Below are 57,671 nucleotides of genomic sequence, written 5' to 3' on the forward strand. Positions count from 1 at the left end.
CCCGGCCATGAGCCGACGGGCGAGCTCTTCGGATTCGATGTGGTCCCTGCCGGTCTGCACGGCGGCCAGGAGCTGGGCCTCCGGAGATGCGGCCTGGGTCTGACCGGCCTGGGGCTGGCCTGTTTGGGCGGAAGGCCTCGAAGCGACCGCAGGAATCTGGATTTTCCCGGCGGGGACGTCCACTCGGGGCAGGTTCATGGCCACCAGCGCGGCGATGCACAAGACGGCGCTGAATCCGGCCAAAAACAGCCTGCTGACGCCGGGGCGCGCGATGGCCGGGCCGCGTTCGATGATCTCGCACAGCCAGAACATCACCACGGCGGCGAGGGTCAGGCCAAGCACCATCTGCTGCTTGGTGATGCCCAGCGTGTCGTACAGGAAGACCACGCCGCGCGACCCCATGGACGCAAGCGGCGCGACCCACTGGTAGGACTCGGCGAAGCCGATGGAGCCAAGCGCCACGCCGATCAGGAACACCAGCGCGTCCAGCTTGCCGGAGGCCAGGCCCACGGCTGCGGTGCCGGGGCACCAGCCGCCCATGGCGAAGGCCAGGCCGAAGATGGCCCCGCCCACGGCGTGCGCGCCAAGGATCGTGGGCATCAGGTACAGGGCGTCCATGGAGACCACGCCCATGCTCACGGCGGCCACGAGGCCGAGCGCCGCCGTGAGCATGGCCGAGAACATCACCTTTATCACGGACATGTCCGTGAAATAGAAAACGCCCGCCAGTCGCCTGGAACTGCCGAACCCGGCCTTCTCCAGGCTCAGGCCGAAGCAGAAGCCCACGGCCAGGGCTGCGGCGAAGCCCAGGGGGGCGTTCAGTTGTCCGGTGGAATACAGGGTGGCTATCATTTCCACTGCCTCCTGAAGGCCCAGGCGCTCAGATAGCCTACGGCGAAGAGGCAGCCCATGAACACGAAGCTGCCGGTGAGAAAGATCGCGCCGCCGCTAAGGCCCTGGCCGGAAGTGCAGCCCATGGCCAGCCGGGACGCGAACCCGGCCAACACGCCGCCCAGAAGCGCCAGGATCAGGCGTCGCATGCGCGACGCCGTGGGGCCGCGTTCCACGCCGACGCGCACCCGCCCGCCCGAGAGGGCCGAAAAAAGGCCCCCCGCGAAAACGCCCACGACCATGAAAACCAGATAGTAGGACAGCGGACCGGGAAACCACGGGCCGAAATAGGCGTTGGCCTCCACCCGTGCAGGCAGGACCAGATGCTCGGCCCATGCCCCGAAGCGGGCCAGCGCGCCGGACGCGCCAAGGCCTGCGCCCAGGATGAGGTAGGATGCCAGCAGGGTGAGCCCCAGGAACACTCCGGCAAGATAGGGGTTCATGGGGGGACGTTCCGGACCTGCCTGGGCCGTCGCCTGGGGCGGCGTCGCGGCGGCGGACTGCGCCGCTTTTCCGGTATCCGTGCCATTGCCGCCGGAGGGTCCGGCCTTATCCTGTGTTGTGTCGCCCGCCTGGACGCTGTCGTCCTTTGAGGGCGTATCGGGGGTGTGCTGATCGCTCATGAATTTAACATCCTGCGCTTTTTGCGGCGGGGGGTTGCGGGGCCGGGCTGGCCGGAGCTGGCGGAGTCGCCGGGTCGGATGGCTGCGGCGTGGCGGGTTGAGGCGTACCGGGCGTGGCGGGGCCTGCCGGAGCCGCAGCCGGAGCAGCAGCGGGAGAGGGTTGGTCCGCCAGGGGCACTTCCTTCACGGCCATGCCTTTTTCCTGGGCGGCCCACCATGCGGCCAGACCGCCTGTAAGCACCAATACGGGGCGCGAGGTCTTCTGGGCCAGCACTCCGGCCACGGCGAAGGCCTGGGTGCCGTTCTTGTCCACCAGGAGGAGCGGCCCGCTCCCCGAGGCAAAGGAGTCGTCGGCCAGCACGGCGGCGGCGTCCAGGTTCAGGCTGGCGGGCAGGGCGTAGTCCGCGAATTCGGCCTGGGGCCGGATATCCACTATTTCAAGTCCTGCCGGTGGCTTGGCCATGAGCTGGGCCACCTCGGCCGGGGACGCGGACCGTGGCAGGGCCGGTGTTCTGGCCTGCGACTGGGCCGGGGCCTGGGGGGCCAGTGCCAGCGGGGCCAGTGCCAGGGCCAGCGTCAGGGACATGTGCCGCAACGTACGTGTCATGCGCGTTTCTCCTTCAAGGCAGTGGTAGCAGCACCGGGATTTTTTGCAAGTCCGTGCATTCAACAGCTCGGGGAGCTTGGGGTTTTGGACGCCGCCCCAGGACCCGCCTGGGCAAAACAGACAATTGACCTTAACCCCGCCATCTTTTAGAGGGCGTGTGCACACATGTCAGCAGGTGAAAAATGGTAGACCAGTCGCGTATCAGGAATTTCAGCATCATCGCCCACATCGACCACGGCAAGTCCACCCTGGCCGACCGCATCCTGGAGGTCACCAAGGTGATCACCCAGCGTGAGATGCGCGAACAATATCTGGACAAAATGGACCTTGAGCGCGAACGCGGCATCACCATCAAGGCCCAGAGCGTCCGTATTCCCTTCAAGGCCAAGGACGGCACGGACTACATCCTCAACCTCATCGACACCCCCGGCCACGTGGACTTCTCCTATGAAGTCTCGCGCTCCCTGGCTGCCTGCGAGGGTGCGCTCCTGGTGGTGGACGCCACCCAGGGCGTGGAGGCCCAGACCCTGGCCAACGTCTTTCTGGCCCTGGACAATGACCTGGAAATAATCCCGGTGCTCAACAAGATCGACCTCCCCTCCGCCGACGCCGACCGCGTCAAGCAGGAGATCGAGGAGGCCATCGGCCTGGACACCAAGGACTCCGTGGCGGTCTCCGCCAAGACCGGCCTCAACGTGGACAAGGTTCTCGAGGCCATCGTGGAACGCCTGCCCGCGCCCAAGGGTGACCCCAAGGCTCCGCTCAAGGCCCTTATTTTCGACTCGTGGTACGACGCCTACCAGGGCGTGGTGGTGCTGTTCAGGGTCATGGACGGCACCCTCAAGGTGGGCAGCAAGGCCAAGATGTTCTCCACGGGCGCGGAATTCGAGGTGACCAAGCTGGGCGTCTTCTCCCCCGGCCCGGTGGACATGACCGAATTCGGCCCCGGCGAGGTGGGCTTCCTGTGCGGGGCCATCAAGAACCTGCACGAGGCCCGGGTGGGCGACACCATCACCCTGGCCGAGAACCCGACGCAAGATCCCCTGCCCGGCTTCAAGGAAGTCAAACCCATGGTGTTCTGCGGGCTCTATCCCGTGGACGCCAGCGACTACGAGCAGCTCAAGAACGCCCTGGAAAAGCTCCAGCTGAACGACGCAGCCCTGACCTACGAGCCCGAGACCTCCCAGGCATTGGGCTTCGGCTACCGCTGCGGCTTTCTGGGGCTTCTGCACATGGAGATCGTGCAGGAGCGCCTGGAGCGCGAATACCAGGTGGAGCTCATCGCCACCGCGCCGTCCGTGGTCTACAAGGTGGAGAAACAGGACGGCACCACCATCTCCATCGACAACCCTTCCAAGCTGCCCAAGACCCAGGACACGGTCACGCTGTACGAGCCCTACGCCCGCGTGGAGATCCACGTCCCCAACGAGTACGTGGGCAACGTGTTCAAGCTGTGCGAGGAAAAGCGCGGCATCCAGAAGGACATCCGCTACCTGACCGCCACCCGCGTGATCATCACCTACGAGCTGCCCTTCGCGGAGATCGTGTACGATTTCTTCGACCGCCTGAAGTCCGGCACGCGCGGCTACGCGTCGCTCGACTACGAGCTGATCGACTACCGCGCCTCGGACCTCGTCAAGCTGGACATCCTGCTGAACGGCGACCCCGTGGACGCCCTGGCCGTGATCGTGCACCGCGAGAAGGCCTATTACCTGGGGCGCGATGTGGCCTTGAAACTTCGCAAGGTCATTCCACGACAGATGTTCGAGGTGGTGATCCAGGCGGCCATCGGGGCCAAGGTCATCGCGCGCGAACGTGTCGCGCCGCTTCGCAAGGACGTCATCGCCAAGTGTTACGGCGGCGACATCACCCGCAAGCGCAAGCTCCTGGAGAAGCAGAAGGAAGGCAAGAAGCGCATGAAGCGCATGGGCAACGTGGAGCTTCCGCAGGAAGCCTTCCTGGCCGCCCTGAAGGCCGGAGAATAACCAACCCCGGACCCTCCCCGCGACAGGGGAGCCCAGGAGAGGGCAAGCTTCTCCTGGCGGGTGCAGGGCGCGCCCTGCCGGACGGCGGGGGCCTGGGCCTTCGCCTCCCATTCAAGAAAAGGACACCGCATGAATCCTCGCTGGCAGAAAATTCTCAAGGAATACGTTGAAGCCCTGGCCGTTGCCCTGGTGCTCGCCCTGGTGATCCGCACCTTCGTGGTCCAGGCGTTCAAGATTCCCTCGGAATCCATGGTGGAGACTTTGTTGGTGGGCGACCATCTGCTGGTGAACAAGTTCTCCTACGGGGTGAAGCTGCCCTTCACCGAGAAGGTCCTGGTCAAGGTTGGCGACCCGGCACACGGCGACGTCATCGTCTTTGAATACCCCGAGAACCGCGACCTGGACTACATCAAGCGCATCATCGGCCTGCCCGGCGACGTGATCGAATTGAAGAACAACGTGGTCTTCCGCAACGGCCAGAAGATAGACGAACCCTACAAGCGCGTGGACGCCACGCCCGTGCCGGGAGCCAGGATGACCTTCGGACCGGTCACCGTGCCTTCCGACCAGTACTTCGTCATGGGCGACAACCGCGACCACTCGCAGGATTCGCGCTACTGGGGCTTCGTCCCCCGCGAATACATCCGGGGCAAGGCCTGGGTGCTGTACTGGTCCTGGGCTGGTGGCACGGACATCCGCTGGAACCGCATCGGCAACGTGATCAAGTAGCCTGCGGCTTCGGCTGTAAGATTGAGCGTAATAAAGCGCCCCGTTCGGATGAACGGGGCGCTTTTTTGATATGTGCTTCCCTCTCGTAAATCGAGCTTGTTATTAAGGGTTTGGGGCGATAACTACCCCGAGCAAGAAACCATCTCGGTGAGTCGTACCACGGGGGAAAGTCATGGAACGATTTACTAAGGCAGTCCGGGCGGCGATAGCGCAGCAGAATTGGTATGGAGCTTTGGCGCTGGCACTGACGCTCCCGGATATATGTGGTAGGTTAGAAGATCCATCGGTCAAGAGCAAACCGAGGTATAAGCGCTGGTGGGACAAGTATGTAGCGATAAGGTATACATGTCCTTATGTTGATGAAGTCGCAGTGCGATCTTTGTTGTCTTCAGGTGATGCCAAGGGGTTGAGAGATCATATTTTTCATCAACAAGCGACACGACCATTGTTGTCGTCTAATGATGCCTATGCATTGCGATGCGCGTATCTTCACCAAGGTGGTGATGTGATCGAGGGGCAGAGGGTGCGTGATATGGTGAACAGGTTCCATGTGATAACTCCTCCCCAAAGTGGGTCATGTCATTCCAATATGTTCAAAATTTTGAATCCTGAAGGTGCTGATTCTACGCTGGAAGTACAGGTTGATAGACTGTGTAATGATATTTGTGATGGAGTTGAGAAATGGGAAGTTGAGGTGAAAGGCAACGCTGAAGTAAAGGCTCGGATGGGTAGTTTGATGGTTATTCATGACTCAAGTGGAGGTGTATTTTTCTAAATGCATATGGCTTGTGAGTGGGCTCTCTTTTAGACTGTTCAAAGTATAAATCCAGAGGTATGATGCGGAACTTTTGGTCTTAACGTCAAGAGGGTTGGCTGTGTTCGAATGAGTGGATAAACTGCGCAAAAGCGCGTATGGTCTTTCCGTAGATGCCCCGGCAGGGGCATCTGTTTTTCGCGCACCGCATACCCGGAGGATGTCTTGGCCCTCTCTCGCGCCTTTTCCGCCGCCCTGGCCGGGGTGGAAGCCCATACTGTCGTTCTGGAAGTCGATCTGGCCCGCCAGGGCATGCCCTCCTTCACCATGGTGGGGCTGGCCGAGGGCGCAGTGCGCGAGAGCAAGGAGCGCGTCTTCTCGGCGCTCAAGAACCGGGGCTTCAAGCTGCCGCCGTCGCGCATCACCGTGAACCTCGCCCCGGCGGACGTGCGCAAGGCCGGCAGCGGCTACGACCTGCCCCTGGCCCTTGGCCTTCTGGCCGCAGCCGAGGTCCTGCCCGCAGACGCCATCGCGGGCTATTATTTTTCCGGCGAACTCTCGCTCACGGGCGACCTGAAACCCGTGTCCGGCATCCTGCCCCTGGCCATCCGGGCCAAGCATGAAGGCGCGCGGGGCCTTCTGGTGCCTGCGGCCAACGCCCAGGAAGCGGCGGTGGTCAAGGGGCTATCCGTCTACGCCGTGGACAGCCTGGATCAGGCCGTGCGCTTCCTCACCGGGCAGGACGCTCTCTCGCCCACGCAGTTCGACCCGGCGGTGCTCTCCAAGGACGCCGACCCCTTCCCGCTGGATTTCGCCGAGGTGAAGGGGCAGGAGCACGCCAAGCGGGCCATCGAGATCGCGGCGGCGGGCGGCCACAACCTGCTGTTCATGGGGCCGCCGGGCTCGGGCAAGACCATGCTGGCCAAGCGCATCCCCACGGTGTTGCCGCCCCTTACCTTCGACGAGGCCCTGGAGGTCACGCGGGTGTACTCCGTGGCCGGGGAACTGGCGCGCGGCGGCTCGCTCATCACCGTGCGGCCTTTCAGGTCGCCGCACCACACCATATCGGACGCCGGGCTCATCGGCGGCGGCAGCGTGCCGCGCCCCGGCGAGGTGTCCATGGCCCACCGGGGCGTGTTGTTCCTGGATGAGCTGCCAGAGTTCAAGAAGAGCGTGCTGGAGGTGCTGCGCCAGCCCATCGAGGATGGGCGCGTGACCATCGCGCGCGCGGCCATGAGCCTGACGTATCCCGCAGAATTCATGCTGGTGGCGGCCATGAACCCCTGCCCCTGCGGGTTTCGGGGCGACGCGCGCCACGAGTGCGTGTGTACGGACGTGAAGGTGCTGTCGTACCGCTCCAAACTCTCCGGGCCGCTGTTGGACCGCATCGACTTGCAGGTGGAGGTCCCGGCGGTGCCTTACAAGGATTTGAAGGCGGAGACGGGCCGGGTTGATTCGGCGCTGATGCGCACGCGCGTGCTGGGTGCGCGCACGGTGCAGACGGAGCGTTTCACCGGGACGAACATCCGCACCAACAGCCAGCTCTCGGGCAAGGCGCTGAACGTGTATTGCCCCATCGGCGAGGACTGCCACCGCTTCCTGGAGATGGCCAACCAGCGCCTCGGGCTGTCAGCGCGAGCGCATACGCGCATTCTCAGGCTGGCCCGCACCATCGCGGACCTGGACTCCATGGCGGACATCCGGGTGGAGCACCTGGCCGAGGCCATCAACTACCGGAACCTGGACCGCCAGGGGGCGAGTTAGCGCTCGGTTCCCACTGTCATTACGAAGAAGCTCACAACAAAGGGGCGCTCCTGCATCACAGGAGCGCCCCTTTTCGGTAACTGATAGATCTTCCGGCCTACGCCCCCAGCGCCTTCCTGCCCGTTCTGGCCATGCCGCCCCGCACGACCCCCGTCGTCCCCACGTTGAAGAACGAGATGGCCTGTTGCAGGTGTTCGGCCTGGCTGGAGAGTTCCTCCGCCGTGGAGGCGATCTCTTCCGCCGCCGCCGCGCTGGACTGCACCACATGGTTCAGCTGGTTGACGGCCTCGCTGATCTGCTGCGCGCCGGTGTTCTGCTCCCTGGAGGCGCTGGCGATCTCCTGCACCAGGAGGGCCGTCTTCCTGATGTCGGGCACGATGGAGTTCAGCATCCCCCCGGCCTTTTCTGCCACGTCCACGGACTGCACCGAGAGGGTGGCGATCTCCGCTGCCGCGACGCCGGAGCGCTCCGCCAGTTTCCTGACCTCGGCGGCCACCACGGCGAATCCCTTGCCGTGCTGGCCCGCGCGCGCCGCCTCGATGGCCGCGTTCAGGGCCAGGAGGTTGGTCTGGCGTGCTATCTCCTCGATGATGGATATTTTTTCGGCGATCTGCTTCATGGCCGTGACGGTCTGGGCCACGGTTCTGCCGCCTTCCTCCGCCTCGTCGGCTGCCTTCACGGCGATGGCCTCGGTCTGGCTGGAGTTGTCGGCGCTGCGCCTGATGGCAGCGGAGATCTGCTCCACGGTGGAGGAGACTTCTTCCACGCTGGCGGCCTGCTCGGAAGCGCCCTGGGAGAGGGTCTGGGCGGTGGAGGACAGCTCCTCGCTGCCTGCGGCAACGTTCTCGCAGGCGGACTGCACCTCGGCCACCACCTCGCGCAGCTTGGTGACCATGGCGTTCAGCGACTGGGCCAGGATGCCGATTTCGTCTTTCTGACGGATGTCCAGCATGGTGGTGAAGTCGCCGTCTGACATGTTGCGCGCGAAATCCACCCCCTTGGTGACCGGCCCGGTGATGGAGCGGGTGAGCAGCACCGCCACCAGCGCGCCGAACAGGGCGGCGGCCAGGGCCACTGCGCCGTTGACCGTGTTCATGGTGGAGGCGTCCTCCGCCATCTTTTGCTGCTGGAATTCGAGGGATTCCTGCGTGACGCCGCTCACTTCGGCGGCGCGGGAGGTCATCCTGCCCACTGCGGCCTGTTGCGCCTCGGAGGTGGACAGCAGTTCCGCGATGCGCTCCCGGTAGGCGGCGGCCTTCTGGGCCATGCCCGCGAGCATGGCCTTGTCCTCGCCGGAGGCGGCGATGGCCTGGAGCTCCTGGCTGGCCTTCTCCACGGAAGCGAGCAACTCCATGGCGCTGGCAGCCCTGGTCTTGTCCCCCTGCCAGAGAAAATACAGCACGTTGATGCGCGAATTCAGAAAGGCCTGGTTCATGGACCCGAGCCTGCGATGCATCTCGAGCAGGCGCGCGGTTGCCGCCTTGTCCTCGCCTGCCAGTATGCGGCTGGCGGCGGCGTCCAGGCTCTTTTCCAGGTCGGTTGCCGCTTTCTGGACGTCCGTGGCGGCTGCGGCCATGGTCTTGACCGCCGCCATCTGAGCGCCCTTGGCCTGGTGGAAGGCTCCGAAATCGTTCTCGTAGGCTTTCACCGAGCTGGCGATGGCATCCATTTTCGTGCGGTTCCAGGCGTCCTTGAAGGACTCCTTGAGCGCAACCGACTCCGACTGAGCGGCCTGGAGATTGGCTTTGAAGGGGGCGATGCGCTTTTCGTCGTCCGCGTACATGACGTTCAGGGCGTCGATGCGCGCAAGCAGCACGCGCGAGTAGATACGTCCCACGGTCTCTGATTTCGCGGCGCTGCCCTGCACGGCGCCGAGCCCAATCCATCCGGTGGCGGACACCGCCAGGGACAACGCGATGAGCACGGCAAAGCCTGCTCCGATTCTATAACCGAGTTTGACGTTTTTCATGAGTACTTCCTTATTGAACGCAATCAAGTGATGATGGGCATAGTAGGAAGAGAGGCAAATCCGAATCGAAAGGAATGCGGCAAGTCTCTTGGAAGGGCGCGTATCAGGATTGCCGCCAGAGCGATAGGACGCTTGAAGGTTAAATCGTCAGGGGAGCAGGCGCGTCAGCCTGGAGGGAAAGTTTTCTGATGATGAAACGGGTACCTTGCCCGTGAGCGGAACGACGCTGCTGGTTCCCCCGTGTTTGTTCACGATGATGCGGTAGGAAAGCGACAGGCCAAGCCCGGCGCCTTCCCCGGTCGCCTTGGTGGTGACAAAAGCTCGAATATTCTGCGAGGCGTGGTCTCGTCAATACCGGGTCCGTTGCCCTCCAACTCGATGCGGACCATGTTTCCCTTCAGGGCGGAGCGGAGGATTCTCCTCGCTGACGAAGCCTCCCGGTTCCTGGCGGCCATGGCGTGGGCGGCGTTTCCCAACGGGTTCGGAAGCACCTGCTGAATCTTTCCCATGTTGGACGGGATCGGCGGCAGAACCAACTGGTATTCCCGCTCCATGACGATGCGTCGAAAATCGTATTGCTTCTTGAAGTCGCAGTCGGCGCAGCCTTCGGGAAACGTAGAAAGAGGGCGCACATTTCGCGCAAGGCAAACTAAGCGCGGACGCCATTCCCGGATGCGTCTTCCAGGGGCAGGCGAATGATGAACCTCGTGCCCCTGCCCGGTTGGGACTCCACTTCGATGGTTCCCTTGTGGTTGCTGGTGACGATGAAATACGAAACCGACAGGCCGAGTCCGGTGCCATCGCCTGGTGGCTTGGTGGTGTAGAAGGGCTCGAACACGCGCCTGCGCACCTCTTCGCTCATGCCTGGGCCGTTGTCCTCCACCTCGATACGCGCGAAGTCGCCGTCGCGCGCCAGGCGCAGGGTGATGAGCGGCGTCTCCGGTCCGGCCTCGCCGTCCGTGGCTGCGGCTCCCACTCCGGCCATGGCCTGGGCCGCGTTCTTGACCAGGTTGAAGATCACCTGTTCAAGCTCTGTCCTGGTGCAGCGCACCTGTGGCAGGTCCGGGTCGAATTCCCGCACGATCCGCACCCTTCGGAAGTCGAAGCGCTTCTTGAGGTCGTAGTCGTTGGAGGCGAGCTCCACGGCCTTGTCCAGCACGCCGTCCAGATGGGCCGGAGTCCGTTTGGACTCGCTGAAGCGGCTGAATTCCAGCATGTTGGACACGATGTGCGCCGCGCGCACCCCCGAGTCCTGGATGGCGTCCACGAAGGTGGGGATCTCGCGCGATTCCAGGTATCGCAGCACGTCGGCCAGCTTCAGCCCAAGCTCCCCGGCGGCCTCGTCGTTGCGGGGGATGTCCGGCGAGAGCCTGCGTTTTATGAGCTGCACGCTTTGCAGGATGCCCCCCAGGGGGTTGTTGATCTCGTGGGCCATGCCTGCGGCCAGTCCTCCCACGCTCATCATCTTCTCGGTCTGGACCATGACCTCCTCGACGCGCACCCGTTCGGTGACGTCCTCCAGGGTGACCGCCATGCGGACATGCCCGGCCACCTCCAGGGGGAAGAGCAGGATGTCCATGAGGCGCGAGCCGCCTGCAACCTCCATGGCGGCGCGGGTGGCCTTGACCGTTCCGCGCGTGCGGATCGCTTCTTCGAGCTGGCTGGCGGAGAAAGGCAGATGGGGCAGGACGTCCAGCAGGGGTGCGCCCCGGGCCTGAAGGAAGGACGCGCCGCTCAGATCCTGGGCGCTGCGGTTGAAGTGCGTGATGCGTCCGCGCTCGTCCAGGCTGATGATGGCTGCGGGGATGGAGTCCAGGATGCTGTTGGTGAGCTCGAAGGCGGTTTCCAGCTTCTCCTCGGCCTGCTTGCGCTCGGTGATGTCCGTGATGATGCCCACAAGGCCCTTGAATTCGCCCTTCGGCCCTTCGAGCCGCCGACCCGCCAGCTGCCCCCAGAAGGGGTCTCCGGTGGAGCGCAGGTAACGCCGCTCCAGGCTCACGTGGTCGATCTCGCCAACCATGAGCGCGCGCATCAGGTTTGTCCCGATGTCGCGCTGCTCCGGGGAGACCAGCTCGGGGTAGGCCTTGCCGATGAGCTCCTCGCGTGTGTAGCCGAACAGCTCCGAGGTGCGGTTGTTGGCCATGACCACGTGCCCTGTGCCGTCCACCAGGAATATGGCCGAGGGAGAGGTCTCGAAGATGACTCGCAGCCGCTCCTCGTTGTCGCGCAGGGCTTCTTCGGAGCGCTTGCGCTCGGTGATGTCCCGGAAGATGCCTTCCACTCCCGCGATGTTGCCGTCGATGTCGTGGTAGAACTTGCTGCTGGTGGATACCGTAATGGGCGAGCCGTCCCTGCGCAGCAGCACCACCTCGTAGTCGCGCACCTCGCCGTCGTTTTTGATGCGCTCAAGGAATTCACTGCGCAGTTCCGGGTGCTGCCAGAACTGGGTGTTGGGGTAGCCCAGGATGTCGTTCACGCTGTCATAGCCCAGGAGCTTGGCGCAGGAAGGGCTCACCATGATCATGTTGCCCCGCGCGTCCGTGCGGTAATAGACGTCCGAGATGTTCTCGATCACGGAGCGGTACCTGGCCTCGCTTTCGCGCAGGGCGCGCTCCGCCTGCTTGGCCTCGGTGATGTCCGTGACCATGGCCACGGAGCCCTCGAATGCGCCGGAGTCAGTCATGATGGGCATGGCCGAGATGATGGTGGTCAGCCTGTGCCCGTCTTTGCGCAGGAAACGGCGCTCGTAGCGGCCTGGATGCCCGGCGCGGCGCTCCTCTTCGCGCTGGAGATGGTCGGGCAGGTCTTCCGGGGCGAACAGTCCGGCCAGGGGCTGGCCCAGCATCTCCTGGTCTTCGTAGCCGAGCAACCGTGAGAAGACCCGGTTCACGTAGGTGATGGTGAAGGCGGAGTCCAGGATGCAGATGCCCTCGTTGGCGGTCTCAACGATGCGTCGGTAGCGCTCCTCGCTGTTCTGCAACTGCTCGGATTGAAGGCTGGATTGGCGTTCGAAGCGCACCAGGGCGAACCACAGCAGGCAGGTCACCACCGAGACGTAGAACCAGCCCTTGACCATGCTGATCCATAACAGCATGTCCGGAGTGCTGGAGAAGAGAAATACGGCAGCCTTGTCGGAAAACAGAATCCACAATGCGCTGACGACCGCATATGTGGCAGCTATCCGAAAAGGCTTAAGGCTGGGCATGGTTTCCGCCAGACGTTGGAAAAGTCGAACCAGGATGGGGGACTATAGACTGAAGAACGATTTTTCGTCCAGCCGAGACTGCATGGACGGGGAGGTCGCGCGGGTCGCCGTGATGGCCGGGACAGGGCGGGCCAGCGCCTGGACGTGTGGCGGCCGCGTTGCGCACCCAGGATTTCAGCTGTGCGGCCGTGCGGGGGATGGCCAGCACGGCGTGCTCCCCCCTGGTGGCCGGAACCCAGCCGGATTCGGAGCCGCGATTCGCAAAACAGCGGCGTCAGGCAACTGCCAGGCGTGTTCCCCTGGAGCGTGCCGCGTCGGCAAGCAGCATGTCGCGAGCCTTGGCGTAGGCGCTCAGGCCGCGCCGCCACAGGGGGTCCTCGCTGCGGGCAGTTTCCTGGGCCTGCCGGGTGGTCTGGTTCGCCTGCGCTTCAGATGCGGCGCCAGTTCCTGGCTCGTTTTCCGGGTCGCCGGACGCGCCAGCTGCGTCGGCGCGCTCGGCCACGGCGGCGTTTTGACGCTCGTTCCAGGCGGCATCGGCCACTTCGCGGCGCAGCCGCTCGCGCTCCATCTCGGTCTGGAAGGCCTGCCCGCTGGTATCGCGCTGCTTGCGCGCGGACTGCTCCTCCGGGTCCACCTCGACCTTTTTCGAGGTGTAATCCACGCCGAAGCTGCCGATGCGCACGCCGAAAGAACGCGTGACCACGCGGGCTTTCACGGCGTCGAACGCCTGATTGGAGGAGGAAGTCTGCCGAAGTTGGCTGGTCGCTTCCATGGACGTGCTCCCAGGGCTTTTCGCCCAGTGCGGCAGCCTTGCCGTATCGCGCCCAGGTAGCCTTGGTGCGCGGGTTCCCGTCCATGGAAACCGTGAGGGGTGCGAAACAAGTAATACCCCGACGGTTGTTTGGCAAGAAAAACAAGAAACCTGTAACCTCTGCGAATCCCGTGCCGAAACCCCGCCCCCTCTTGTCCGAAGGCTTCCCTGCGAGTATGTTCGCCTGAGACGATACGGCCCTGCCAGCCACGTCCACAACCCAACCCGGAGGTCCAATGCCTGTTGCAATCCTCAAGAAGCGACGACTCATCCCCGGCCAGACCAGCGAACTGACGCTCGATGCCTCCCACATCGCGCGAAAAGCCAGGCCCGGCAACTTCGTCATCCTGCGCGTGTCCGAGAAGGGCGAGCGCATCCCCCTGACCATAGCCGACACCGATCCCCAGGCCGGTACCATCACCATCGTCTACCTGGTGGTGGGCAAATCCACGGCGGAGCTTGAAACCCTGGAAGAGGGCGACTCCATCCTGGACGTGTGCGGCCCCCTGGGCAAGCCCACCCACATCGAGCCCTGCGGCACGGTGGTCTGCGTGGGCGGCGGCACGGGCATCGCGGCCATGCACCACATCGCCAAGGGCCACAAGGCCGCCGGGAACCGGGTCATCACTGTGATCGGCTCGCGCTGCGAGGACCTGCTCCTCTTCAAGGAAGAGCTGTCCATGTTCGCGGACGAAGTGGTGGTGACCACCAACGACGGCTCCTGCGGCATGCAAGGCTTCGTCACCGACGGGCTGCGCATGGTGCTGGACCGCGAGCCGTCAGTGGGCGAGGTGGTGGCCATCGGCCCCGTGCCCATGATGGAGGCCGTGGCCAACCTGACGCGCCCCTACAACGTGAAGACCACCGTGAGCCTGAACTCCATCATGATCGACGGCATCGGCATGTGCGGCGCGTGCCGCGTGGTGGTGGGCGGCGAGGTGAAGTTCGCCTGCGTGGACGGACCCGAGTTCGACGGCCATCAGGTGGATTTCGCGCGCATGCGCCAGCGCCTCGCGGCGTTCAAGCCCCAGGAGGAGTTGTCCTGGGCCGAGTTCAGGAGGCTTCGTGGACAAGAAGCCTAAGAAACTGGCCCCCAGGACCCCCATGCCCGAGCAGCCCGCCAGGGAGCGGGTGAAGAACTTCACTGAAGTGACCACGGGCTACACCCTGGACATGGCCGTGGCCGAGGCCGCCCGCTGCCTGCAATGCAAGAAGCCCGTGTGCCAGGCCGGGTGTCCGGTGGAGGTGCCCATCAAGGCCTTCATCGGCCACCTGCAGAAGGGCGACGTGACCGCAGCCTACAAGGCCATCCGCGAGACCAACTCCCTGCCTGCCGTGTGCGGCCGGGTCTGCCCCCAGGAGGTGCAGTGCGAGGGGGCCTGCGTGCTGGCCAAGAAGGGCGAGCCCGTGTGCATCGGACGCCTGGAGCGTTTCACCGCCGACGAATATGCCGCCCGCAGCGCCTGCGAGCAGCTCACCGGAGACAAGGCCTGCCCCATGATCCGCGAGGAGCTGAAGGTGGCCTGCATCGGCGGCGGCCCTGCAAGCCTCACCGTGGCGGGATACCTGTCCACGCTCGGAATAAAGGTGCACGTCTACGAGGCCCTGCACGAACCCGGCGGCGTGCTGGTCTACGGAATCCCGGAGTTCCGGCTGCCCAAGGCCATCGTCAAGCGAGAGGTGCAGGCCATGACCGAGAACGGCGTGGAGTTCCACCTGAACTGGGTGGGCGGGCGCACCATCACCGTGCAGGATCTCTTCGACGAGGCCTTCCAGGCCGTGTTCATCGGCGTTGGCGCAGGGTTGCCGCGCTTCCTGAAGGTCCCCGGCGAGGACCTGACCGGCGTGTTCTCGGCCAACGAGTACCTCTCGCGCGCCAACCTCGGCCGGGCCTACGCCTTCCCCGAGTACGACACCCCGCCCTTCCCCGGAAAGCAGGTGGTGGTCGTGGGCGGAGGCAACGTGGCCATGGACGCGGCCCGCACCGCCATGCGCATGGGGGCCGAGAAGGTCAGCCTGGTGTACCGCCGCACCAAGAACGAGATGCCCTGCCGCCTGGAAGAGCTGGAGCACGCCCTGGACGAGGGGCTGCACCTGGAGATCCTCACCAACCCCGTGAGCTTCGCCGGAGACGACGCCGGGCGCGTCACCGGGGTCACGCTCGAGCGCATGAAGCTGGGCGACCCGGACGAGGCTGGCCGCTGCACCCCCAACTGCACGGGCGAGTACTTCGACATCCCCTGCGACCTGGCCGTGATCGCTGTGGGCACCGGGCCGAACCCCCTGCTGCTGGAAGCCACTCCGGGGCTTAAGCGCAACCGGCGTGGCTACATCGAGGTGAACGAGGACACGGGCGAGACCAGCATGCCGAACGTGTTCGCGGGCGGCGACATCGTCACCGGCGCGGCCACGGTCATCCTGGCCATGGGCGCGGGACGCCGCGCCGCCAAGGAGATCGCCCGCAGGCTCCTGGGGTCGGACGCACCCCAGGACGTTCCCCCCCTGCACGGCGGAGTGCTCGAAGCGCAGGACTGATCGCGCCACGACATCGTCGAACGATTCGCGGCTCCCGGACGAAACCTCGTCCGGGAGCCGCTTGCCTTGCGCGTTGTCACATATTCTCTTGTCCGTCGTCACAGAACTGTAATATGTTACTCCTAGGGTCTGCACGCTGCCGGTCCCCAGTCTCCGGCACTCCTCAGAAACATCCCCCTGGAGGCAACAAAATGAAGAAATTCACAGCCTTTCTTTTCGCGATCATGCTGACCGCCACCGTGGCCCAGGCTCAGACCGCCATCCGCGTGGACGGCTCCACCACCGTGCTCCCCGCCATGCAGAAGATGGTGGAAGCCTACATGAAGGCCAACTCCGGCGTGAACATCACCGTGTCCGGCGGCGGTTCCGGCAACGGCATCAAGGCCATCATCGACGGCACCACCAACATCGCCATGTCCTCGCGCGAGATGAAGGACAAGGAGCTGGAGGCCGCCAAGGAGAAGGGCAACGTGGTCAAGCCCATGGTCATCGCCATGGACGCCCTGGCCCCCATCGTGAACCCGGCCAACCCCGTCGCCGACCTCAAGGTCGAGCAGCTGCGCGACATGTTCTCCGGCAAGATCAAGAACTGGAAGGAAGTTGGCGGCGAAGACAAGGAAATCGTGCTGATCTCCCGCGACACCTCGTCGGGCACCTACGAAGCCTGGCAGGAGCTGGTCATGGGCAAGGACAAGGTGTACCCCGGCGCGCTGCTTCAGGCTTCCTCCGGCGCGGTGCTCCAGGTGGTGAGCAAGAACAAGGCCGCCATCGCCTACGACGGCTACGCCTACGTGGACAAGACCGTGAAGGCCCTCAAGGTCAACGGCGTCACCGGAAGCGAGGCCACCGTGGCCGACAAGTCCTACCCCGTGTCGCGCCCCCTGTTCATCATCGTCCCCGAGAAGGCCTCCCCCGAGGTCATGAAGTTCGTGGACTTCATCATGTCCCCGGCCGGCGGCCAGAAGATCATCGCCGAAGTCGGCTATTTCCCGGTCAAGAAATAGCTTCCCAAACCATCCACCGGCCCTCTTCGCCTGAAGGGGGCCGGTTTCGGAGCCTGCCGTGGCCATCAGCCGAAAGCTCAAAGACGACCTGATCCGCAACCTCTTCCTGGTCACAGCCATGACCTCGATCATCGCGCTGGGCCTGATCATGGTTTATCTCTTCCTGGAAGGGGCTCCCATTTTCGAACACGTGTCCGTGGGCGGGTTCCTCTTCGGGAACTTCTGGTATCCCACGGCGGACCCGCCGGAGTTCGGCATCCTGCCCATGATCGCGGCCTCCATCGCCGTGACGATTTTTTCCTCGATCATCGCCATCCCGCTGGGCGTCATGACCGCCCTGTACCTGGCCGAGATCGCCACCCCCCGGATGCGTGGCATCTTCAAGCCTCTGGTGGAGCTTCTGGCCGCGTTGCCCTCGGTGGTCATCGGCTTCTTCGGCATGGTGGTGGTCGCCCCCTTCCTGCAGGAAACCTTCGACCTGAATACCGGCCTCAACCTCCTGAACGCCAGTCTCATGCTGGCCTTCATGTCCGTGCCCACCATCTGTTCCGTGTCCGAGGATGCCATCTACGCCGTGCCGCGCGAGCTCAAGGAGGCCTCCCTGGCCCTTGGCGCCACGCACTGGGAGACCATCCGCCGGGTCATCCTGCCGTCCTCGCTGTCTGGCGTGTCCACGGCCATCATCCTCGGCATGTCGCGCGCCATCGGCGAGACCATGGTCGTGCTCATGGTGGCGGGCGGAGCGGCCATGATCCCCACGTCCATCTTTTCGCCGCTTCGGCCCATGCCGTCCTCCATCGCCGCTGAAATGGCCGAGGCCCCTTTCCGGTCGGACCACTACCACGCCCTGTTCGCCATCGGCGTGGTGCTGTTCCTCTTCACCCTGGTCTTCAACATCATCGCCCAGCACATCGCCGAAAAGCACAAGCAGGTCGGCGCGGCCACGCTGTAGGACACACCCCATGCGTATCGACGACAAGCTTATCAGGCGGCGCAGGGGCGCTCAGGCCGTCATGTGGAACGTGTTCAGGTCCGCGTCGCTCATTAACGCCGCTGCCCTGGGCATCATCTGCATCTTCCTGTTCGTGAACGGCCTGCCCGCCATCACCTGGGAATTCTTAAGCCAGTCCCCGCGCGACTCCATGACCGCAGGCGGCATCCTGCCCTGCATCATCGGCACGGTGATCCTGTCGGTGGGCTCCATGCTGGTGTCGTTTCCGCTGGGAGTGGCCACGGCCATCTACCTGAACGAGTACGCCCGGCCCGGCAAGACCGTGCGCCTCATCCGCCTGGGCATAGCCAACCTGGCGGGCGTGCCCTCGGTGGTGTTCGGCCTGTTCGGCCTGGCCTTCTTCGTCACCTTCCTGGGCATGGGCGTCAGCATCATGTCGGGTGTTCTCACCCTGGCCATCCTGGTGCTGCCGGTGATCATCGGCACCGCCGAGGAGGCCCTGAAGTCCGTCCCCAGCACCTACCGCGAAGCCTCCCTGGGCCTGGGGGCCACCAAATGGCAGACCATCCGCATGGTGGTGCTTCCCGCAGCCCTGCCCGGCATGCTGACCGGGGCCATTTTGGGACTCTCCCGCGCAGCTGGCGAGACCGCAGCCATCATGTTCACGGCGGCGGTGTTCTTCGCGCCCAAGCTGCCCACGTCAATCTTTTCCGATGTGATGGCCCTGCCGTATCATATTTACGTGCTGGCCACGGCAGGCACCGAGATCGAGAAGACCCGCCCCCTTCAGTACGGAACGGCCCTGGTGCTGATCGCGCTGGTTTTGGGCATGAACCTGATCGCCATCATCTACCGGGCCAAGTTGCAGCGCAAACGCTAGCGCGGATTGGAAATCTGGAGAGCGAAAAGCCCCTGCCGGGAACGGCGGGGGCTTTTGCGTTTGGAAGGGCGGGAAGAGGAGAGTGGGTGGAGTCGGGAGCCAGGCATCCCGGCCTCCTCACGCGGGGAAGAAATCTTACGCCTGCCAGAGCGGACAGAGGCGCGGGGAGGGCGCGTTGGCGGATGATGACCGCAATGGCCTGACGGCCATGCTGTAAATGTACTTTCTGTCACCGCGAAGATGGCGGCATACCCCTCTGAAGCCTTTCTCCCAGGTACGCCATACCGGTTCAAGGCGACATGTGAAACAGTCCTTTATAAATGGCTCATCAAGAAGCAGTGTGCGTGTCATGGTGTCCTCACTGCGGATACCATACGTCATCCCAGGGAATGTGGATAGGGGGAGTTTGCAATACTTTAGATTGTGCCTGGTCATCGAGCGTTGTTGGCCCTGGTGATGCCGCGTGTTCTGCCCCCGCCTGGACAGCGAGAGGGGGAAGATCAGGTGTCTTCACTCCTGTGGGCGTTCCCCTCTGGACCGCCATCTCTCCGGAGGAAGCCCTCGCCTGCAACGTCTGCCGGGTGGAGTGGGGTATAAAGAAGCTCTGGTGAGAACGGTACGGGAGGCTGTCGGCTCTGCTGGCCTCTCTTTCAGCTCTTTCGGCCACGTTCCGGGACAATATGCCCGCACGCCTGTGCCTCGCGTCAGGGCGTACAGGGCCGGGCCTCGTATGTGTCGTCCGCGTATACGCGTCCATGGGAGAACATTCGGGACAGCGACGTTCTCGGTAGCGGACGTAGTGCGGAAAATTGTGCCCTGTACAAAAGAAAGGCCCCGTCCAGTTAAGGACAGGGCCAGTAGGTTGATACAATGTAATGTCTAAGTGTTGTGTAGCAGTGTCCTTAGCCAATACTGTAGAGCGTGACGGTTGCTCCGTCTGTAGCGTGCCTGGGAATATTCATTGTCCCTTGGCCTTGGTTTGCTCTACCTTGAAAGGAACTGTTCTTCTTCAGTATGATCCAATGGCATCGCCTCCGTTGAGGTAAACCAACAATCTCCTGAGACACGATCAACATATAGGCCTGAGCCTGGAGGTTGTCTAGAGGAAACATCGCGCAGAGTGCCGCCTGAATTTTTTTTAATCGAAGCCTGGGCGGGACGGTTCCCTACATGGGCAGTCGGGGCCGGGTAAGGCTTGAAGATTCCAGCATATCCGGCTGTGCGCCACACACCTGGAGCGGCGCGTCGTCCGCCACCACCATGGACACGATCAGCTCCTTCAGTTCGCTGGCCTGGGCCGCAAGGTAAGTGATGGCCTCGGCGGTGTGCACCATGCCGTGCGAAGTTTCCTGGGCGATCTCGCCCACTTCGTTCACGGCGGCGTTGATTTCGTGGTGCGCGCTGGACTGCTCCTCGGCAGATGCGGCAATGCGCCGGACTTCCTCGGCCGTGGCCGAGGTGTAGTCCACGATTCGTCCCAGGGCGTCGCCGGAGCGCTTCACCAACTCCGTGGCCTGCTGGATGGCCTGGGAGGAGCGCTCCGTGCCCTCGATGTTCAGCTGGGTGCCGCGCTGGATCTCGGCCACGCTCTGCGACACCTCGCGCGTGGCGGCCATGGTCTTCTCGGCCAGCTTGCGCACCTCTCCGGCAACCACGGCGAAGCCACGCCCGGCGTCTCCGGCGCGCGCGGCCTCGATGGCCGCGTTCAGGGCCAGCAGGTTGGTCTGGTCCGCGATGTCGTCGATGACCCCGATGATGCGTCCGATGGCCCGCGCCTTCTCGCCAAGTTCGTTCATGCTCTGCAAATGCTCCTGTGACAGCGCCTGCACCGCGTCGATGGAGGCGATGCATTCGCCCACCACCGTGGAGCCCTCCCGCGCCTGCCCCATGGCTGAATCGGAGCTGGAGGCCGCCGCTCCGGCCACCTTGGCCACCTCGATCAGGGTGACGTTCATCTCGTCCATGGCGCGCGCGGTCTCGCCCAGGCGGGCGGTCTGGTGCAGCGCGCCCTCGCGGATGCTCTCCACCTGGCCGGATATCTCCTCCGCGCCCTGCGACACGTGCAGGGCGATGAGGTTGGCCTGCTCGGCAACGCGGGTGATCTTGTCGTTCTGGGAGCGGATCAGGGCTTCCTGATGCTTGATTTCGGTAAGCTCGGTGAACAGGGTGAATACGCCCAGGGCCGTGCCGTCCAGGTCGTAGAGCGGGGCGCAGTCCTGGCGCACGAAGAAGGCCGCGCCGCGCGCGCCGCACCCCTGGGACTGCGCGTCCTGCACGGGGCGCTTCTCCTGGAAGCAGCGCTGCGGGGCCGTCCCCAGGGCATCGTTTCCGGCGAAGAAACCGGCCACGTCGCGCCCGATGTACTGCGACTCGTCGCCGTCCAGCTCCAGGAGCGCCAGGAGCGGCCTGTTGACGAAGAGCACCCGGTCCTCGGTGTCGGTCACCAGACAGGGCACGGTCATGGCCTGGAGGATGCCCTGCGCGAAGCCCAGCTTGTTTTTGAGTTCGCCCACCATGCGGGTGAGCCCGCCGCTCAGAACGGCCATCTCGGCCTTGAAGCGCCCGGTGAGCACGGCCTGGAAATCGCCTGCGGAGATGCGCTCCAGGAAGCGCTGCAAGGAGTCGAATGGCTTTATGATCTCGCGGCGCACAAAGGCCAGCGAGCAGATCAGGATGAGCGCTCCCGTGACCAGCCCCAGCACCAGGCTGGCCGTGGTCAGCCTGTCCACGGCGGCGAAGGCCTCGTCCTCGTCGATCACCGTGACCATGGCCCAGGTGGCGTCCCCGGCCTGGACCGGCGTGTAGGCCGCCAGCACGCGCTTGCCGGTCACGTCCTTGGAGATCTCGGCTCCGGTTTTCCCGGCCAGGGCCTCGGCCACGGGCGGGGTGTCCATTTTGCCCTGGGCCGGGTTGGCGAAGGAGGCGGCCACGGAGTGCGTGGACGGGTAGGCGCTGCTGTCCGAGCGCATCAGGCGGTCCACGCCCACCAGATAGCTCTCGCCGGTTTCGTCCTTGCCCGAGCGCGACTTCATGATGGGGGCCAAGTCCTGAGGCGTGATGCGCAGGATGGCCACGCCGTCCACGCCTCCCACGTGATTGTGCACCGGGGAGGCCACGAAGGCGGCGGGCTCGTTCTTCAGGGGCGGGTAGGGGGCGAAATCCTCGAAAACAGTCTTGCCCTTCTTGGCGTCGCGCCAGGCGCGGGCCAGCCCGGAGTCCTTCAGGGGGCCTTTGTCCAGGTCCTCGCCCAGCTCCAGGCCCTTCTTCACCGTGAAGATCACCCGGCCGTAGTCGTCCACCAGGATGGCGTCCTCGTAGCCCAACACCTTGACGAAGGGCTGGAAGGCCGGGGACACGAACTGGACCATTTCCACGAATTCCGGGTCGTTCACGTCGGCGCGCTGGCCTGGCTTCACCTTGCCCATGAAGATGTCGCGCAGCATGGCTATGCTGTTGTAGACCTCCTTCACGGAGGCGTAGATGCGCACCTCGGCGTTCCACTTGTCCACCAGTTGCCTGAGGGCCTCCCTGCGCGAGTCGCGCACGGACTCCAGCTGGCTGAAGGCCTGCTGGGAGAGGCTGGCCGACGCCTGCCGGACGCTGTAGACGCCCATGAACAGAAGCGGGAGGATGCCGATGGCCAGACAGAACAGTATGAGTTTGGCCCGAAGGCTGAGCTGGATTTTCACGGGGGTACTCCTTGGGTGGGTCGCGCGCGGACCATAGGCACGCCAAGGTTGGGGATTGGTTTAGGCCGCGTGACGATTGTGTTACGCAGGCTTCGCGCGTAAACTGATCGCGCAGTGCCGGAACGTGTTGAAAACAAAGGAGCCAGCCAAAGAAGACAGACGCGTGGATTGACTGTCATGGGAGTTCGGGAGCCGGTCATGGATTCGTCATATGATGCGGATAGCTTCGGGACGCCGCAGATTGCGGTCAGAACGTCCCCGAAAGGAAGGCCCAATGACCCAGGAAGGCAACAAGAAGAATTACGTCCTCGACACCAACGTCCTCATCGAAAACCCCAACTCGGTGCTGGCCCTTCGAAACGGCAACGAAAACAACATCTTCATCCCCTACCACGTGCTCATGGAGCTTGAAACGCTCAAGAACACGCCCAAGCTCCGCCACATCGTCTCCAAAGTCATCACCAGCCTCATCGAGAACCGCGAACACATCACCTTCATCCGCAACGGCGGCACCGACTCGCCCTTCACCCACATCGTGGACAACTACATCCTGGGCGAGATCGAGACCGCGCAGGACATGCAGGGCGTAAAAGACCCCATCCTGGTCACCAATGACCGCCTGCTGCAACTCCAGGCGTCGCTCAGAAACATCAAGAGCGAGGAACTGCGCGACTCCAAGCCCTTCGAGTCCGACTCGCAGCTGTACACCGGTTTCGTGGAGGAGGCAAAGAACGCGCCGCCCAACTCGTTTCTCTGGCGCGACGGCAAGCCCGTGCTGCTGGGGCCGGAGGGCGAGAAGCCCATCGGCTACACCAACGACGTGTGGAACCTGAAGCCGCGCACCGTGTACCAGAACCTGGCCCTGGAGCTCATCTGCGCCGACCACGTGGACCTGGTGTCCATTCAGAGCGAGGCCGGGTACGGCAAGACCTACCTGGCCCTGGCCTCAGCCCTGTACATGGTGCTGGAGCGCAAGCTGTACGAGAAGGTGTTCGTGGTGAAGCCCACCATCGAGATCGGGGCCAAGCTGGGCTTCCTGCCCGGCGACATCGCCGAGAAGATGGAACCCTACATGAAATACATCTTCGACCTGCTGGTGAAGCTGCACAAGCAGCGTCCGGCCAACAAGATCTTCATGAACCCCAACGACGAGAACCTGCGCCTGAACGTGAAGAAGTTCGAGATCCTGCCGCTCGGCTACGTGCGGGGCATGAACATCGAGAACGCGTTCGTGATCGTCGACGAGGCCCAGAACCTGTCGCGCACGGAGGTGCGGGCGCTTTTGACCCGCATGGGCGAGGGCGTGAAGTGCGTGTGCCTGGGGGATACCTCGCAGGTGGACAACCCCTATCTGAACGAGGCCAACAACGGACTGAACTGGATCGTGAGGAAGTTCAAGGGGTTTGGGAACTACGGGCACATCGTGCTGAAGGGGGACCGCTCGCGCGGGCCGATCACGGACATGGTGCTCAAGAGCAAGCTGTAAGGGGAGGTTGGTCGAGGGGAACGCCTCCGCAGGCCTTAGGGCTGCGCCCTTTGGAATCCGCAAGTATGCCATGCCTTTGCCTGGACGGGATACTGTTCGACAGGCGGCAGGCGACCTCTCTTGCGAGAGCCGCATGATTATTGAAAAAGAAACTATGGTTTTTTGTGGATAGGTTCGTGAACCAGAAGCATGAACTTTAAAGGCGCAGCGCGAACACAGTAGGCAGCCGCGCGTTGGATTTCTCAAGCGCCCCGGAAGGGGCGCTTGTCTTGCGGCCAGGGGTTACAGCGCCCCCAACGCCGCCTTTCCGGCCTGCCAGACCATCGTCAGTCCGATGATCCCTAAAAGCGTCAGCACCACGGCCCGGAAGGTCCTCTCGTTCACCTTGCCGCAGGCGGCGCCTCCGGCCCAGAGTCCGCCCAGGAGCGCGGGCAGGGCCAGCGCGTACAGCTTCAGTATGTCAAAACTCACCAGCCCCTGCGCGCTCTGAATCCCCACGATGCCTATGCCGGTCAGCAGGAAATAGAACGTCAGCGTGGCGCGCAGGGCGTCGCGTCCCCAGGGCTGTCTGGCGGCCCAGGCGATCACCGGCGGGCCGTTTGCCCCTGTCACCGGGCCGATGCACCCGCTCAAAAATCCCGCTGCGAGCGTCCACCCCTTGCCGATGTGCGCCCTGGGCTTTGTCGTGGTGACCGACTGGGTCACCATGGCCAGGATGATCGCGCCCAGAAGCCCCTTGATGAGCGAGTCCGACGCGCCTTCCAGCAGCCACGCGCCGACCGCCATGCCCGGCACGGAGCCCAGGAGCAGCATCTTCATGGAGCCGCGCTCGATGTGGCCGTGCAGCCTGAGGACCATCACCACGTTGATGCTGAGCGCGACCAGGCTGACCAGGGGGACGGCGGCGCGCACGTCCAGGACGGTAAGCAGTATGGGGAGCGCCACCAGCACGGAGCCGAAGCCGGAGAAGCCCTGGATGAATCCGGCGCAGAGGGACGCGCCGAGGATGACGGGTATGAGCGGTTCCATTGGGAGAGGGGTCCTTATTGGTGCGCGCAATCGCGCGCCTGGACCGACGCACTATGCGCCCCGGGGCGTTAAGGCAAGCGGAGGGATGCGAGGGGCGTTTTGATCGGGGAGTTCCTGCCGGAACAAGGAGTCAGGCTTCAGAAGAAATGACCCTGCTCAAGCAGGCAGATGGAATCAGGCGCGGACGTCCAGTGCAGAGGGGGCGTGCGCCGTCCGGAACGAGAAGCACGCAATAATTATAAGGGATTCCACAAGGGCGGAGCCCTTTGGCCGCCGGAGGCTGATCCTCGTCGGAATCACCCCTCAAGCCTGGGGCTCCAACTAACCGGCCAGCAGTCCGCCTTGCTGGGCGGCGCGGGCGGCTTCCCGCATGTCTTCGCGTGTGGTTGCGATGCTTACCCTGTTGCGTCCGGCATCCTTGGCGGCGTACAGGGCCTGATCCGCCATGGCTACGAGGCTCGCCGGGGTCACGGCCTGTCCGGGCGTGAAGGTGGAGAGGCCGATGGACACGGTGACGGGGATGGCCCGGCCCGCGTAGCGCAGGCTCTCGCCGCCAACGCGGCGGCGCAGGCGCTCGGCCAGCATCCAGGCCTGGGCCTGGGAAGTATGCGGCAGGATGATGGCGAACTCCTCGCCGCCGTAGCGCGCCAGGAAGTCCGTGCTGCGAAGCGCGCCCTCCAGGGCCTGGGCGGCGTGGCGCAGGGCGGCGTCCCCGGCCAGGTGGCCGTGGGTGTCGTTGACCTTCTTGAAGTGGTCCAGGTCGGCCATGAGCAGCGCGAACCCGGCCTTGTGGCGCATGTGGCGTTTGAGTTCCTGGTCCAGGCGGGCGTCAAAGGACCGGCGATTGAAGAGGCCGGTGAGGCCGTCGCGGTCGGCGCGGCGCTTGAGGCGCAGATAATCCAGGGCGTTCTTAAGGCTAGGCGCGAGCTGGGTGACTCCCTGGCGGGCGGTCTCCTGCTCGTGCTTGGCCAGGTCGCGGTGGATGAGCACCGACAGGCATCCGAAGGCCTGATCCTCGTGGCGCAGCGGCACCAGCAGCGCCCGTCCCGGCTCGGCGGGTGCGGATTCGTCGCCGCCGGGGACGCTGCTCACGCGGTAGGAGCGCGATGGCGTGCCGCGCACCCTGGCGGCCAGATCCAAAAGATATTCTGCCCTGGCGGATTTGGCCTGGGCGGAGAGGTTCTCGGGCAGCAGGATTTCGGTTTCGGGAGTCTGGCCCCAGAACACGCCGAGCACCTCGGACACGGGGAAGGCCAGACCCAGGTCGTCCTTGAGGTTGGCGAGGATTCCGGGCAGGTCAAGGCTGGACATGGCGCGTGCCAGCAGATGCTGGAAGAAGGCCAGCCTGCCGTTCTCCTGCACCAGTTGGTCGCGTTCGCGCTGGGCGTCGCCCAGGATTTTGGCGATGTCCTCGAAGAGTCCTGCGGATTCCCTGGCGTCGTCCAGTGCGGCGACGATCTTGCCCTTGGCCAGGGGCGGGGTCAGGCAGGCGATGAAGCCGCGCGCCAGCACCTCGTCGTGGGCCAGGGACTCGGCCTCCGGGGCCACCAGCACCTTGCGGGCGGCCTTGACCCAGGCTGGCATGTCGGTCTGGAGCGCGCGCCAGGAGGCCACGTCCAGCATCACGGCCAGGGGATCGGCCCGGTCGAAGTCGGCCTGGGAGGGCAGGTCGCGCAGGTCGAAACGCTTCACCTCGCACGCGTCGCCAATGGCCTGACGGATGCGTTTGGCGGGCTGTCCGGCCAGGCCGAGAAGCCATACCGGGTGGGAGCGTTTGACGGTCTTGCGCATGCTTGGTCTCCGCGTTGGGGTGATCATCGCTGGGAATATGCAAGATATGCGCCTGGGAAAAATATTCCCGCCGCTTTACGGGACGGCGGCGGGGGCTGGCGGAGCCTGGGGGGGCGGTAACACGTTCGTCACGCAGCGAGCGTAGGTGAGGCCTTGCCTCCCGCGCGAAAGCTGCTAGTTTACAATTCAAATTCAGGACCTGGAGGTCGGCGGATGCCCACCATTATGACCGGAAAATACAAGTCAGAGACGGTTGTGGAGAAGAGCGCGCTGGCGGGTTGGCTGCGCGAACTGGCGGACGGCGTGGAGGCCGGGGAGCTGCCCTCGCAGGGCGGGCCGGTGAGCCTTGAGGGCTGCAGGGGCATGAAGCTGTCCGTGAAGCACGGGATGGGCGAGACCCTGTTCGTCAAGCTCTCCGTCAAGTTCCCCAAGCCCCCCAAGACGCTTGGGGCGGTTATGCCCGGCGACACCGACGACTCCGAGTATCCCGGCGACGAGGATGAGGAGGACGACGAGTCTGGAACGCTTCCCAAGTATAAATCACTTAAAAAGCACATGAAGCAGACCTTCAAGGCCATCGGAGCGGCCCTGGCTGCGGGACAGGTGCCCCCGACCCTGGAGGCCCAGAGCTTCATCGCGGATTCCCGCCTCATGGTCAGCTATCCGGGCAAGGGCGACGAATTCTACGCCGCCTACCTGGAAAAGACCGAGGCCTTCCAGGCGGCCCTGGACGCAGCCGACATCGAGGCCATGAAGGCCCTGTACCAGGATCTGGTCCAACTCAAGCGGGACTGCCACTCCCGTTACGCGTAAGGCCGCAACCATGCCCGAAACATCCATGGAACAGCTGAAGGCAGGCGCGCGCATCTGCACGGAGATCGACCTCTCGTCCATCCCGCGCGAGGTGACCGACTGGGACATCGAAACCTTTCTGGCCCTGACCTGCGCCGGGATCACCCCGGAGCAGCGCGAGGCCGTGCGAAACCCCGTGGCGCGCTTTCCCCGCCAGGAATACGTGCTGGCGGTGCACTGGCACCCGGAGCATGTCCCCATGGACATGATCTCCGACCGCATAAACGCCATGTACCCCAACCGGCGCGACGAGCTCATCATCCCCACCCAGCACAACCAGATACTCACCTGGGGGGACTACTCCGGGGTGGAGGTGGACTGCTACTCCCACGGCTTCAACCGCAAGGTGCAACTGCTCATCCACATGCGGGCTGACCAGGTGGAGAGGGCCGGGGTGCTCAGCAACATGCTCAAGCACACGTTCAAGTACCGCTCCTCGCAGCTCTTCGAGTACCTGGACGCCCTGTGCGAGCCCGAATGGGCCGACCGCCGCCACGCTGCTGCGGCAGTGGCCGGGTCGGACGAGGACATCGTCGATTTCACCTCCATCCACGCCTGCCGCCTGAAGGCTCTCCTGACGCAGAACGAGACCCGCACCCCCCAGGACGCCATCAAGAACAAGCTGGTGCGAAACTATCTGGACTGCCTGCGCGAATTCTACGACGCGCGCTTCATCAACAAGGTGCAGGTCTACGCCAAGGCCGTGAAAGAGGTGGTGAAGGAGAACTTCTCCCTGGCCTACTTCTACCGCGCCTCCGAGGTGGTGGAGGAGGCCCGCTCCATCGGCGCGGGCGTGGTCATCCCGCACCCGGAGCAGTTCTGGCCCATCCTTTTGCGCAACTACGACGTGGACGGCATCGAGGTGTGGAACCCGCAGTCGCAGCAGTACACGGAGTTCCTGATAAACGTGGTGCTGGACCAGAACCGGCGCGGCTACCACAAGGACCGCCCCATGCTCATCTTCATGGGCGACGACTGCCACATGAGCGAAAAACTCAAGCGCCCCGAAGAGCAGGACAAGGAAAAGGTCAGCCGCGAGATCGGGCTGCAACCCGCCTGGGACGATCTGGGCATCGCCAAGGGGCTCATCATGTCCGGCGTGAGCCGCAAGACCGTGATGGACGAGTACCGCTCCAGGCTGGGCTGAGGCCCTTCCGGTTGGAGTCGGCCCGGCGTCATTTCGTAACGCGGCCGGGCTATTGGGTTGACGTCCGCAACGACGTTCGCAGCGAGAGGTATCTTGATGGACAAGAAGGACAAGAAGGAACTGCCCGCCCGCGAGGGCAAGTTCAGCTACGAGGCCGTGGAAGACGCAGCCTCGCTGGCAAAATATCTCCAGGCCCTGACCGAGGGCTTCGCCAGCGGCAGCATGCGCTTCTCCCGCAAGGACCTGGACATGGAGCTGTGCCCCAAGGGGCTGATCGGTTTCGCCGTGGAGGCCAAGGCCAAGGACGGACGCATGAAGCTGGCCCTGAAGTTCGCCTGGCGCGAGAGCGTGGAGGCCAAGGAACCCAAGAACGATACCCTGGCCATCGTGCCCGGAGCGTGCGGGGAAAAGGTGTAGCCCATGCGTTTCCTGGAAGGCGTGGAAGAGAACTTCCGGTTCATGGTCCTGGAAGTGACCAAGCAGGTGGAGAACACCCTCAAGGTGCTCGAAAATCCCGATCCTGCCCTGGTGGCCAAGATAGAGAGCCGCGACGACTACATCGACAACCTGAAGAGCGTCATCGAGAACAAGTGCTTCTCGCGCATCCACACCGGCTTCGGCGGCGACAAGCGGGCCATCGACCTGGCCCGGGCCGTGAACATCATCACCTCCAACCTGGAGCGCCTGGCCGACCACGCCGTGAACATCGTGATGCAGTCGCAGTACCTGCGCGACCCGCACTTCATCAAACGCTACGACTACAAGGCCTTCTTCTCGGAGATAACAAAGGCCCTGCGGCTGGTGGTGAAGGCCCTCTACAACCAGGACATCACCCTGGCCTTCAAGATCTGCCGCGCCGAAGTGACCCTGGACGCCCTGTTCAAGGCCAACTTCGACATCATCCTCAAGGACCTTCGCAAAGGCGAATCCCCCGAGAACTGCATCACCGCCCACAACATCTTCCGCTACCTGGAGCGCATGGGCGACACCATCCTGAACATCGGCGAGGCCATCATCTTCGCGGCCGTGGGCGAGAAGTTCAAGATCCACCAGTACGAGGCCCTCAAGGAGACCCTGGGGGAATTGGGGCGCGAGGTTCCCATCTCCGACGGCGAGTTCCACTCCATCTGGGGCACCCGCTCGGGCTGCCGCATCGGCAAGGTGGAGGGGGCGCGCCAGGGGGCGCGCACCAGCGGCGTGCTCTTCAAGGAGGGCAACGCCGAGAAGCTGCGCTGCGAGACCGAGAACATCCGCCGCTGGGAGGCGATCATGCCCGGCCTGCCGCCCAAGGTGCAGGCCTTCCACGTGGACGGCGACTCGGCCAGCATGCTCATGGAGTACCTGGGCGGCTGCACCTACCAGGAGGTTGTCCTCTCGGGCGCTCCCGAGATTGCGGCCAACGCCACGTTCATCCTGGAGCAGACCGTGCGCCAGCTCTGGCAGGAGACCCGCACCGACCGAACGGTCAAGGCCGGGTACGTCAAGCAGCTGACCCAGCGCCTGGACGACGTGTACCGCATGCACCCCTCCTTCCGCACTCCGGCCATGGAGATGACCGGCGTGCCCGTGGCCGGGTTCGAGGCCATGCTCGAGCGCACCGCCGAACTGGAGGCGCGCTTCGAGGCCCCCTTCAGCGTGTTCATCCACGGCGATTTCAACATAAACAACATCGTGTACAACCACGAAGAACAACGAATCCACTACATCGACCTGCACCGCTCCAAGGACACGGACTTCGTGCAGGACGTGTCGGTGTTTCTCATCTCCAACTTCCGCATGCCCGTGCTGGACAGCCTGCTGCGCACCCGGCTTGACGACGTCATGAAGGAGTTCCTGTCCTTCTCGCGTGCCTTCGCCGTGGAAAACGGCGACGCGACCTTCGAGGCGCGCCTGACGCTTGGGCTCATCCGCTCCTTCATCACCTCCAGCCGCTTCGAGTTCAACCACCGCTTCGCCAAGGAGATGTTCCACCGGGGCGTCTACCTGATGCGAAAGCTCGACGTGCATAGGCAATCCGGCAAACCGTGGGAAGGCTTCGTCCTCCCTGACGACGTCCTCATCTATTGAGCCCCTGGAGCAACGCATGAAAAAGATAGGTGTCGTCGGCATCTCGGACGGCTGGTCCTCCGAGATATTGGCCGACGCGTGCAGGCAGCTGACGGGTTTCCGCCTGCTCATCGACATGGACAAGGTCGTCCTGGACCTGGAGCAGGGCACTGTGCGCTTCGGCGAGTACGACCTGGGGGAGCTGGACGCGCTTATCGTCAAGAAGATCGCGCCCCAGTATTCGCCGGACGTGCTGGACAGGCTGGAGATGCTGCGCTTCCTGGAGCAGAAGGGGTTGCCCATTTTCTCCAAGCCCACGTCCATCCTGCGGCTCATAGACCGCCTGAGTTGCACCGTGACGCTCAGCGCGGGCGGCCTGCCCATGCCCGCCACGGTCATCACCGAGAGCGTGGACGAAGCCCAGGACGCCGTGGAGCGCTTCGGCAAGGCCGTGTTCAAGCCGCTCTATTCCACCAAGGCCAGGGGCATGGAGGTCATCAGCGCGGGCGAGGGCGCGCGAAGCCGGATCGAAGCCTTCCAGGCAGCGGGCAACACCATCATGTATCTCCAGAAGATGCTGCCACCCCTGGAGAAGGACCTTGGCGTCACCTTCCTGGGCGGGAAATACCTGGCCACCTACGCCCGCAAGTCCAGCGGCTCCAGCTGGAACACCACCACCAACGCCGGGGGCAAGTATGTGGCCCACGAGCCGTCGCCCGAGATTATCGCGCTGGCCGAGAAGGCGCAGTCGCTCTTCGACATGGCCTTCACCTGCGTGGATATCGCCGAGACCAGCCAAGGCCCCATCGTGTTCGAGGTGTCGGCCTTCGGCGGATTCCGGGGCCTCTTGGACGCCTGCGGCATCGACGCGGCCGGAGCCTACGCCAAATACGTTCTGGAGAACATCGGATGAGCACCACCATCAAGAACCTCGCCGCTCCCTTCGTGGAGCGCTTCCCCTGTCCGTATGAACTCAGGCTGGCCCTGGGAGGCTTCGGGGTGGACGTGCGCTCCAACGACGAGCGCCTCATCCTCTGGCTGAAGGACTATTTCCGCGACTTCCTGCGCGCCTCCGGCCCGGCCTTGTGCGAGGTGCTGGCCATCGAGTGCGACCCGCAGACTTTGGAGCTGGACTATCTGGTCAAGGAGCCCGAGCCGGGCAAGTCCAAGATCAAGGAAGAGTGGGCGGACCTCCCCGATGGCCGCGTGGTGCGAAAGCGCCTCACCGGCATGCTCTTCCTCTTCGGCGGTGACTGCCATCTGGCGCTTGGCCCCTGCCTGGACAACCCCAACCAGATAGTCAACTTCATCAACAACCGCTTCATCGAATACAAGCTGAACCAGGGCTGTCTGCTGGGTCACGCGGCGGGAGTCTCCTGGCGCGGGGACGGGCTGGCCCTGGCCGGGTTCTCCGGCATGGGGAAGTCCACCCTGGCCCTGCACATGATGAACCTGGGGCTCAATTTCGTGTCCAACGACCGAGTGATGCTTGGCCGGGGCGAGGCTGGCCTGACCATGTACGGCGTGGCCAAGATGCCTCGCGTAAATCCGGGCACGGTGCTGAACAACCCGAGCCTGTCCGCCGTCATGCCGGACGAGGACCGCGCCGCCTTCAAGGATCTGCCCATCGAGGAGCTCTGGAGCCTGGAGCACAAGTACGACGCCTTCATAGACGAGTGTTACGGGGCCGGGCGTTTCGATCTGGAAGCGCGCGCCAAGGGGCTGGCCATCCTCAACTGGAAACGCGGCGGCGGCGAGCTTACGGTCGCGCAGGTGGATATCGGCAAGCGCCGGGATCTGCTTCCCGCGTTCATGAAGAGCACAGGGCTCTTCTATGACAGCGGCACGGATATGCCCGTGCCGGACTTCTCGGAAGACGCCTACGTGGCGTTCCTGAAAGACTGCACGGTGCTGGAAGTGACCGGTGGGGCCGACTTCGAGCGCGCCGCCGAGGAGTTGACGAAGTTCCTGAAGGGATAATCGCCGGGGCTCCGCCCCAGACCCCGGCAGGGCTCTGCCCTGCACCCGCCAGGGGGATGATCCCCCTGGACCCTGCATTAGGCTTCGCGTAGTTTTTGAGCCAGGCTGGCATCGACGCGAAGCCCATTGAAAGTTTTTGAAGGAGAGCTCGAGAGGCCAACTTTTCAGGAAGAAAAGTTGGACGCTGCGAAGCAGCGCCCGAAGGGCGAGGGCCAGGACGGCCCGAGTCACACTTTTTTCCAAAAAGTTTCCTCTCGAATCTTAAATCTTATGCCAACAGTCACCATCTCCCATACGGTCTCATTGCCGGACCCGGTGAAGATCGCGCGCTTCCTGAAGGCCCCGGAGCTTGGGCCGCGCGTGCTGTTCTTCAGCGGCGGAACGGCGCTTCGCGATCTCTCCCGGGAGCTGGTGCGCTACACCCACAACTCCACGCACCTGATTACGCCGTTTGATTCGGGCGGCTCCTCGGCGAAGCTGCGCACCACGTTCAAGATGCTGGCCGTGGGCGACCTGCGCAACCGCCTGATGGCGCTGGCCGACCGCTCCCTGCACGGAAATCACGAGATTTATAACCTGTTCGCCCACCGGCTGCCCAAGGACCTGGGGCACGACGAACTCATGGCGCTGCTGGCGGCCATGATCGAGGGCCGCGACCCCCTGGTGGCGGACGTGCCCGACCCCATGCGCAAGATCATCCGCTCGCACCTCAAGTTCTTCCGCAAGGCCATGGCCGCTACGGACTTCGACCTGCGCGGCGCGAGCATCGGCAACCTGATCCTGGCTGGCGGGTTCTTCAACTACAACAGGCAGATCGACCCGGTGATCTACATGTTCACCATGCTGGTGAAGGCGCGCGGCACGGTGCGTCCCATCATCAACAAGGACCTGACCCTGGTGGCGGAGATGGCCGACGGCACGCTGCTGGCGGGCCAGCACCTGCTCACGGGCAAAGAGGGCGGGCCTATCGCCCAGCCGGTGAAGCGCGTGTACCTGAGCGAGAATCAGCAGAACCTGCGCCCGGTGGCAGTGAACGTGCGGCGCAAGGTGAAGGAGCAGATCCGTTCGGCGGAGCTCATCTGCTACCCCATCGGCAGCTTCTATTCGAGCCTGGTGGCCAACCTGCTGCCCATGGGGGTGGGGGACGCCATATCCAAAGCCCAGTGCCCCAAGGTGTTCATCCCGAACCCTGCGGGCGATCCGGAGCAGTTCGGCCTGGGCCTGGGCGACAGCGTCCGGCGTCTGATGGAGTATTTGCGGGCCAGCTGCACCAAGCCGCGCCCCACGCAGTCGCTTCTGAATTTCGTGCTGCTGGACAGGAGCAAGCACTACCAGACGCCCTTGAACCTCAAGCAGATCGAGGCCATGGGCATAAGCGTCATCGAGGCCGACCTGCGCAGCCTGGAGAAGCCGCCGTATTTCGACGAGCAGGCCGTGATCGAACACCTGCTCTCTCTTGCCTGATATCCCCTGAAGCCCTCCCCACGATACGACACCTGAACATTGCGCGTCGCGAAGCGGAGAGGGTGTGCAGAGGGCGAAGCCCTTTGCCCGCCGGAGGCTTCTCCAACAAAACTCCAACAAACCCCCAACTGGAAGGCGGCTGTCTCAGCAGGGGGTGACGGTCTTCTTCCTGTCCGTGGAGCAGGCCACCATGCCCACGGGGCCGCGCCGGTCGCGCACCCAGACGTTGCCGGGCTGGCTCTTGGCGTACTTCTTCATTTCGGCGGAGCGCTGGCTGATTGACTCCAGCGAGCAGTGCCCGTGGCAGTCCACGATGGCAAGCGACAAAGACACGAACCCGAAGCGTCCTTCCTTGCCGGTGCGGTCCTTGCCGACGATGAACCCGGCTGCGCGGTCGGCTTCGTGGTAGCAGCGGTGCACAAGCCTGGCAAAGCAGCGGGTGATGGCCTTGCAGACGCGCTCGGCCTTGTCCGGGGTGCTGCACAGCACGAAATCATCGCCGCCCACGTGCCCCAGGAAGTCCGAGGGCGAGCCGTGGCGCCTGAGCGCCCAGCCCAGGATGCGGGCGGTGAGCATGATGATCTCGTCGCCGGCCTTGAAGCCGTAGGAGTCGTTGTAGACCTTGAAGTTGTCCAGGTCGGCGTAGATGAAGCTGACGGGGCTGCCGGAGCTGACGCGCTTTTCCAGCTCGCGCTCGATGGCCACGTTGCCGGGCAGGCCGGAGAGGGGGTTTGCCCCTTTGGCCAGCTCCATCTGCACCTGGGCCAGGGCGTCCAGGATCTTCTGCACCGAGGCAAGCCCCGCCAGGCGTCCTTCCCTGGTGACCAAAACGTGGTCGTAGAGCTTGTAGCCGTCGCGGTTCATGGCGGCCTGGGCCACCACCTCCAGGGGTGTGCCCCAGTCCACGATGAGCGGCTGGCTGTCCATAATCTTGGTGACGGGCTTGTTGGTGTAGAGCGCAAGCCCGTACTGGGAGGCCAAGGCCCGGTCCATCTGGTGGCGGGTGACCAGCCCCACGGGCCGTTTGCCCGAGACCACGGCCACGGAGCTGACCTGCGGGTGGGTGTCGAAATAGGCCTTGAGCTCGCCCACGTGCGATCCGGCCTTGATCTGGAAGGCCTGGTCGGCCTGTACGCCGATGGGGGAGGAGCACATGAAGTCCGCGTTGGTGCGGCGCTTGTGCCCGAGGATCAGCTGGGCGGACTCGGGCGAGATGTCAGGGCGCGGGGAGGCCGGGCGCGCCAGATAGTAGCCCTGGCCGTAATGGACGCCCATGGACACCAGCGAGGACAGCTCGGTGGCGGTCTCGATGCCCTCCGCCACGATCTTGCAGCCAACTTTGTCGGAGAAGGTCAGGAAGGTCTCGATGAGGGCGCGTTTTACCGGATTGGCGTCGATGCCCCGGATGAGCGACATGTCCAGCTTGATGAAATCCGGCCTGATCTCCGCGATGGACCACAGCCCGGAGTAGCCGGTACCCACGTCGTCCACGGCCACTTTGTAGCCCTCGCCCCGGTAGTGGTCCAGGGTGCGGTGGAACAGGGAAAAATCTTTTGTGGAGTGGCGCTCGGTGATCTCCAGCACCACGTCGTGGGGTTCGAGCCCGAGCTTCTCAAGGTGCCGGAGCGTCTCGCCGGGGCTGAAGGACGGGTCCAGCAGGGTGCGCGGGTGCACGTTCAGGAACAGCTTGCGGCCCCCGCCCGCCTCGCCGAAGCCGTCCAGGGCGGCGGTGCGGCAGGCGCGCTCCAGGGGGAACACCAGGTCGTGCTCTTCGGCGAAACCAAACAGCATGGCCGGGTTCTCGAAGGTGCTCCCGGCGGGTCCCCTGGCCAGGGCCTCCCAGGCGAAGATGCCGCCGCCGCTCAGGTCCACGATGGGCTGGAAATGGGCGCGGATATCCTGCCCCTGGAGGATGGAGCGGAACTCCTTGAGCAGGACGGCGCTCGATGGGTCCAGGCTCCCCCGGATCATGCGGTGTGCGTCGGCCAGGGCGGCGTGGAAGGCCTGCTCCAGGTTCTTGCGGCCGGCCGGCGGCAGCTGCGAGGCTCCCACCGCGACCTCCATGTCCTGGCCGGTCAGGTTCAGGGCCTCGCGCTTGAGCCGGGCGCGCAGGTTCAGGCGCAGGATGGAGCCGGTGTGCAGAAGCGGAGCCAGCTCGGTTCCGGGTGCGCCCATGGCCAGGAGGAACTTGTCGTTGTCCATGCGTTCCAGGGCCACCAGGGGCAGGCCCTGGACGCGTTCCCGGACCAGGGCGGCGAGCTCCGATTCAGCGGCGCTGCTCAGGGCGTCGGCGATTTCCTTGCCGTAGATCTTGGCGAAGATGTAGAAGTCCTGAATCTCGAAGAGGAGCAGGCTGACGGAGCCGCCCTTTTTGAGCAGGTTCTCCACTATCTCACGCTGACTGCCCGTCAGCAGGGAAAGGGTTCTGTCGCCGGAAACGTTTCCGGGGCGTGAGCCCGACTGCATGAAGCGCGGCTTGAAGTCCATGATGCTGATGAGCATGGACGGGCAATAGCCCGAACCGCGCCTGAGGGGTGCCGAATGGGTGAAAGGAATGTTAAGAAACGGTTACGGGCGAAAAATCTTGGAATTCCATTAGGATGACTGAGCTTGCCAAGTGCCCGGATGGCCCTTACAAAGGTGAGATGGATCAAGGGAGCCGTTGATGCCGGAGCACAGGGACTTTTTTGACGATTTCTATACGGAGACCATGTCCGAGATGGCCGGAAACTTCTTTTCCCGGCGAAAAGACATGGAAGCCCGCCTGGATGGGTTCTCCCGGCTGGCCGACGAGGTCCGGCATGCGGCGGTCCGGGCGCTTCGGCGCTGGGGGACCTTTTTCACGCTGCTGGTGGACGAGGAAAGGGCGCTCGTGTTCCTGGAGTCCTTCGGGGTGGAGGCGCGCGCCGTCCCTGGGCTGGCCGCTGCTGCCGGGGACCCCTGGCGCTTCAACCTCCCCTTCGCCTTCACCGAGGCGGGCCGCTACCGCAAGAGCGTGCGCTACGCCTACCGGGCCTTGAGGCAGGCCACCCTGGACTACCGCGAAGGCAGCTACTCCTCGGACCCCAAGAACCCCAGGAAAAAGATCCTGCTCCCGCACTACGACTCCCTGATGGAGCAGGCGGCCTCCATCAACAACGAGGTGCTGAAGATCAACTCCGCGCAGTCGCCGTCCTCCATTCTGGCATACATCAAGTCGCTCGATCCGGCGGCGCAGGAACGCGAGTTCATCGCGGGCGGCCCGGCTGGGGCGGACATGGGAAAACTGGACCGGGACATGGCCTTCACGCCGGTGAATTTCGCGGGGCTTGGCCTGCCGGAGCTGGCCATACCGCCCGCGCTGGACACGGTGCAGGACGCGCTGGACGACTTGAGCTGCGAGATATTCGCGGCGAGGCGCGAGGACGCCAGGCGAGCCCTGGCCTACGTCCGCGCCAGGTAGCCTTCTCCGGCCAGCCGCTTCATACGCGTCGAAGGCACCAAACTCATCAAGCGGGCCTGTGGAGTTGTCAGGGCACTGGCTCCCGCCACGGCTGCCGGAAGACGGTTTGTCACAGTGTGGCGGATTGAAGGCGGCATCGTCACATTGAAAGGCGACCAAAGCGTCATACGGAATGGACGATCAATGCCTGGGCGGAGCGTTTACGTTTCGTCCGGCGTGCGCAAACGTCACACCCGAGCGCCACACCCGAACGTTAGGCCGTAACGTCGAAGCGGCGCAGCCACAGCTCCAGGGCCGCCAAGGCCCACAGCCGCTTGCCGTGGTCCACGCGGCCCCGCGCGTGCTCATCCAGGATCGCCCCCAGGGCTTCCGGCCGCAGGAGGCTTTTTGCGGCCAGCCCCCCCAGCAGCAGTTCCCGCAGCCAGCCTGACAAGTCTTCACGCAGCCACTTGCCCACCGGGATGCCGAATCCCTGCTTGCCCTGTGCCGTGACCGCCGGGGGCAGCAGGTCCGCAAACGCCGTGCGCAGCAGGTATTTGCCGGTGCGCCGGCGCATTTTGAGGTTCACGGGAAGCCGCGCGGCCCACTCGGCCAGGGTGTGGTCCAGGAGCGGGGAGCGCCCCTCCAGGCCGTGGGCCATGGCCATGCGGTCGGCCTTCACCAGCAGGTCGCCGGGAAGGTAGGAGCCGAGGTCCGTGGCCAGGGTGCGGTCCAGGAAGGTTTTGGCGCGGGCGGCGTCGAAGAGCGCAGAGAGCAGCGCCTGCGCGTCGGCCTGGGGGACCAGCAGGGCACGCTGCTCGGGCCGCCACAGGTTCAGGGCCTGCTCGGGCGTGAAGTACGACCCCCAGCGCAGGATGCTGGCCTTGGGGCTTATGCCCGCCACCTGGGCCAGGCGCTTCAGGCCCGCCACCCAGTTGGTCTCGATGGGGCGGTCCTGCGGTTCGGGAATCAGGTCCAGGAGCGCGGGGATCAGGCGCTGGGTCATAAGGCGCGGCAGGGCTGCGTAGGGCGCGGCCAGGGGGTCCAGCCAGTAGCGCTGGTAGCCCGCGAACAGCTCGTCGCCGCCGTCGCCGTTCAGGGCCACGGTGACCTTGGTGCGGGTCTCTCGCGCCAGAAAGTACGAGGGCAGGGCCGAGGGGTCCGCGAAGGGCTCGCCCACGTGGGCCACCACCTGGGCCAGGGTGTCCGGCACGTGACCGAACTCCACCAGGAACTCGTGATGGTCTGTTCCGTAACGCCCGGCCACGGCGCGGGCCTTGTGCAGCTCGGAGAAAGCAGCTTCCCGGAAGCCGATGGAGAAGGTCTTAACAGGGGTGTCGCACAGCCCGGCCATGAGGGCGGTGATAATGCTCGAGTCTATGCCGCCGGACAGATGCGCGCCCAGGGGCACCTCGGACATCAGGCGGATTCTGACAGATTCCGTCAGCCGCTCGCGCAGCTCCTGGGCCAGATCTTCTTCAGACGCCTGCCACTTGGGTTCGAACTCCAGCTGCCAGTAGCGCTGCGTGGCGAGCGCGTCGTCCTTCCAGAAGAGTGTGTGCGCCGGAGGGAGCTTTCGCACGTCCCTGAAGGCGCTTTGCGGATCAGGCACGTATTGCAGGCTGAGATAGTGGTGCAGGGCCAGGAGGTCCGGCTCGCGCGATAGTCCGGGATAGGCCAGCAAGGCGGCAGGCTCGGAGGCGAACAGGAAATGGCCTTCGTGCAGGGCGTAATAGAAGGGCTTCTTGCCCATGGGGTCGCGCGCGGCGAACAGGCTCCCGGAGCGCTGATCCCAGATGGCGAAGGCGAACATGCCGCGCAGGCGCGCCACGCACTGGGGGCCGTATTCCTCGTAGGCGTGCAGGATGGCCTCGGTGTCCGAGGTGGTGGCGAAGGTGTGGCCCTTGGCGAGAAGTTCCTGGCGCAACGCAAGATGGTTGTAGATCTCGCCGTTGAACACGATCCACAGAGTGCCGTCCTCGTTGCGCATGGGCTGGTCGCCGGTGGCCAGGTCGATGATGGCCAGGCGGCAGTGGGCCAGCCCTGCCCGCTCGTGCAGGTGGAAGCCCTGCCCGTCCGGCCCGCGATGGGCCACGGCCCCGGCCATGGCGGCCAGGGTGTCGCGGCTTGGGCGCTGGCCTTCGGGCGCGATGATTCCGGCGATGCCGCACATGTCCTAGCCCGCCTTTCCGAGGCTGCGGCACAGCTCCAGGTAGCGTGCGGCCACCGAGGCCCAGGAGTATTCGCGTTCCACGCGCTGGCGACCGGCGCGGCCCATGGCCTCGCGGGTCTGTGCGTCCCCGACGAGGCGCGAGATGGCCTGGGCCAGCTCCGTGGCGGACTGCGGCGCGGCCAGCAGCCCGGTCACTTCCGGGACAACCAGCTCCTCGCTCCCGGCGATGCGCGTGGCCACCACGGGAAGTCCTGAGGCCATGGCCTCCAGCACCGCGTTGGGCATGCCTTCGTCGCGCGAGGGGAACACGTACAGGTCCATGTCCCGCAGCACGCGGGAAAGCTCCGGGCGGCGCATCCAGCCCCGGAAGACCACCCGGTCGGCGATGCCGAGCGTCGCGGCCTGGGCTTCAAGCGCAGGGCGCTGGGGGCCGTCGCCCGCGATATGCAACTCCCACGCAATATCCGGCGCAATCTGGCCAAGCGCGGCCAGCAGCGTGTCCAACCCCTTCTGAAAGACCACGCGGCCGTGGAAGAACAGGCGCACCGGGCCGGGCGTACGCTCGCCGATCCTGGGAGAGAATAGGTCCGTGTCGGCCCCGTTGGGGATGATGGGGTAGACGAGCTTCGGCTCGAATGCTCTCGCCAGCGCGGCCAGCCCTTCACTGTTGGGGACCACGGCCCCGGCGCGCCGCCACAAAAATCTGATGAGCCAGCCGGTGAGGCGGTGCATGCGGGCCAGGTCGTAGGGCTGGAAGCCCGGCACGTCGCCGCCGCGAAGCGAGACCACGTAGGGCGTCTTGTGCAGCGCATGGGTGATCCAGGCCGACGGCCCGGAGGGGATGCCGAAAAAGGCCACCACAGCATCCGGCTTGAAGGAGCGAGCCAGCAGCGGCACGTGCAGGCAGGCGCTCAACATGAACACGCCCATTTCCCAGGCGGCGCATTTTTCCTCGTTGCGCCGGATGGTGGGGATGCGCCGGATGGTGATGCCGTTCGATTCCTCGTGCGCGGGCATGCCGCGAAAGGCCGAGGTGACAACCAGCACCTGCGCGCCCTGGCGGGCCATCTCGCGGGCGATGTTGGCCGTGGCGTTGCCTGCGCCGCCGCCCAGCGGAGGGTACTCGTAGTTGACCAGGAGAATCCGGCTCACAGGGGTTTCCGGCAGAAGATGGCGGCGGTGGTGGTGGCCAGCATGTCCCTGTCGCGGCGGGCGAAGGCCGGGTCCAGGAAGGGAGCCACGGCGGCCAGGGCTCTGGGGTCGCTCTGGCGCTCCAGCACGCGGGCTTCGAAGCCTGCGCGGGCCAGATCGTCCAGGTGGTCGTCCAGGCGGTGTCGCGGCAGGTCGCCTGGGTCCAGCAGGTTGTCCCACATGGCCTGGGAGAACGTCAGGAAGTGAAAGGGATATTTGAAGAAGTGGTCGCGATAATCCACCTGGTGCAGCATGACGCCGCCCGGAGCCAGTACGCGCCAGCACTGACGGAAAGCGTCGAGCGGGTTGCGGACGTGCTCCAGCACCGAGTTGGACACGACGACATCCACGGAGCCGGTCTCCAGCGCGTCCAGGCTCGCCACGCGCGACACGGTCATGCGCGAGGCTCCGGGAAAGCGCCAGCAGACCTGCTGGAACACCCGCTCGTCCAGGTCCGCATCGAAGCGGGCGAAGGGCTCCACTCCGATCCAGCGTCCGCCCAGGCGCGCGGTCCACTCGTAGCCGGTGCCGTTGGCCGCGCCGCAGCCAAGCTCGGCCACGCGTTTGCCGCGCAGGTCCGGACATTCCGGCCCGGCCTCGCGGGCCAGCCGCTGCCAGGCAGTGACGATGGGCTCCGGGTCCAGAAGTCCCTGGTTCACGCGCCAGTAGGGCATCCAGCCGCCAAGCTTGTCCAGCATCTGCCCGGAGAAGAAAAAGCGGCGGATGATGCGCAGCGTCACGTATTCCATGTTGGACCAGATCATGCGGCCCTCCTGCCGGTATGGCGTCCCAGCACCCACAGGTTCCACAGCAGCAGGCGGTGGTCCGCTGCGCCGTCTCGATGTTCGCGCCAAACCCGCTCGACCACGGAGCGGTCGATGCACTGGGGAAGGCTCAACCCGTCGAGATCAAGCCTGCCTTCCTGGAACCACAGCCCCACGGGCGCGCCGAACCCCTTCTTCTTGCGGTGCAGGATGTCCGCAGGCAGGAGCGGCTCCAGGGCCTTTTTCAGGATGTACTTGCCCTGTCCGTCCCGGAACTTAAAGCGGTGCGGGATGCGCCGGACCAGGTCCACCAGCTCCAGGTCCAGGAAGGGGGCGCGCACCTCCAGAGAATTCAACATGCTGGCGCGGTCCACCTTCACCAGGATTGCGTCCTGGAGATACAGCTTGGCGTAGAATTCCAGGGTCTTGTCCACGAGGTCCGGGGCCACGCAGTCGTCCCAGGCCTCGATGGCCTCGGAGTAGACCTCCTCCGGGTCGCAGGGCTCGGCGAACAGCTCGGCCAGCAGTGCGGGCTCCACGGGGCCGAGCCACACCGGGTTCCACAGGCGCTTGTCCTGCGACAGTCCGGCCAGGAACCGGTTCACCTTGAAGGAGAAGTGCATGTTGGAGTGGCCCACGGGCAGGCGCGCCGCGAGAAGTCGCAGGGCCTGATGCACGGGCCTGGGGCACAGGGCGGCGTAGCCCTCGGCAGCGCGCAGGGCCTTGAAGGGGTCGTAGCCAGCGAAGAGTTCGTCCGCGCCGTCGCCGCCCAGGGCCACGGTGACGTGTTTTCGCGTCTCGCGGCAGAGTAGGTACGTGGGCAGAAGAGAGCTGTCGCCCATGGGCTCGTCCAGGCGGGCAGCGATGTCCGGCAGGATGCCGAGCGCCGTGGAGAGGCTCAGGACCTCCTGGCTGTGCGCCGTGCCGAAGAGCGCAGCCGCGCGGCTGCTGTAGGCGGATTCGTCGAAGCTCGCTTCGGTGAAGCCGATGGAGAAGGTGCGAAGCCCGGCGACGCGTCTGGCCGCCAGGGCGGTGATGGCCGAAGAATCGATGCCGCCGGACAGGAACACGCCCAGGGGCACGTCGCTCATGAGGCGGCGCGCCACGGCCTTGTCCAGAAGCTCGCGGATCTGTTCGCCCCATTGGGCCTCGGGATCGGCGGGCAGGGTGTCGAACGGCTCGATGCGATAGGTCCAGTAGCGCGACAGGCGAGACGAGAAATCATCCAGGTTCACCAGCAGGTTGCATCCGCCGGGGAGCTTGCGCACTCCGGCGTACAGGCTGCCAGGGGCCGGGATGAAGCCGTAGGCGAAGTATTTCCTGAGTGCGCCGTGATCCAGCCCGGTCGGCACCTCGAGGTGTTCCAGCAGGGCGGAGAGCTCCGAGGCGAAGGCCAGGAATCCGGGGCGCAGGTGGTAATACAGGGGTTTCTTGCCGAAGCGGTCGCGCGAAAGAAGCAGCTCGCTGCGCTCGGCGTCGTAGAGGGCGAAGGCCCACATGCCGCTCAAGCGTTCGGTCAGGTCCTGGCCCCACTCCCGGTAGCCGTGCAGGAGCACTTCCGTGTCGCAGTGGCTGGTCTGGAAGCGGTGGCCTTTGGCTTCAAGCTCGCGGCGCAGCTCCTGGTGGTTATAGATTTCGCCGTTGAAGGTGACGCACAACCCTTCGTCCAGCGTGGCCATGGGCTGGGCTCCGCTCACGATGTCCACGATGGCCAGCCTGCGGTGCCCCAGGTGCAGCCCGTGGCGCGGATGGAAGCTGGTTCCCTGGCCGTCCGGCCCGCGATAGGCCATCCGGGCGTTCATGGCCGCGAGTACGGCCTCGTCGCCCGGGCCAGCGAAACCGCAGATGCCGCACATGAGAGGGTCAGTCCCCGTTTTCGCAGTTGCGGGTGCGGTCCACGATGTATGTCGGCTTGTTCTGCGACTCGTGGTAGGTCCGCATCAGAATCTCCGCGATCAGCCCCATGAAGATGGACATGAAGCCCATCAGCGTGAACAGGGTCACGGCCATGGGCAGGGGCGTCTCGATGAAGCTCTTGTTGGCGAAGATCTTCAGGTACAGCATGAGGCCGAACAGCAGAAACGAGATGAGGAACGTGACCAGCCCGAACCCGCCGAACAGGTACATGGGCTTGTGCGCAAACTTGTCCAGGAATTTGACGACGATAAGGTCCAGGATGACCTTTATGGTGCGGTCGAACCCGTACTTGGAGACCCCGTGCACGCGCGGATAGTGGGTGACGCCCACCTCGGTGACCTTGGCTCCCTGCCAGGCCGCGTAGATGGGCACGAAGCGGTGCATCTCGCCGTAGAGCTTCACGTTCTTGATGATGGCCTTGCGATAGGCTTTCAGCGAACAGCCGTAGTCGTGCAGATGCACCCCTGAGATGAAGGAGATCAGGCGGTTGGCCATGCGGCTGGGAAGGTTGCGCTTCAGGGGGTGGTCCTGGCGGTCTTTGCGCCAGCCGGAGACCACGTCGTAGCCCTCGGCCAGCTTGGCCAGGAGCTTGGGGATGTCGTGGGGGTCGTTCTGGAGGTCGCCGTCCATGGGGATGAGGATGTCCCCGGTGGCTGCGTCGATCCCCGCCATCATGGCCGGGGTCTGGCCGAAGTTGCGGCGCAGGTGGATGACCTTCAGGCGGTTGTCGGACTTGGCCAGCTCCTTCAGGCGCTGGGCCGTGTTGTCGGTGGAGCCGTCGTCCACGATGATCACCTCGTAGGGCTGGCCCATGGAGTCCAGGGCTTCGGTGATCTTCTGGTGCAGGGGGAGGACGTTGTCCTCCTCGTTGTACACGGGGATGATGATGGAGAGTGATTGTTCTTTCATGCTGGGCTCGGACTACACCACAAGTGCTTTGGGCATCAACCCTCACCGGCCTGGGAGGAATTGCCGATGCGGGCGGGACGAAGGTCGATGAGGAAGGCGCCGGGACGCAGGGGGATGCGCGGGAAACGGGACGCGTCCAGGACGGCGAACCCGCCCGTCAGAAGATCACGGCCTTGGGTCAGGGCCTTGATTGCTGCGCCGAAAGGCTCGAAGAACGGTTTTGCGGCGAGAAACTCTTTCGTGAAATGCGCCTCGTCCACCACCAGGAAGTCCACGCCGAACTCGCGCGCGAACCGGACCACAGCGTCCGCGTCGCTGGCGTAATAGGCGGCGAAGAAGCCGTCCAGGCGCGGGGACAGCTGCGCCCAGAAGCCCCGGCTCCAGGGGTGGGCCAGTTCGAAGGTGGCCAGGGCGTTTCTCCGGGCGAAAGTCATCACGTTGTCCATGAGCTCCGGGTGTCCGGCCAGCATGGCGTTCTTGGGCGTGGCTGCCTCCACGGCGGCGTAGAGGGGCGCGTCAGCCGAATAGTCGTACAGGGCCACGTTTTTCAGGCGCAGTGCGCCGAGCGCCGCCACGGCCAGGATCAGGCACACTGCGGCGGTTCTGCCGGGCTTGAGGCGAGTCACCGCCCCGGCCAGACAGGCCGAGAGGAGGATCGCGTAGAGCAGGTTGACCGGGTACTGCATGTAGCGGTCCGGCACGAAGAGCGTGAAGGCCATGAGCCGCGCCGCGATGTAGAAGGCCAGGAAGGACCCGCCCAGCACGGCCAGGGGCTTGAGGGAAGAGGCGAGGGCGCGCCAGTTCACGGCGCGCGCGCCGAAATACAGCAGCGGGGCCAGCACCACGAGGCTCAGGATTCCGGGGATGAGGCCGTACTCCTTGAACAGGCCGATGCGCTCGAAGGGGTAGTACACCACGTCCAGGAAGGGATTCGGAAGCGGGACGAGGTCCAGGCGTCCCTCCGGGCCGAACTCCGGCCTTCCGGTCGCCTCGGCCAGGGAGACCAGGGGGCCGAAGCCCTGGTCCTGGGGCTTGATACCGTTCAGGTAGGCCATGCCTGTTGCCAGGAGCAGGACCAGCAGCGTGACACCCAGCTTGAGCTTTGCCGAACCTTCCAAGCCGACGCGCAAGCGCTGGATGGCCGAGAGGAAGATCGCCGGGGCGCAGGGCAGGTAGATGTACGGGATGCAGCCGCCCAAGGCCAGGGTGGAGACGCTCCCCGGCCTGCGCCTGAGAAGCCCGAGCACAGCCAGGGCCAGCAGGGGGCTTGCGAAGGCGCGGGCCAGCCCGCCAGAGATGTTCTCCAGGAAAAACGGCATGAGCCAGGCCATGGCCGCCATGGCCCAGGCCTGGGAGCGGCCGCCGAACACGCGCCCCAGCGCGAACATGGCCAGGCACTGGCACAGGAAGAGAATGCCGCTGAGGATCTTGGTGAACTGCACCGGGTTGAAGAAATTGACCGTCTGTCCGGAAGACGGGTACGTCGGCGCACCCGGCGAAGCGCTCGATAGGGAACCCGGCGGGGAGCCGGGTGAAGAGCCGATCTGCGGCGCGGCCCCGGATGAGCCCGAAGCCCCGGAAGCACCTGAACTGCCAGATGCTCCAAGCTTCGTCCCGACCCAGGACCCGAACTCGTAGCACATGTTGACGCCCATGGTCACATAGGCCTCGGCGTAGTCGTTCAGCAGGGTCTTGGGGTACAGGTCCGGCTCGGCGTAGCGCTGCATCCAGTAGACCTGTTGGCGCACGTCGTCGTTTATGGCGTAGGGGTTCACGAACCCCTGCCAGTGGGCGAAGAGAAATACCGCCAGGGACAAGAGCGCCACCGCGAGCCAGTCCGCGCGGGTGACGGCCCCCTTGCCGGACAGGGCCGGATCCCTTGGGAGGGCGGATGCCAGCCCCTGCCCGCCATCTGCGCCCGGTGTCCGGGCCTGAATGGCCTGAGTCGGCGGAAGTTGCTGGCCGTGCGGCATCGTATTGAGGTCCGGCGTCACGTGCGAACGGGAGAGTGTGAATAGTTGGTCGGGCCGCCCTTGTCCTGGAGGGCAGGGACGGCCTGGGGCACGGATATCCGGGCGTCCGGGCATGCGCCGGAGCCGGAGCCTGGGGCAGGTCCCGGCTCAGATCTCGCGGTCATAGAGACGGAATGTCCGCCACTTCCTGCCGCCGAACATCTGGAGGGTCTTGTTCCACTTGATGAGCGACTCGGGAATCAGCGAGCAGTCGCACCAGATGCCGTTCTTCTTCCACTTGCTGAGCGTTATCATGATGTTCATGATGAGCGCGTAGTGGAGCTTGCGCCACTGGTGGGACTTCTTCACGCCGATGATGATGGCGCGCGAAGCCTTGAGCGGCGCGATGCGGCAGTCGTACAGCAGGCGCAGCATGCCCAGCCAGTCGAGCTTGCCACGGGTCTTGTGCAGGGTGTGGTTGATGTCGGGCGCGACCACGCTGAAGGCCAGGATCTCGCCGTTCTCCTCCACGAAGCTGACAAGCTCGGGGCGCAGGATGGGCTTTAATTGCAGGAAGATGTCGTTGAACTGACGTTCTGTCAGGGGGACGTGGCCCCAGTTCTTGTCCCAGAGGGTGTTGAACATGTCCAGCACTTCCGGGGCGCGCCGTATGAACTCGCTGGTCTTGCCCTGGGTGATGGTCAGTCCGGCGGCGTTCATGATGTCGTCGCGGCGTTTGACCAGCTCTTCGTAGGGCATGGGCATCTCGTCGATGATGTAGCCGAACCAGTCGAAGGCCTTCCTGAATCCCCAGTTTTCCACGAGCTTCTCGTAGTACGGGGGATTGTAGCTGTGAAACATGACCGGCCGCTCGCCGTAGCCCTGGATGAGAAGCCCCACCTCGTCGTAGATGCCAAACGACAGCGGCCCGTGCAGCTTGGTCTTGCCCCTGGCGCGCACCCAGTCCGCAGCGGTCGTAAACAGCGTGTCGGCAATGTCCTGGTCATCGATGCACTCGAAGAACCCGAAGAAGCCGGTGTCCTTGTCGTGGTGCTTCTCGTAGGCGAAGTTCAGGTGGGCGCTGATGCGCCCCACGATCCTGTCACCGTCCTTGGCCAGGAACAGCTGGACCTCGCCCACTTCATAGAAGGGTCCGGTCTTGGGGTCCAGGAAGGAGCGCAGGTGGGGAATGACGGGGGGGACCCAATAGGGGTCCCCCTCATAGATGGAAAACGGAAACTGGATGAAGTCTTCCATGTCCTTGGCGCTGGACACGGGGACGATGCGTGCGGGCATATTATTTCTTCGGTATGATGGTGACCTGCGCCTTGAGACCTTCCTTCAGGGAATAGTCGGCGTTGGGCAGGGTGAGCTCGATTTCATAGTAGGAAGGCTGCTGCAGGGCCGTGGGCAGCGGAGCCCAGGGGATGCGGCTGACCGTGGCCACGAACTCCTTGCCGGGGATGGAGTCGAAGCTGACCTTGGCCTGGTCGCCCAGCTTCAGGCGCAGGGCCTCGATCTCGTGCACCTGGGCGCGGATGAGGATGGGGTCCAGGAGGCCCACCTGGAAGAGCTCCACGTCGCGCGCCAGCTTCACGCCCTTGCGAAGCTCCGGGTTGATCCACAGGATGTACCCATCGGTGGGAGACTTCACGATGCCTTCGTTGGGCAGCACACCGAAGTTGGCCTTGGGGCCGAAGCGTTCGCGGGTGAGCTCCAGGCGCTGCTGGGCCTGCTCCCTCTCCGAGGCGAGCTTTTCCTGAAGGGCCACGCGCTGCTTCTCCAGCACGTCGATCTCCTGGGCGTTCTGCACCAGCGCCTGGGAGGTGGCCATGTTCTGCTTCTCCATGACCTCCAGCTCTTTGCGCTTCATGCGGAGCTTGTCGATGTCCTTGCCGGCGGTGGCCAGCTGGTGCTCCATGTCCTTGACGCTGGCCAGGGACAGGGCGCGCTTTTCAGACATGCGGGTTTCCAGCGGGATTTCGAAGGTGGCCAGGATTTCGTCCTTTTTCACCTTCTGGCCGATGGCCATGGGCATGGACATGATCTGCGAGGTGTAGGGCAGCTGCACGGTCAGCTTGAGCGGGCTGTAGAGCTTGCCGGAGAAGATGATCTCCTGGGCCAGGGGCGAGGGCTCGGCTGCCTTGGCGGCCGGAGCCGGGGCAGGAGCGGCCTGCTGGGCCAGGGCCGCGCCAGTGGCGGCCAGGCTAAGGACAAGGGCGATGAAGAGGGTGCGCATGGTCATGCGTTATTTCTCCCAGGCGGCGACGTCGATGTACTGACCCTGGAGGTCGCCGGAAAGGTGCTTGAGGGACAAGAGCGCGATGTCGCGCTTGACCTGTTGGAGAAGCTGCTGCTGCTTTGCGTCGTAGAAGGCGTTGCGGTCGGTGACCAGCTTGTCGAAGTCCAGCTGACCGGTTTTGTAGCGGTATTCGGCCTGCTCATCCTGAAGCTTGGCCAGATCGGCCTTGGAGCTGGCCAGCAGCAGATCGGAGCTGGTGGTCTGGTATTCGGACATGGCCTTCTGCACCAGCACGATGACCTCGAACTCCTTGGCCTTGGCGGCGGCCTGGAGCTGATCGAGCTTCTTGTACTGGCGCGATATCTCGCGGCCCTTGGTCCAGTAGTCCAGCGGCATGCTGATGTTGATGCCGGGATAGAACGGGAAGCCGTTGTTCTGGGCGTTGGAGGAGGTGTTGTTGAAGGCGTCCACGGTCTGGAAGGTGAAGCCGAAGGAGGGCAGAAGCTTCACGTAGGACAGGCCGATGTTCTTCTTCTGGAGGCTCTTTTCGTATTCCTGCATGCGCAGGTCGAAGGAGTAGGCGCGCACCTTCTCGTCGGTCACGTCGGCGGGGCTGAACTTGCCCAGGATCTGCTGCTTGGCGGCGGCCACGTCGAGCTCAAGCTTGTTGGTGAAGGGCACGCCCAGCAGGAACTTGATGTCGTCCATGACCATGGCGCGCATGGCGTTGATCTTGTCGTCCTCGGCCTTGGCCATCTGGATGCGGGTCTCGGCGATGCGGATGTCCAGCTGGGTAGCCTGGCCCAGGCCGAGCCTGGCCTTGAAGAAGTCCAGGTTCTGCTTGGCGAGGTCCTGGCGCTTCTTGACCATTTCCTTCTGCTCCGCGATGGCGGAAAGCTGGAGGAAGTCGCTGGCCAAGCGCTTGAGGCCCTCGGCAATGACCTTGAGGTGGCCAAGGATGGCGATGTTGGTCATCTCCTTGCGAGCCTGGACCTCGAAGCCGGAGAGCAGCGGGTTCCATTGGCCGGAGGAGAAACTGATGGTGTAGGGCTTGTCCGTGGTTCCGTCGGTCTTGGTGGGCATGCGGAACCAGTATGTGGTGTTGATGGCGACTGTGGGCACGAAGGACGACCATGCGTCCTGCACGTCCAGGCGCTTGGTTTCGATCTCCAGCGCGGACTTCACCAGCATGGGCGACTGCACCAGGGCCACGCGCACGGCTTCGTTGAAGTCGGCGGGCTGCTTGATGGTGGTGGACATCTCCCGCATGGCGCCCGGAGGAGGCGTAGCGCCGTCGGTCTGGGCCGGAGCCTGGGCCTTCGCCTGGGTATCGCCCTTGGCGGCGTTCTTGTCGGCGGCGGGCTTCTTGGCAGAGACAGTGTCGCTGGTGTCGTTGGTTACGGGCGTGCCGGGCTGGGCCGCCTGGGTTACTGGAGCGGAGGGAAGCACCTCGGCCTGGTACTGGCGTATCTCACCGGGCTTGGCGGCGGGTTTGGTGTATACCTCGCCGGATGCCTGGGCGGTCTGCACCTGTTTTGTCTTGGTCGATTTGGCGTCGGCCTGGGTCTTCTGCTGGGCCATTGCCGCTCCCGCGAAGGCCAGCAGGAAACAGAGAAGGACGGCCAGGGCCGCTGCTGCGCGGCGGTGCTTATGCGGACCGAAAGTGCGATGCATCGGGATCTCCCCTGGGCTAGTACGTCTTGAGCATGCCTTCGGACAGAAGGCTCCTGCGGGAACAGCGGGCTGCCGTGGCTGCGTCGTGCGTGACGATGACCATGGCCACCCTGGCCTCTTCGGTGATTTTCACGAAATAATCCATGACCCTCTCGGAGTTGGCCTGGTCGAGCTGGCCGGTGGGTTCGTCGGCCAGGATGAACTCGGGCTCGTTGACCAGGGCCCTGGCGATGGACACGCGTTGGCGTTCGCCGCCGGACAGGCGGTTGGAGGGCTGGCGCACCCGGTGTTCCAGGTTGACGCGCTGCAAGGCCTCCATGATCTTGTCCGGCCTCTCCCGGCGCTTCACGCCGGTGTAGATGAGCGGCAACTCCAGGTTTTCATACACGGTGGAGTTTTCGAGCAGGTCACAGCTCTGGAACACGAAGCCCATCTTCTCGCGGCGAAAGATGGCCTGCGCGTCTCTCGAGAGCTTCAGCACGTCGATCCCGGCCACGTTGTACACGCCGCCGGTGGGCGGCTGGAAGATGCCCAGGATGAAGAGCAGCGTGGACTTGCCGGAGCCGGAGGGGCCCATGATGGCCATCATCTCGCCCCGGCGGACTTCCAGGTTTATGTCCTTTAGCACCGAGATCTTCTCCGTGCCGGAGATGTAGTCCTTGGTGAGGTGCTGGATGTCGATGACCAGCTCCTTGTCTTTCTTGACGTTATTCATAGCGCATGGCGTCCACGACCTGCATCCGGCTGGCCCGGATGGAGGGATAGAGTCCCGCGCCGATTCCCAGTACGGCGGCAAAGGCCAGACCAGCGGCGAGGCACAGCATGAAAAGTCCTTCCGGCGGGCTGGAGCCGAGCATGCGGCTCATGTATTCGATGCCCACGCGTCCCATCAGCACGCCAAGGAAGGCAGACGTGAAGGTGACTGTGAGCGCCTCGAACAGGAACTGCCAGAGAATGTCGGAGTCTTCCGCGCCCATGGCTTTTTTCAGGCCGATCTCGCGGGTGCGCGCCGAAACCGCCGCCATCATGATGTTCCAGATGCCGAAGCCGCCAAGCACCAGGGTGGCGCCGATGGAGGCGTAGATGAACAGGCTCACCCACCAGAACATGCGCTGCACCTGCTTCAAAGGCTCCCAGCCCACCTGGACTCGCAGGCCCTTGTCGGTCTGGTTGGCCTTTATGACCTCGGGAAGGGCGGCGGCCACGGGGGCCACGTCGTCCCAGGTGTTGCAGCGGATGTAGAGGCTCGATACCTCGGAGATGTTGGGGATGCGGGACTGGGCGGTGGTGATGGGCAGAAACGCCATGAGGGTCTTGTCCGCCGCGCGCACGCCGCCGATGATGCCAACGACCTGGTAGAGGTTGTTGTCCATGTTCAGGATCTGCCCGATGGCCGCCTCGGGGGAGCCGAAGATGGTCTTGGCGAGATCCTGGCCCAGCACCGCGACTTTGCGCCCCTCGGCGATGTCGGACGCGTTGAAGAGCCTGCCGTGCTGGGGCGAGAACGAGAACAGCGACCAGTAGTTTTCATCCACGCCGACCAGGTTGAAGCCGAAGACTTTCTCCTGGTAGGTGGTGGTGGCTCCGGAGCGAAGGCGGCTCTTGGTGACGTCGCGCACCCCGGGGATGGTCTCGATGGCCGCGACGGTCTTGTTGCGGAACCACTCCTGGCGGTCGTACATCTGGGGGTCGAAGTGCGCGGCGATGATGGTCGCGCCGCCCAGCAGGTCCAGGTCGTTGTTGAAGTTCGCCTTGAGGTCGCGCCCCATGGTCACGATGGTGATGAATCCGGCGGTCCCCAGTGCGATGGAGGCCATGACGCCGATATAGCGGCGTCGCTTGCGCAGCACTTCCCGGAAGCTGATGCGCAATAGGTCTCCGAATCGCAGGAGTCGTGTACCCCGGTCCGGCGGGAGGAATCCCGCCGCCCGGAGGGTCTGAAGAGTCTTGTTGGCCATGCTTCTCGTAGGGAGGTGTGAAATACCCGGTCCCTGTTTAGTCTATCTGAACCGCTGTTCGGTTACAAGAGAGACTGACTTGAGCGCGCGCCAGCGATGGAAGACGCGCCGACCGCCTCTTCCCCGCCGGAATCCTCGTCCTGGTCCTGCACGCGGATGCGGTACTTGCGGGCCATTTCGTCCATGACGTCCAGCACGTACTCCAGCTGGCGGTCTTCATGGGTGGACATGCACGCGGTGCGGATGAGCGCCTGTCCGCGCGGCACGGCCGGATAGATGGCCGGGAGGGCGAAGATGCCGCGCTCGAAGAGTTCCTGGGCGAACATGAAGGCTTTTTCGTCCGTCCCGATGGTGATGGGGATGATGGGCGAGAGCGATTCCGTGATGCGAAGTCCCATGTCCCGGTACGCGTTGCGCATGCGGGTGGTGATGGCGTGCAGGCGCTCCACGCGCTCGGGTTCGGCCTCCAGAATGTCGATGCAGGCCAGGGCGGCCATGGTGCTGGCGGCGGGAAGGGCCGCCGAGAAAATCTGGGTGCGCGACTGGTGCTGGATGTATTCGAGCACGTCGATGTGGTCGGAGGCGATGAAGCCGCCGATGGAGGCGAAGGCCTTGGAGAAGGTGCCCATGATGAAGTCGCACTGCTCCACCACGCCGAAGTGGTTGGCCGTGCCGCGCCCGCTCTGGCCCAGCACGCCCAGGCCGTGGGCGTCGTCCAGGTAGATGAGAAGCTCGGGGAACTGCTTCTTCAGCGCGCCCAACTCGTCCATCACAGCCACGTCGCCGGACATGGAGAAGATGCCCTCGGTGATGAGCAGCACCTGGCCGTCGAAGTCCGGCTTGGCCATTTCCGAGGCGATCTTGCGGGAGGCGGAACCGGCGTCGTTGTGCACGAAGGTGCCCATCTTCTTGGTGCCGCCAAGGCCCGCGAAGATGGAGGCGTGGTTCTCGCGGTCGCACAGGACGTAGTCGCTGGGGGTCAGCAGGCAGCCCAGCACGCCCATGTTGGTGGAAAATCCGGTGACGTGCAGCACGGCGCGCTTCTTGCCCACGAAGGCGGCGAGGCGCTCCTCCAGGTTCTGGTGGATGGCCATGTTGCCGGAGAGGAAACGGGAACCGCCGGGGCCGGTGCCCATGGAGTATATGGCCTGGGCGGCGGCTTCCTTGACGCGGGCGTCATGGGCCAGACCCAGGTAGTCGTTGGAGCCGATCATCACCAGACGTTTCCCGGCAACCTCGACCTCGGTCCCCCAGGAGCGACTGATGGGGCGGAAGTAGGGGTAAATGCCCGCATCTTTCAGATTGCGGGTGATCCCGGAAACTTTCTGGCAGCGTTCATGCAATTTCATCGGCTGGTGTTCCTTGAGAGTGGATTTGCCGAAAAGGCAAGGCAGGCGCTTTTGCGCCATTTTAGGAAGGGGGCTCTACATCAAATACCACGCCCGTGCAACCCTTCGGGCTTCAAGGGGTCTTGAGGCTAAAGTACTCGCGAACGTGGCGGGCGTTTTCCTTCATTATTTTGGACAGCGCCGTGGCGGCGCGGCGATACTGTCCGGGGAAGGTGGGAGTGTAGTAGACCTCGTCATCGTCATCGGCCAGCACAAGGCTGTAGTTGCGTGTCCAGAGGTGGCGCTTGGTGGACCACTCCATGTAGATCCAGACCAGACGCTCGCGCCCTTCGCGGTTCAGGCAGCGGGCCACGCCCCAGGAGTAGGCTTCGTCTCCGGCCTCCACCACGCGGTGCTTGAGGAAGTCCGGACGCACATAGGACAGATCCGAGGAGTCGCAGAACCCCCTGGCGGCGATCTCCCAGGCCTGGGCGTACTGGTCCTTGGAGAGGTGCGTGAGCCCGGCGGGGGGGTAGATGTAGCCGTTGAAGAAGGCGAAGCTGCCGATGGCCAGCCCCAGGGCGGCCAGCACGGCGATCAGGAGGCCCCTCATTTCGCGCCTCCCGTTCCCGGCGCGAGCGGATCGCACACGCCCCATCCCAGGCTCCAGCTTTCGGCCTGCATGCGTCTGGCGCGGGCCAGCTTCTCTTCAGCCAGCACCAGGGAGTCGGCGTTGCGCTCGTCCTTGGCCAGGGTCTTCTTGATGGCGCGCTCCACGCGGTCACGGGTCACCAGGGCGTCGTCCGGCGGCGTCTCGCCCAGGGCGTCCATCTCCCGCAGGCGCAGCTCCAGGGCCTTGCCGGTCTGGTAGTTGAAGTCGAAGTGGCGCTCCTTCATGATGAGGGAGTTCTCCCCGTCGTTCACCTGCCCCCGGTAGAAGCGCTCGGGCTCCAGCACAGGATAGATCTCGGGCAGCTTCATGAAGCCCTTGTAGAAGGTCAGGGCCAGGCAGAAGAAGAGTCCGGCCTTCACGGCGCGCGTCAGGTTACTGCGCACGGGCGGACTCCTTGCGCTTGTAGATCACCAGGGCGCTCTGGGGCGGGCCTGCCGGGACGAAATAGTGGAAGTAGGGGTCGGCCCGGTTGCCGAAGGTCTCGTCCGGATTGGGCAGCTCGATGCGCTCATAGTCGCGGGCCAGATCGAGCTTTGTGGTGATGAACTCGCGCGGGGCGAACAGGAAGCCGTCGCGGTTGACGCGCACGTCGCGGCGCATGCTCACCCAGTCGGGCTTCTCGGTGTCCGGGATGGGGCCTTGCAGGCCGCCGATTACCCGGAACGGGGTATGGAACTGGAGCACCATGTCGCCGTATTCGGCCAGGATGGTCTGGCCGGGTTTGGCGTTGGCCTTGAAAAAGTCGATGAGGGGCTGGTTCACGTCCGGGTAGCCGCAGAAGAGCTCCGTCAGGTGCAGCTTCAGGGGGATGTTCACCGAGGTGAGCATGCGCAGGTCGTTCTGCCAGGGGCGGTTGACGATCTTCAGGCGCTCCATGGGGATGAGGTTCAGCCAGTTGGTCAGGCCCACCAGCACCAGGAACAGCACCGCCGAGGGTTTTGAGAAGCGCCACAGGGCGAGGCCCGCCCAGGCCAGCAGGATGGCGCAGGCCGGGTAGAAGTGCACGATGTAGCGGTGGAAGCGCTGGGGGAACAGGGCCAGGATGACGAAACTGCCGATCATCAGCAGCACCATGAACAGGCAGAAGCGCTCTTTCGGATCCGACGGCCCGCCGCGCCCCGCGAAGTATCCCTTCCAGCGCCAGGCCAGCGCGGCCAGGAGCGGCAGGGGAACCATGAACATCACCCAGTCCGAGAAGTAGAGCATGACGTTCTCGGGAATGAGCATGACGTTGAACAGCGTGGACTGCCTGCCCAGCCGGTACAGGAAGATGCCCGGCACGATCAGCACGCAGGAGTACGCCACCACCAGGGCCATGCGCGTCCAGGCGAACTGCCTGCGGTAGAGCGTGAGCGCCGCCAGCAGCATGGGCGGCGCAAGCGAGAGCAGCAGCAGGTAGTTGGCGTGGAACAGGAGCCCAAGGCCCAGGCCGATGGCCAGCATGGGCTTGGCGCGGTGTTTCCAGTCGCCCAGGAACCCCCAGAAGATCATCAGCATGATGAGTCCTCCGGCGGAATAGTAGCGGCCCTGGCGCGCGAACAGCAAAAACGGCACGGAGCAGGTGAGCAGCGCCGCAGAGAGCCTGGCCCAGGCCAGATCGCCGAAGCGCCGCAGGATGAGCAGGTACGTGCCCGCGATGCAGGCAAGGCCCGTGAGCGCAAAGAAGAACCTGGCCCAGAAGGTGCTCGCGGGGTCGATCAGCTGTCCGGCGGCGGACATGTAGATCTGCATCCAGGGGGACCAGCGCCAGATCATGTCCGTGTCGAACTCGCGGCGCTCCTCCTGGGAGACGATGTTCACCCCGTCGGTGACAAGGGGGATGCCGGTGGTGAGGACGTTGCGGGCCAGGTTGGCGGTCTCGGCCTCGTCCTGCCACAGGGGGCGGTCACCGAGTCCTTTGAATATAAGGAAGGCGCCCAGGGCCAGGATGGCCAGGAACACGGGGTCGCGCCAGGGACGCAATGGCGTGGGGGTATGTGTGTGCATGGTAAAGCGGCGGCTTTGTACCCGCATTCGGAACGAATTACAAGGCGGAGCTTTTTCAGGCTTGACAGGGACCGGGGTTTGGGGATTAATCCCGCGTTCCTGATTTATTCGCTATCGATTCCATTCGGAGGAACCCCCCGATGATGAACGGCAAGAAAGTGGTGGTCGTCATGCCCGCGTACAACGCGGCAGCCACCCTGGAGCGCACCCTCGCCGAGGTGCCGCGCGATATCGTCGACGACGTCATTCTCGTGGACGACGCCAGCCGCGACAACACCATAGAACACGCCCGCTCGCTCGGCATCAAATGTTTCCTGCACGAGCGCAACTGGGGCTATGGGCGCAACCAGAAGACCTGCTACACCGAGGCCCTGAAGCTCGGGGCCGACGTGGCCATCATGGTGCATCCCGACTACCAGTACACCCCGCTGATCATCCCGGCCATGGCCAACCTGGCCACCTCCGGGCTCTACGACGTGGTGCTGGCCTCGCGCATCCTGGGCGGCACGGCCCTCAAGGGCGGCATGCCCGGCTATAAATACGTCGCCAACCGCTTCCTGACCGCCGCGCAGAACGCGCTCATGGGCGCGAAGCTCTCCGAGTACCACACCGGCTACCGGGCCTTCACCCGCGAAGTGCTGGAGAAGCTCCCTCTGTGGGAAAACTCCGACGACTTCGTGTTCGACAACCAGATGCTGGCCCAGTCCCTGTACTTCGGGTTCAACATCGGCGAAGTGAGCTGCCCCACCAAGTACTTCGACGAGGCCAGCTCCATCAACTTCAAGCGCAGCTGCATCTACGGCCTGGGCTGCCTGAAGACCGCCTGGGACTTCCGCATGCAGAAATGGGGCAAGGCCAAGCACGCCATCTTCGATCCCAACGGGCGCACCCTGAAGGACCCCCAGTCCGGCTACTACTCCGACGAGACCGCTGGCTGCGCTTCGGAATAAGCGACCGCATCACCGCGATGAACCTAAAGCCCCCGGCCGCATGGCCGGGGGCTTTTTTGTTGCTTGCAGGCGCGGCGCCTGGCTGAGTCTGTTTCGTGCGGGTGCTGGCCGGAGGCGGGGCTGTCGCTTGGATGCTTCCGGGCGGTAAATAGTGGCCGCGGTATGCATGGGGGCGAACCGCGAGCTGCGTCGTGCCGTCCGGACTGTGCGCGCAGGTTGCTTTGTCTCGCACGGGCGTATTCGGATTTATTCGTACATACGTGGCCGCCTGTTCGAGAGGCGTTGCGCGCCTGGGTTTTCGCGGGGGCGATATGCTGCCGCCTGGAAACAATGGTGCCGC

The 57,671-nt window shown here is 64.5% G+C and carries 44 protein-coding genes (1 of these 44 cut by a window edge); 19 read left to right on the forward strand and 25 right to left on the reverse strand.

The features are described 5' to 3' along the window. The 3 genes in view from G453_RS26780 to G453_RS29075 are tightly spaced (at most 4 nt apart) and all read right to left on the reverse strand, a layout consistent with a single transcriptional unit that may run on beyond the window. On the reverse strand, positions 1-852 hold the beginning of the coding sequence (locus G453_RS26780; RefSeq protein ID WP_051272640.1) for a rhodanese-like domain-containing protein. 1,260 nt of this gene lie to the left of the window's left edge; 852 of the gene's 2,112 nt are visible here — the first part of the coding sequence; the start codon lies at positions 850-852; its stop codon lies off the left edge, out of view. Then, positions 849-1,514, reverse strand: a complete 666-nt coding sequence (locus G453_RS0119240; protein ID WP_084502578.1) for a YeeE/YedE thiosulfate transporter family protein — start codon at positions 1,512-1,514, stop codon at positions 849-851. The genes G453_RS26780 and G453_RS0119240 overlap by 4 nt, the downstream gene beginning before the upstream one ends. 4 nt (positions 1,515-1,518) lie before the next feature. Continuing rightward, a complete protein-coding gene (locus G453_RS29075; RefSeq protein ID WP_084502580.1) occupies positions 1,519-2,121 on the reverse strand; it encodes a rhodanese-like domain-containing protein in 603 nt (200 codons plus the stop codon). A 182-nt stretch (positions 2,122-2,303) separates the two neighbouring features. Here G453_RS29075 and lepA point away from each other — a divergent pair, with 182 nt between their 5' ends. The 4 genes from lepA to G453_RS0119260 all read left to right on the forward strand — a co-directional run bounded on the left by lepA (position 2,304) and on the right by G453_RS0119260 (position 7,353). Then, the gene (lepA, locus tag G453_RS0119250) at positions 2,304-4,106 is read left to right on the forward strand and encodes a translation elongation factor 4 (RefSeq protein WP_027192346.1); all 1,803 of its coding nucleotides are present in this window, start codon (positions 2,304-2,306) and stop codon (positions 4,104-4,106) included. 129 nt (positions 4,107-4,235) lie between these two features. Continuing rightward, complete coding sequence (gene lepB / locus G453_RS0119255; RefSeq protein ID WP_027192347.1) at positions 4,236-4,835, forward strand: signal peptidase I; 600 nt, start codon at positions 4,236-4,238, stop codon at positions 4,833-4,835. Positions 4,836-5,007: 172 nt separating this feature from the next. Next, the gene (locus G453_RS28225) at positions 5,008-5,610 is read left to right on the forward strand and encodes a hypothetical protein (protein ID WP_156921021.1); all 603 of its coding nucleotides are present in this window, start codon (positions 5,008-5,010) and stop codon (positions 5,608-5,610) included. Between the two features lie 204 nt (positions 5,611-5,814). Next, positions 5,815-7,353: a YifB family Mg chelatase-like AAA ATPase gene (locus tag G453_RS0119260; protein ID WP_027192348.1), complete on the forward strand. Its 1,539-nt coding sequence runs from the start codon at positions 5,815-5,817 to the stop codon at positions 7,351-7,353. 97 nt (positions 7,354-7,450) lie between these two features. Here G453_RS0119260 and G453_RS28635 read toward each other — a convergent pair whose 3' ends face one another. From G453_RS28635 to G453_RS26790, 3 genes are all read right to left on the reverse strand, one after another. Further along, on the reverse strand, positions 7,451-9,322 hold the full coding sequence (locus G453_RS28635) for a HAMP domain-containing methyl-accepting chemotaxis protein (RefSeq protein WP_051272641.1): 1,872 nt from the start codon (positions 9,320-9,322) through the stop codon (positions 7,451-7,453). Positions 9,323-9,971: 649 nt separating this feature from the next. After that, the gene (locus G453_RS26785; protein WP_084502582.1) at positions 9,972-12,527 is read right to left on the reverse strand and encodes a PAS domain S-box protein; all 2,556 of its coding nucleotides are present in this window, start codon (positions 12,525-12,527) and stop codon (positions 9,972-9,974) included. Between the two features lie 274 nt (positions 12,528-12,801). Next, the gene (locus G453_RS26790) at positions 12,802-13,299 is read right to left on the reverse strand and encodes a hypothetical protein (protein WP_051272643.1); all 498 of its coding nucleotides are present in this window, start codon (positions 13,297-13,299) and stop codon (positions 12,802-12,804) included. A gap of 275 nt (positions 13,300-13,574) precedes the next feature. On the opposite strand from G453_RS26790, the gene G453_RS0119285 reads away from it, so the two are divergent. From G453_RS0119285 to pstA, 5 genes are all read left to right on the forward strand, one after another. Continuing rightward, a complete protein-coding gene (locus G453_RS0119285) occupies positions 13,575-14,420 on the forward strand; it encodes a sulfide/dihydroorotate dehydrogenase-like FAD/NAD-binding protein (RefSeq protein WP_027192350.1) in 846 nt (281 codons plus the stop codon). 22 nt (positions 14,421-14,442) lie between these two features. Further along, positions 14,443-15,873: an NADPH-dependent glutamate synthase gene (gltA, locus tag G453_RS25335; protein WP_051272686.1), complete on the forward strand. Its 1,431-nt coding sequence runs from the start codon at positions 14,443-14,445 to the stop codon at positions 15,871-15,873. Between the two features lie 191 nt (positions 15,874-16,064). Then, entirely contained in the window at positions 16,065-16,877 is an 813-nt protein-coding gene (locus G453_RS0119295) for a PstS family phosphate ABC transporter substrate-binding protein (protein WP_027192351.1), read from the forward strand. 58 nt (positions 16,878-16,935) lie between these two features. After that, the gene (gene pstC, locus G453_RS0119300) at positions 16,936-17,829 is read left to right on the forward strand and encodes a phosphate ABC transporter permease subunit PstC (protein ID WP_027192352.1); all 894 of its coding nucleotides are present in this window, start codon (positions 16,936-16,938) and stop codon (positions 17,827-17,829) included. Positions 17,830-17,890: 61 nt separating this feature from the next. Further along, entirely contained in the window at positions 17,891-18,709 is an 819-nt protein-coding gene (gene pstA / locus G453_RS0119305) for a phosphate ABC transporter permease PstA (RefSeq protein ID WP_407635559.1), read from the forward strand. A gap of 1,166 nt (positions 18,710-19,875) precedes the next feature. Here pstA and G453_RS25340 read toward each other — a convergent pair. After that, a complete protein-coding gene (locus G453_RS25340) occupies positions 19,876-22,398 on the reverse strand; it encodes a methyl-accepting chemotaxis protein (protein ID WP_051272644.1) in 2,523 nt (840 codons plus the stop codon). 274 nt (positions 22,399-22,672) lie between these two features. Between G453_RS25340 and G453_RS0119315 the strand changes: the two genes are divergently transcribed. Continuing rightward, a complete protein-coding gene (locus G453_RS0119315) occupies positions 22,673-23,884 on the forward strand; it encodes a PhoH family protein (protein WP_027192354.1) in 1,212 nt (403 codons plus the stop codon). Positions 23,885-24,166: 282 nt separating this feature from the next. Here G453_RS0119315 and G453_RS0119320 read toward each other — a convergent pair whose 3' ends face one another. Further along, positions 24,167-24,913, reverse strand: coding sequence for a sulfite exporter TauE/SafE family protein (locus G453_RS0119320; protein WP_027192355.1), 747 nt, complete (start codon positions 24,911-24,913; stop codon positions 24,167-24,169). Positions 24,914-25,234: 321 nt separating this feature from the next. Then, positions 25,235-26,704 carry a sensor domain-containing diguanylate cyclase gene (locus G453_RS0119325; protein WP_027192356.1) on the reverse strand — a complete coding sequence of 490 codons (1,470 nt, stop codon included), beginning with the start codon at positions 26,702-26,704 and terminating at the stop codon, positions 25,235-25,237. A gap of 213 nt (positions 26,705-26,917) precedes the next feature. On the opposite strand from G453_RS0119325, the gene G453_RS25345 reads away from it, so the two are divergent. From G453_RS25345 to G453_RS0119360, 7 genes are all read left to right on the forward strand, one after another. Further along, a complete protein-coding gene (locus G453_RS25345; protein WP_051272645.1) occupies positions 26,918-27,517 on the forward strand; it encodes a GAK system XXXCH domain-containing protein in 600 nt (199 codons plus the stop codon). Between the two features lie 10 nt (positions 27,518-27,527). Continuing rightward, the gene (locus G453_RS0119335) at positions 27,528-28,703 is read left to right on the forward strand and encodes a hypothetical protein (RefSeq protein WP_027192357.1); all 1,176 of its coding nucleotides are present in this window, start codon (positions 27,528-27,530) and stop codon (positions 28,701-28,703) included. A 96-nt stretch (positions 28,704-28,799) separates the two neighbouring features. Then, positions 28,800-29,120, forward strand: a complete 321-nt coding sequence (locus G453_RS25350) for an amphi-Trp domain-containing protein (protein WP_043646456.1) — start codon at positions 28,800-28,802, stop codon at positions 29,118-29,120. A gap of 3 nt (positions 29,121-29,123) precedes the next feature. Then, on the forward strand, positions 29,124-30,770 hold the full coding sequence (locus G453_RS0119345) for a PhoU domain-containing protein (RefSeq protein WP_027192358.1): 1,647 nt from the start codon (positions 29,124-29,126) through the stop codon (positions 30,768-30,770). 16 nt (positions 30,771-30,786) lie between these two features. After that, positions 30,787-31,662, forward strand: a complete 876-nt coding sequence (locus G453_RS0119350) for a GAK system ATP-grasp enzyme (protein WP_027192359.1) — start codon at positions 30,787-30,789, stop codon at positions 31,660-31,662. Beyond that, complete coding sequence (locus tag G453_RS0119355) at positions 31,659-32,729, forward strand: HprK-related kinase B (RefSeq protein WP_027192360.1); 1,071 nt, start codon at positions 31,659-31,661, stop codon at positions 32,727-32,729. The genes G453_RS0119350 and G453_RS0119355 overlap by 4 nt, the downstream gene beginning before the upstream one ends. A 270-nt stretch (positions 32,730-32,999) precedes the next feature. Continuing rightward, the gene (locus tag G453_RS0119360) at positions 33,000-34,193 is read left to right on the forward strand and encodes a GAK system CofD-like protein (protein ID WP_027192361.1); all 1,194 of its coding nucleotides are present in this window, start codon (positions 33,000-33,002) and stop codon (positions 34,191-34,193) included. 144 nt (positions 34,194-34,337) lie between these two features. Here the strand turns inward: G453_RS0119360 and G453_RS25355 are convergent, their stop codons facing one another. Next, on the reverse strand, positions 34,338-36,695 hold the full coding sequence (locus G453_RS25355; protein ID WP_051272646.1) for a GGDEF domain-containing protein: 2,358 nt from the start codon (positions 36,693-36,695) through the stop codon (positions 34,338-34,340). Positions 36,696-36,858: 163 nt separating this feature from the next. On the opposite strand from G453_RS25355, the gene G453_RS0119370 reads away from it, so the two are divergent. Beyond that, a complete protein-coding gene (locus G453_RS0119370) occupies positions 36,859-37,635 on the forward strand; it encodes a hypothetical protein (protein ID WP_027192362.1) in 777 nt (258 codons plus the stop codon). 253 nt (positions 37,636-37,888) lie between these two features. On the opposite strand, the gene asnB (G453_RS0119375) is transcribed toward G453_RS0119370, so the two are convergent. The 15 genes from asnB (G453_RS0119375) to G453_RS25380 all read right to left on the reverse strand — a co-directional run bounded on the left by asnB (G453_RS0119375) (position 37,889) and on the right by G453_RS25380 (position 56,381). Further along, the gene (asnB, locus tag G453_RS0119375; RefSeq protein ID WP_027192363.1) at positions 37,889-39,787 is read right to left on the reverse strand and encodes an asparagine synthase (glutamine-hydrolyzing); all 1,899 of its coding nucleotides are present in this window, start codon (positions 39,785-39,787) and stop codon (positions 37,889-37,891) included. 3 nt (positions 39,788-39,790) lie between these two features. Continuing rightward, positions 39,791-40,939 (reverse strand): glycosyltransferase family 4 protein, encoded by a 1,149-nt coding sequence (locus G453_RS0119380; protein ID WP_235731812.1) that lies wholly within the window; start codon positions 40,937-40,939, stop codon positions 39,791-39,793. Continuing rightward, positions 40,936-41,742, reverse strand: a complete 807-nt coding sequence (locus G453_RS28230) for a methyltransferase domain-containing protein (RefSeq protein ID WP_156921022.1) — start codon at positions 41,740-41,742, stop codon at positions 40,936-40,938. Before G453_RS28230 ends, G453_RS0119380 begins: the two co-directional genes overlap by 4 nt. After that, positions 41,739-43,598: an asparagine synthase (glutamine-hydrolyzing) gene (gene asnB, locus G453_RS0119390; protein WP_027192365.1), complete on the reverse strand. Its 1,860-nt coding sequence runs from the start codon at positions 43,596-43,598 to the stop codon at positions 41,739-41,741. The genes G453_RS28230 and asnB (G453_RS0119390) overlap by 4 nt, the downstream gene beginning before the upstream one ends. A 7-nt stretch (positions 43,599-43,605) precedes the next feature. Beyond that, positions 43,606-44,568: a glycosyltransferase family 2 protein gene (locus G453_RS0119395; protein WP_027192366.1), complete on the reverse strand. Its 963-nt coding sequence runs from the start codon at positions 44,566-44,568 to the stop codon at positions 43,606-43,608. A 35-nt stretch (positions 44,569-44,603) separates the two neighbouring features. Then, complete coding sequence (locus G453_RS25365) at positions 44,604-46,541, reverse strand: hypothetical protein (protein ID WP_051272647.1); 1,938 nt, start codon at positions 46,539-46,541, stop codon at positions 44,604-44,606. A gap of 147 nt (positions 46,542-46,688) precedes the next feature. Next, on the reverse strand, positions 46,689-47,816 hold the full coding sequence (locus G453_RS0119405) for a hypothetical protein (protein ID WP_043646460.1): 1,128 nt from the start codon (positions 47,814-47,816) through the stop codon (positions 46,689-46,691). Position 47,817: 1 nt separating this feature from the next. Next, the gene (locus G453_RS0119410; protein ID WP_027192368.1) at positions 47,818-48,765 is read right to left on the reverse strand and encodes an efflux RND transporter periplasmic adaptor subunit; all 948 of its coding nucleotides are present in this window, start codon (positions 48,763-48,765) and stop codon (positions 47,818-47,820) included. Between the two features lie 3 nt (positions 48,766-48,768). Then, on the reverse strand, positions 48,769-50,436 hold the full coding sequence (locus G453_RS25370; protein ID WP_051272648.1) for a TolC family protein: 1,668 nt from the start codon (positions 50,434-50,436) through the stop codon (positions 48,769-48,771). Positions 50,437-50,452: 16 nt separating this feature from the next. Continuing rightward, complete coding sequence (locus tag G453_RS0119420) at positions 50,453-51,151, reverse strand: ABC transporter ATP-binding protein (protein WP_027192369.1); 699 nt, start codon at positions 51,149-51,151, stop codon at positions 50,453-50,455. After that, positions 51,144-52,307 (reverse strand): ABC transporter permease, encoded by a 1,164-nt coding sequence (locus tag G453_RS0119425; protein WP_235731813.1) that lies wholly within the window; start codon positions 52,305-52,307, stop codon positions 51,144-51,146. Before G453_RS0119425 ends, G453_RS0119420 begins: the two co-directional genes overlap by 8 nt. 149 nt (positions 52,308-52,456) lie before the next feature. After that, on the reverse strand, positions 52,457-53,743 hold the full coding sequence (locus G453_RS25375; protein WP_051272650.1) for an aminotransferase class I/II-fold pyridoxal phosphate-dependent enzyme: 1,287 nt from the start codon (positions 53,741-53,743) through the stop codon (positions 52,457-52,459). 112 nt (positions 53,744-53,855) lie between these two features. After that, entirely contained in the window at positions 53,856-54,335 is a 480-nt protein-coding gene (locus G453_RS0119435) for a hypothetical protein (protein WP_043646463.1), read from the reverse strand. Next, positions 54,332-54,778 carry a hypothetical protein gene (locus G453_RS0119440; RefSeq protein WP_027192372.1) on the reverse strand — a complete coding sequence of 149 codons (447 nt, stop codon included), beginning with the start codon at positions 54,776-54,778 and terminating at the stop codon, positions 54,332-54,334. The genes G453_RS0119435 and G453_RS0119440 overlap by 4 nt, the downstream gene beginning before the upstream one ends. Beyond that, complete coding sequence (locus tag G453_RS25380) at positions 54,768-56,381, reverse strand: glycosyltransferase (RefSeq protein WP_156921023.1); 1,614 nt, start codon at positions 56,379-56,381, stop codon at positions 54,768-54,770. Before G453_RS25380 ends, G453_RS0119440 begins: the two co-directional genes overlap by 11 nt. A gap of 140 nt (positions 56,382-56,521) precedes the next feature. Here G453_RS25380 and G453_RS0119450 point away from each other — a divergent pair, with 140 nt between their 5' ends. After that, positions 56,522-57,331 carry a glycosyltransferase family 2 protein gene (locus G453_RS0119450; RefSeq protein WP_027192373.1) on the forward strand — a complete coding sequence of 270 codons (810 nt, stop codon included), beginning with the start codon at positions 56,522-56,524 and terminating at the stop codon, positions 57,329-57,331. Positions 57,332-57,671: the final 340 nt, after the last annotated feature.

The sequence above is a fragment of the Fundidesulfovibrio putealis DSM 16056 genome (assembly GCF_000429325.1).
In the GTDB taxonomy this organism is placed as follows: domain Bacteria; phylum Desulfobacterota; class Desulfovibrionia; order Desulfovibrionales; family Desulfovibrionaceae; genus Fundidesulfovibrio; species Fundidesulfovibrio putealis.

What these genes read in the sequence shown, in the direction of transcription:
- G453_RS0119355 (WP_027192360.1), top strand. Translation starts at nt 31,659, where the DNA reads ATGAGCACCACCATCAAGAACCTCGCCGCTCCCTTCGTGGAGCGCTTC.
- G453_RS0119420 (WP_027192369.1), bottom strand. Translation starts at nt 51,151, where the DNA reads ATGAATAACGTCAAGAAAGACAAGGAGCTGGTCATCGACATCCAGCAC.
- G453_RS0119285 (WP_027192350.1), top strand. Translation starts at nt 13,575, where the DNA reads ATGCCTGTTGCAATCCTCAAGAAGCGACGACTCATCCCCGGCCAGACC.
- G453_RS0119370 (WP_027192362.1), top strand. Translation starts at nt 36,859, where the DNA reads ATGCCGGAGCACAGGGACTTTTTTGACGATTTCTATACGGAGACCATG.
- G453_RS28230 (WP_156921022.1), bottom strand. Translation starts at nt 41,742, where the DNA reads ATGATCTGGTCCAACATGGAATACGTGACGCTGCGCATCATCCGCCGC.
- asnB (WP_027192363.1), bottom strand. Translation starts at nt 39,787, where the DNA reads ATGTGCGGCATCGCCGGAATCATCGCGCCCGAAGGCCAGCGCCCAAGC.
- G453_RS0119320 (WP_027192355.1), bottom strand. Translation starts at nt 24,913, where the DNA reads ATGGAACCGCTCATACCCGTCATCCTCGGCGCGTCCCTCTGCGCCGGA.
- G453_RS25370 (WP_051272648.1), bottom strand. Translation starts at nt 50,436, where the DNA reads ATGCATCGCACTTTCGGTCCGCATAAGCACCGCCGCGCAGCAGCGGCC.
- lepB (WP_027192347.1), top strand. Translation starts at nt 4,236, where the DNA reads ATGAATCCTCGCTGGCAGAAAATTCTCAAGGAATACGTTGAAGCCCTG.
- G453_RS26790 (WP_051272643.1), bottom strand. Translation starts at nt 13,299, where the DNA reads ATGGAAGCGACCAGCCAACTTCGGCAGACTTCCTCCTCCAATCAGGCG.
- G453_RS0119395 (WP_027192366.1), bottom strand. Translation starts at nt 44,568, where the DNA reads ATGAAAGAACAATCACTCTCCATCATCATCCCCGTGTACAACGAGGAG.
- asnB (WP_027192365.1), bottom strand. Translation starts at nt 43,598, where the DNA reads ATGTGCGGCATCTGCGGTTTCGCTGGCCCGGGCGACGAGGCCGTACTC.
- lepA (WP_027192346.1), top strand. Translation starts at nt 2,304, where the DNA reads ATGGTAGACCAGTCGCGTATCAGGAATTTCAGCATCATCGCCCACATC.
- G453_RS25375 (WP_051272650.1), bottom strand. Translation starts at nt 53,743, where the DNA reads ATGAAATTGCATGAACGCTGCCAGAAAGTTTCCGGGATCACCCGCAAT.
- G453_RS28635 (WP_051272641.1), bottom strand. Translation starts at nt 9,322, where the DNA reads ATGAAAAACGTCAAACTCGGTTATAGAATCGGAGCAGGCTTTGCCGTG.
- pstA (WP_407635559.1), top strand. Translation starts at nt 17,891, where the DNA reads ATGTGGAACGTGTTCAGGTCCGCGTCGCTCATTAACGCCGCTGCCCTG.
- G453_RS25355 (WP_051272646.1), bottom strand. Translation starts at nt 36,695, where the DNA reads ATGCTCATCAGCATCATGGACTTCAAGCCGCGCTTCATGCAGTCGGGC.
- G453_RS0119410 (WP_027192368.1), bottom strand. Translation starts at nt 48,765, where the DNA reads ATGACCATGCGCACCCTCTTCATCGCCCTTGTCCTTAGCCTGGCCGCC.
- G453_RS0119350 (WP_027192359.1), top strand. Translation starts at nt 30,787, where the DNA reads ATGAAAAAGATAGGTGTCGTCGGCATCTCGGACGGCTGGTCCTCCGAG.
- G453_RS0119315 (WP_027192354.1), top strand. Translation starts at nt 22,673, where the DNA reads ATGACCCAGGAAGGCAACAAGAAGAATTACGTCCTCGACACCAACGTC.
- gltA (WP_051272686.1), top strand. Translation starts at nt 14,443, where the DNA reads ATGCCCGAGCAGCCCGCCAGGGAGCGGGTGAAGAACTTCACTGAAGTG.
- G453_RS0119345 (WP_027192358.1), top strand. Translation starts at nt 29,124, where the DNA reads ATGCGTTTCCTGGAAGGCGTGGAAGAGAACTTCCGGTTCATGGTCCTG.
- G453_RS0119450 (WP_027192373.1), top strand. Translation starts at nt 56,522, where the DNA reads ATGATGAACGGCAAGAAAGTGGTGGTCGTCATGCCCGCGTACAACGCG.
- G453_RS0119435 (WP_043646463.1), bottom strand. Translation starts at nt 54,335, where the DNA reads ATGAGGGGCCTCCTGATCGCCGTGCTGGCCGCCCTGGGGCTGGCCATC.
- G453_RS28225 (WP_156921021.1), top strand. Translation starts at nt 5,008, where the DNA reads ATGGAACGATTTACTAAGGCAGTCCGGGCGGCGATAGCGCAGCAGAAT.
- G453_RS0119335 (WP_027192357.1), top strand. Translation starts at nt 27,528, where the DNA reads ATGCCCGAAACATCCATGGAACAGCTGAAGGCAGGCGCGCGCATCTGC.
- G453_RS25365 (WP_051272647.1), bottom strand. Translation starts at nt 46,541, where the DNA reads ATGCCGCACGGCCAGCAACTTCCGCCGACTCAGGCCATTCAGGCCCGG.
- G453_RS26785 (WP_084502582.1), bottom strand. Translation starts at nt 12,527, where the DNA reads ATGCCCAGCCTTAAGCCTTTTCGGATAGCTGCCACATATGCGGTCGTC.
- G453_RS25345 (WP_051272645.1), top strand. Translation starts at nt 26,918, where the DNA reads ATGCCCACCATTATGACCGGAAAATACAAGTCAGAGACGGTTGTGGAG.
- G453_RS0119405 (WP_043646460.1), bottom strand. Translation starts at nt 47,816, where the DNA reads ATGCCCGCACGCATCGTCCCCGTGTCCAGCGCCAAGGACATGGAAGAC.
- G453_RS0119240 (WP_084502578.1), bottom strand. Translation starts at nt 1,514, where the DNA reads ATGAGCGATCAGCACACCCCCGATACGCCCTCAAAGGACGACAGCGTC.
- G453_RS25350 (WP_043646456.1), top strand. Translation starts at nt 28,800, where the DNA reads ATGGACAAGAAGGACAAGAAGGAACTGCCCGCCCGCGAGGGCAAGTTC.
- G453_RS0119325 (WP_027192356.1), bottom strand. Translation starts at nt 26,704, where the DNA reads ATGCGCAAGACCGTCAAACGCTCCCACCCGGTATGGCTTCTCGGCCTG.
- G453_RS29075 (WP_084502580.1), bottom strand. Translation starts at nt 2,121, where the DNA reads ATGACACGTACGTTGCGGCACATGTCCCTGACGCTGGCCCTGGCACTG.
- G453_RS0119360 (WP_027192361.1), top strand. Translation starts at nt 33,000, where the DNA reads ATGCCAACAGTCACCATCTCCCATACGGTCTCATTGCCGGACCCGGTG.
- G453_RS0119295 (WP_027192351.1), top strand. Translation starts at nt 16,065, where the DNA reads ATGAAGAAATTCACAGCCTTTCTTTTCGCGATCATGCTGACCGCCACC.
- G453_RS25380 (WP_156921023.1), bottom strand. Translation starts at nt 56,381, where the DNA reads ATGCACACACATACCCCCACGCCATTGCGTCCCTGGCGCGACCCCGTG.